Origin of the sequence: Niastella yeongjuensis, assembly GCF_900110245.1 — a bacterium.
GTDB lineage: Bacteria > Bacteroidota > Bacteroidia > Chitinophagales > Chitinophagaceae > Niastella > Niastella yeongjuensis.
Window position 1 is genome coordinate 57,672 of sequence record NZ_FOCZ01000021.1, and the last position, 53,608, is coordinate 111,279.

The window sequence follows — 53,608 nt, forward strand, 5'->3', positions numbered from 1 at the left end:
TTTCGCCGGATAACAATAAGAAGTTGTTCCAGCTTTTGCAATCCAATTTATTTTTCGGAGATCGCCAGCCTCAAAAGTATTGACAATATAATCGCTCAGATATACAGGCTGATTAACAGTAGGGCCAGTCGAGGGAAGAACAAATAGCTTTCCTTCTCCAGTATTAGAATTTGTACCTGTACCAACTGCTTGCAATTGCCAAATAGCCTCCTTACTATCTTTAAGAAAGACATTATTTAAAGACACTAATTGATATGAGCCATTATCAATTATTTTAGAAGCCTCTATCTCCGCATTGGAAAAATCATTGATGTATAAATATGTCCTGGCTAGCAAAGCAGCCGCAACCCACTTGTTGGGTCTCACCCTTGCACTTGTTACAGAAGATGCATCTGAACTCAAATAATCGGTACTTAAGAGTTCCTGGGCCTCCTTTAAATCAGAAATAATTTGGTCATATATCTGCGAAGCGGAAGTACGTGGCATGCTCGAATTTACTTTCCAATCGTCAGTAAGGGAAAGGGGCACATCACCATATAAATTAACAAGATAAAAATAGCAAAACGCTCGTATAAACTTGGCTTCACCTAATAATTGTTGCTTTACTCTTGGCGTTAATGTAGTTGAAGTATTCAACCCATCAATTGCAGAATTCGCAACAAAAATGTAAGGGTAGATTATATTCCAATAACTCGGGAGCCCTATATTACCAGGATTCGCTGAAAGTGAGTTACTATAATACAGAAAATACGTTTGTTTATTCAAATCAAAAAGGGTTAATTCATCTGCAGACAAACTAGGAAATAGTGATAAACTGGTAAAATCTCCAGCGCCCTCAAAACTGCCATCAGTGTTACCCCTACTTAAAGTTGCATAAATCCCAGTCAGAACAGATGCTGCAATAGCATCATCCTTATATACATTTTCAGCGTTGGTACTATTGCCAGGAGCTTCCACCTGAATAAACTTCTTACATGAAGTTTGACAAGTATACAAGAATATGAATCCGACAGCTATAAATAATCGGTTATTACAGTTATAAAATCTTTTCATCATTTAAGAATTTATGATTTTCATACTTACAACATTCATCTCACTTTCAATCTGGTTAAAAATTCACCTGCATACCTATTGTAACCACCCTCAATGGAGGAAGACTTTGGGACCCTATTATTTCGGGATCCAACCCTTTGTATTTTGTAATTGTAAAAAGGTTTTGACCCTGCACATAAATTTTCACATCATGCGTAGCTATCTTTCTCTGCCACGATTGCGGAACCTGCCAAGACAGAGAAGCATTTTTAATTCTGACATAGGAAGCATCAGTGTAAACAACATCACTTTGTAAAGCTCGAACCTCTGCAGTTGAAAGATTACTGTTAGATATATAAGCACGCTGAACAACGGAAATATCACCTGTTTTTTTCCATCGATTTAATATATTTTCCGGCTGATTGCCCCTGCCATCAGATAGTAGTTGCCCTACTCGATCCCCAAATAAATAGTAACTATTGCTTCCAATTTGTTTGACAAACTGAAATAATATATCGAACTGAAACCCTTTATATGATATGCTGTTCTGAAAGCCTCCATAATACTTAGGACTTGTATTTACTATTTCAGTCAAATCATTAGATATAGGCTTTGATGTGACTGAACCATCTTGGGCGAGGAAATTATAGATACCGGTAGTCTGATCTACTCCCAAATATTTATAGGCACGTCTGATGGTCACTGGCTTACCAACAGTATACATTGTTGCGTAGGAAGACGATTCAATATCTGGAAACTTCAACAATTTGTTCCTTGGAACGGTAAGATTAATACTATTAGTCCACGTAAGGCTTGCCGTTTTAATAATTAAAGTATTTAAAGACAGTTCCCATCCTGTATTCTGAATAGCGGCGGGATAATTTCTTGTTATACTAGGGAAACCAGCAGTAATGGGCAACATATAATCCAATAGCTGATTAGAACAACGATTTTGATAATAGTTAGCATTCAGCAAAATTCTATCATTAAAAAATCCCAAGTCCAATCCAAATTGAAGCTTTTTCGTTTCCTCCCATTGAAGATATGAATTAGGGAGACCATTAGGAACAAGCCCAGTAGAGTTTTGATAGGCGACGCCTATACCAGTAACAGAATTGTACAGATTAAGATAGCGATAGTCTCCGATTTGGTCATTTCCCGTAGTTCCATAGCTAATTCGGAATTTTCCAAAACTTACAAATGGAAGTTTATTAGCAATCAAAGATTCTTTTGAAAATATCCATGAACCAGCGATAGAACCAAAATTATGAAATAAGTTTTGTGAACCGAATCGACTACTACCGTCACGTCGAGCAGTAAAATTAACAATGTATTTATCATTCCAGCTGCCTGTAACCCTTCCAAATAGAGCATTATACTTATACAGAGAAAAATAACCAGAAGCTGACTTAGTAGGAGCCGAGTTTATATCTTTTATAAAAACATCACTGCTATACCCTGAACCACTTTGCCCCCTATAATCATTATCATTCTGCAAAAATGTCGAACCAATCAGTGTATTTACTTTTAGTTCATTAATTGAAAACTTATATTCTAAACTAGGTTCAATAATCCAGTTATTAATACTGCTAAAACTAAAATCAGAACTTCTTAAAGTGGCAGCTCGCCTTTCTGGCCTAACTGACTGAAGAGGAGAAATCTTATATTGTTCAGATTGTAGCTTATTATACCCAAAGCTGGCTTTAATATTTAACCCTCGTAAAATTTCATAGCTTGTTATAAGATTGCCTATTAGATTACTTGTTTTATTTGAATACTCATTATACAAAAAAGACAAAGGATTTACCCAAGTAGAGTTTCCATTAGCAAGCAAAGCCCAATTCAAGCTTCCATCATCATTGTAAAGATTAGGAGCTACAGGAGACATCGAAACTGCAACACTTGTCAGATCACTTGAAATCATTTGATTGTTATCTATTAAATAACTTCCCGAAAGTTGTAATTTAAACTTTTGGCTAGGAGATACATTATTGACATTAAAGTGCAATGAACCTTTTTGATCAGCCAAATCTCCAGGAAAAACAGTCGTTTCCTTATGATAACCTGCACTTAATAAAAATTGCGTATTAACGGTACCACCAGAGACGCTCGAGTTCAAATTTGTGTATCTTGATGTTCCACCGATCAATTCCTTTTGCCAATTGGTTGATTTAGTAGTATCCCATGTACCATTGATATCATAGTCAGTACTTCGAGGCGTTATCCCGTCATTTTTGAAAGCCTCGTTTCTCATTTCAAGATATTCTTCTCTGTTCAACACATCAAGGAAGTGGCTAACGTTTCCCGCACCTGTTTGCAAATTGAAATCAACCTTTGTCTTCCCCACTTTACCCTTCTTAGTAGTAATCAGTATTGCACCATTAGCGGCGCGAGAACCATAAATTGCAGTAGCATCAGCATCTTTCAAAACATCAATGGATTCGATCTCCGAAGGGTTTATAAAACTTAATGGGTTCACAGATCCAGTTTGTATTCCTGCTTGATTTGGCGCACTCCCGGCAGTACCTTGAATAGCACTTAATGTAAATAACGATCGTGAAGGGAATGGCACTCCATCTATCACATAAAGCGGATCGCTTCCTATTCCAACTCCTATACTTGTTTGCCCCTGCACTTGAACCTTTATGGCGCTTCCTGTAAATCCACTTGATTGAGTAATAATTAAACCAGGTACACGCCCTTGTAATGCTAATAAAGGATTATTCACTGGCTGCTTTTCTATATCAATTGCTTTTACACTAGAAATATTTCCAGTAGAAAGTCGCCTAGTAGTTGTCCCATACGCAATCACAACAGTCTCATCCAACACCCCTACCTTCTGCCCTAACGCCACTGTAAACATAGTCTTCCCTTTAACAGGTAACAGCTGCGTCTCATGCCCCACAAACGACACCTCCAACATCCCATTTCCATCAACATTAGCCAACGTAAACCGCCCTTGCCCGTCCGTAGTAACTCCATTATTAGTCCCCTTCACTTTCACATTCGCGCCAACCAAAGGATTACCCTGCTCGTCCGTCACCCGCCCACTCACCGTCACCGGATCTCCCTGCAAAGGCATCACCTGGCTACTCTGCTTCTCTTCCTCCGGCTTCTTCATAACAAAAATGGTCCTGCCCTTTATAGCGAAGGTTAAAGATTGGTCCTTCAGCGCCAGGTTCATCACCTGTTCGATGGGAGCATTCCTTACCTCGATGGTAATTTTTGACGCATTCTGAATGATAGAGGTATTGAAAAAGAAGCGGTAAGTGGTTTGCTTCTTGATGGCAGAGAACACCATTTCCAGGTTGACGTCCTTGCCGGAGAATGTTACGGTGTTTTGGGCAATGCCGTTTGCGCTACTTTGCAAACAGGCAGCCAGAATTATGATAGTGGTCAACTTCATAACGCGCACTAGTTTTGCCCCAGAGCTTCCAACCCACACATGGAATAGCCCTAAAGCCGGATTAGCAGTTAATTTCATACCTTTGGTCTGTTGTTGGTTAATAAAGAATGTTTCGCGCATTGCATAGTTAACCTCCATTACAACCGGGTTCTGCGTCAACAGAATCCGGTTATTTTGTAAAGTCAAAGCCTTAACCAGACTTAATAAATGAGGTTAACCTGGAATCAGGTTCATTAATGGTGAACTGTGGGGTTTAATGTTAATGATACAATGTTCGATTAGTGCGTCAAGCAACAGTCTTGCACTCCGGTAGGGAGGGCGTAGGTAAGATTTAGATAATTCATGGCTACCCTTTATTGTACTTTGATAGTGCGTCCGTCTATTTTGAATTTGGTTTGTCCGTATTGGTCTAATAAATCGAGTAATTCGTTCAGCGGAATGTTCCTGTCGATATTTCCTTCAAACGTTTGTTCAGGTATCGCTTTATCGTATTGAACATCTACACTGTACCAGCGGCTCACTTGTTTCATTACTGTCTTTATGCTGGCATTGTGAAAATCAAAGAAACCTTTCATCCAGGCCACGGCCGATTCTGTATCTACATTCTTCCGTATAACTATATCCGCTTTATTATTAATCTGGGCCTCTTCCCCAGGATTGATCACTTTATATGTCCTGGCCGTATTAGCCGGATGAGTTGCTATCGCCGCCTTGTTAACTACTTCTACTGGCGTGATCCTGATCTTTCCTTCCAACAGGGTCGTAACTATTGTTTGTTCGTCTCCATAGGCATTTATATTAAAATGCGTTCCTAACACTTCTACTTCTCCCCCACGGCCGATGCCACCGTCTGCAGGATAAATCATCACTTTAAATGGTCTTACTATATCATGAGTGATCTCGAAATACGCTTCCCCTGTAATTTCCACTCGTCGTTCATTTGCTGCAAATGCCGTTGGGTACTTTATGGAACTCGCCGCATTCAGCCATACCTTGCTTCCATCGGGAAGTAATAATTGGTACTGGCCGCCACGGGGGGTTGTCAACATATTATACGTAATAGTCGCGTCTTTTGTACTAGTTGCCGATTTATATTCCAATTGTCCGTCTTCTTTCTTATTAACTGTTGTTTTGCCTTCCGTGGCGATGGTACCGTTTCCTGCCTTATCCAAGTCTATCACCGTGCCATCTGCTAACGTCAACGTAGCTTTGTTGCCGCCTGCCGGTATCACGGTGGCTACCGGCGTTTGATGTTCTGCTACAATGGCTGGTTTTGTTTTGCCCTGCCATATATACCAGGTGATCGATGCTACTATCAGGACCGAGGCCGCTATGGACATCCAACGCACCCAACCGCTTTTTGGTGATTCCGTTGGAGTGTCCTGCAGTACGGGTAATTCTGCAAACACTCGCTCTTTGATCCGGATGTCACTTTCTGCATGGGCACTTACGGCCTGTTGCAGCCAGTCACTATTCGTTAGCTTGTTGAATTGTATCCGGTTTGTTTCATTGGCCGCAATCCATTGTTCCAGGATCTGCGCTTCATCTGTAGTAATGGTTTCCTGCAGATGTTTAATAATTAATTGTCCTATCTGGCTATTAGAAGGCATCGGGTTAAATGGTGTTGGTTAATGGTAAAACTGTTTGATAGACATTTCTGGCTATCAAACTACATTGAGTGGCCAGCTGGTTAGTCATACTTTGCATCAGTTTGTACATATATTAAAACGATCGAACCGAACATTTATACTAATAGAATTAAAGAAAAATTCATATTGAATTAATATTTTTTTCTAATACTGTTTCTGTGCAACTAAATACGCCAGCAGAAAAAGCAGGGCTGGTCTGTCCAAAACTTTCATTCGTAATAATTTAAGCGCAGTGGTTTTTTGATTGGCTACTGTTTGTACACTGACCTGCATCATATTTGCGATGTCACTTACCGACAGGCCATCGATGTAAAAAAGCTTAAAAACCTGCCTGGTTTTGGTGGGTAGCTTCTCAATTTCGCTATAAATGAACTGCAGCACCTCTGCTTCAAGATCCGATTCAGCAAACAGCGGCAGCATGCCTTCCTGTTCTTCATGTGATCTTAATTCAGCCAGGTTCTGCCGTTCGCGTTCTCTTCGTCTTAAATAATCGAGCGAGGCGTTACGTGCAGTAATAAAAAGAAATGCCTGTATATTATTATAGGTGTTGAATCTGTCGTGTATACGATGCAGTTTCACAAAGGTATCGGAGGTAATTTCTTCTGCGGAAAGACTATCATCTATAAGGTTCTTTACAAAATAAAAAATACGCATTCGGAAACTATCAAATACAGCCTGAAAGGCATGTGGTTTACCCTGGCTAAATTCAAGTAGTATCTCGTCAGACAGTTGCTTCATCGGGAACGCCGTTGTTGATGTGTTTATACAAACTCAGTTTAACACGGACGTTGGTGGGTGTACACAAAACGGCCCCTGTCAACCGTCCTGACGTAAATCGGGACGTTGCCATAACCAGGTAAGTTGCAGTTGTTGCGGGAATCTCGATGGTCGTACAACTTACATTTAGGTCGTCCCCTACGGGCGGAACTACCAGAGCCTTATTTGTTCGGGCTTCACCCAAACGTTCCCCTTCATGCCGTGCAATGGCCGGCAAGCAGGTTCCCGTGTCGGGAGAAGATATATTTATTTAAAGTATCTATTTGGGAATTGTGGACAAGGCGATAAGGTAAAGAAACATCAAATCAGGTGAGTATACACTACCCATACCAGCAACCAAATTAACTGATTGTTGGTTAAAATGCAAAATTTAGCCACCTTTTGCGTGATGTACTAAGCAAAAGTTGACCATTTCGGAGATGTAGAACCTGTAGTCGTTTGTAGCAATTTCTACTATTTAAACAAATAACCCTTAGAAACTACTAAACATTTTTCAAGAAATTGATGGGTTTGGGTTCAGCTATTTTACCTAACATTCCTGTTGTAGTTTTTGCCACCCCATTTTTATACAACTGGTAGGCTGCCTCTACCAGACAAACGATATTGTTATAGGTCATCCAGGCCAACCAGGGCGTAAATCCATTGGGATAATTTTCCTTGTAACCAATTGCTGCTTCAAAGAAATCTGTCAGCTCCCGTTGAATATATTCTATTGAGAACCGTTGAAAAAAGTCAGTAACAGCGGAGAGGTCATCATACTGATTGCTTGTAGACAGCCCATGCAACACTCCTACAAAATGAAATAAGCGTTCATAAAACTCATTCAGCACTTCCCGGCTATGCCTGTCAGCATATGGACTCGCCGGATTGGCAAGCGTCACCTGCAACCAATTTGGTAACAGGTCTTCCTGCAGGTCTGTTAAAAGCACTTCAGAAAACACTTTTTCAATTACCGCTGTTGGTTCTTTAGCAGCTTTTTCTATCAGTCGTTCCGGTTTTGCATACCGGCCGGTTTGTTCACCTCTTCCCCCATTAATTACCCAGGCTGCCTCTACCAACATTTCCAGCTTTTCATAAAAGAAAAGGTGATTATTCCGTTCCTGATGATCGCTCAAAATGCTACCCGGACTGGAAACAACTTCCCTTACCCATTGCCACAGTATTTCCCGCACCTCTTTCAAGTGGTAGAATTCAAAGAAATCATCCAGCGCCAATTCTGGACTGTTTAGCTGATCTTCATTCAACCGCAGCGGTTGGTTGTACCATACAGGGTGCAGATTATGGCTTTTCATAACAGTAGTTTTTGGTGAGATAACGATGCTACAAAGATGCACGTCAACTCTGAAATAACCCTTGTGGGATCTCCCAAGATTAGCAACCATATTTGGGACTGGAAATTCCTCTCCCAAAGCTCCTAAGCAAATTCTCAGGATAACTTTCGCACCGTAGTTTTACTGCTTCGTTGACCCCGATTGGACACCACCCATAATATTTTTCTATAATTCGAAGTAAATCCGTAAATTAGATGTACAACCCTATCGAATAAACGCATTGTGGTTATTCGACCTGCTGGTTGGAATAAAACATTAGGAAAACTGTGAAAATTGTACCCATCAATCTGTAACTATGAATACAATAATAAAACTACGACTAGAATCACTATTCCGACTCTCTACTCCACTTGAATTGATCGCTAAGCTGCCCCGCCACAAAAGACGGTATGCCAGAAAACGAAAATAATACGGCAGCATTATTGTAAGTCGACACCTGAAACATAAACCTACAACAAGCAAATAAACATTAATAACTCTATTTTAAATTGGATGGTAGATGGCAAAGAAGCCCCCACCAAATCATCGTGGTGTGATATTTCCAAGCGATCTCGAAAGATTTCTCCACCTGACTTCACGTGGTGCACGCGCTTATTTGACAAGGGTTAAAAAGAAATTAGGAAAAGCCAAAGAGCACCTGGTTACTGTTCAGGAATTCTGCAAGCTCAAAAATATTCCCATAGAGGACTTCATCCCATACTTGCTATAATTGCTGCCTCGCACCTTACAATTTCTTCGGGTCTGTACTTGATCTGCACCAGGTCTTGTTCGGGATTTCTTTTGCTTTTCCCGAAGAAAACAGGGTATTCTCCTTAGAGAAATCCGAACAAATCCCGAACAAATTCATGCATCTTCCCTGTGAAGCGGCCACAGCTCCATACGATTTATTCTTCACTTTATCTTTCACAACACCCAGGCACATTCAATAATAACATATTGAAGATCAGCTTTCATCCGTCACAAAACGGCACAAAACGGTTCATTTCTCCTATTGCGGAATAAACAAGCATACTACGGAAAACAACAACACATTTCGGCTATAGATTAACCGTTAGTGTTATTTTGAACTTGCTTTGCCATTACATTTGTATCGCACAAGGCAATGAACAAATACCGGTAATGAACATTTGCTAAATGCACAGTCTTTTATTTTTTAATTATTAAAACATTCAAAGATGGCTAGATTAAACAAAGGAATCCTGGATGATTTTTCAGGTAAGGTAGGAAAAGTGATTGGCAGCAGTTGGCGTGGCATAGCTTACATGCGCAGCATTGGCCGCAAAACAGGCAAAGCCAAAACACTCAATCAGGAAATTCAACAGGCGAAGTTCAAAACAGCGTCTTCTTTCGGCCAAAGCATGCACGATCTTTTCGAACTTGGCTTTAAGGATTATGCCCAAAAAATGACGGGCACGAACTATGCCCAGTCAATTATTCTCAAAGAGGCAATCATAGGCGATCATCCTGATTTCAAGATCGATTACAGTAAAGTGCAGGTTAGCAAAGGCAAACTTACAAAGGCAAAAACACCTGCCGTAGCGCCTGGCGCAGCTGGCGCGGTCGTCTTTACCTGGACAAGCAACGCAGGTCAAAAAACCGCGAAAGCAAACGATCAGTCAATCCTGGTTGCTTATTGTCCCGAGTTAAATGAGACCATGTTTGTGATCGGCGCTACACGGGATACAGGTACCGCTTCATTCGATGTAGCGGATTTTTCAGGCAAAGCGGTGCAAACCTGGTTAAGTTTCATCACTGCCAATGGTAAGTTAGTCGCCGACAGTACTTATCTCGGTGAAGTAACCGTAGCATAATTGGCCATGTAAATGACGAACTCGAATGCCGTTATGCAACTTAAAATGCTACCCCGAGGGCCCCGGGGGCGCATTTTAAAAAACAGCGGGATCTTCTAGAACAATTTTCTTTTAAAATTTTATTCATACACGTTTTAAAATTCTTTATGACACATATAAGTAACAATCCGTCATTAGGTATCATTGAATGCAATAAAGAAAATGTCCACGTTGCATTTGCCCAAAACCTGGTTATAACAAGCAGCAACCTGTCAGCCCTCCATTTTGCCCAGCGGGAGATGCTTGAAAGGCTGGCCTTTGTGTTACAAACCTTTATTCCATTTTTCATTGAAAGCCATGGGCATATTAAAAGGATCGCTGATGTAAGCTATGTTATGTCACACAACCTGATGACCGTACTATCCTTTACTGACCTTGAATTTAAGATCGACTATAGCAAGCTATTATTAAGTCAGGGTAATCTGCCAAATGCGATTTCTCCCTTATCAAGGGCTGCGCCTGGTGGCATAGAATTCTGCTGGGCCAGACATAACCTTGTAGGGACACAAAAAAATGACAAAGCCATCCTGGTGGTGTACTGTGAAGCATTGAATCAATGCATATACAATATTGGCGACATAAGACGCGAGGACAAAGGCGTGTTCATGGAAACTCCGCCCTTCTCCGGTTATGAAGTACACTGCTGGTTAAGTTTTTTATCAGAGGATGAAACTGAGATTGCAACAAGCGTTTATACCGGTCCCTGCTTTATTCCGTAACTATTCAGATACAACTATCAATTAAAATTTTCAAACCCTGTTTATGGCACTTCAATTTGGCTTATTCGCATTTACCGGCACTTTAGGCAACGTAGTTGGTTATAGGTACAAAGGAAAATATTACCTGCGCAGCAGGCCCGTTCGTAAAAATCGTACAGTAACTATTAACCAATTAACACAACAGGAAAAATTTGCTATTGCCGGTAAGTTTGTCCGCTGCCTTTCACCACTGCTTGCCTATAGCCTCCCTGAACCTAAAAAGATGACGAAATCAAACTTTGTAATGTCGCATATTCTCCGAAATGCAATCACTGGTGCCTATCCTGACTTCAAAATCGACTATAACCAGGTGTTCATAAGCCGGGGAAGATTATTTAATGCATGGTCTGAAAAAGTAAGTAGTGAATCAGGGAACGTAACTTTTACCTGGGAAGACAATAGTAAACATCAGGGCGGTAACGCTAAGGGCGATGACAAAGCCATCCTGGTGATCTATTGTGAAGCGCTTAATGAGTGTATCTATAGTATACATGCCATTAATCGGAGCTCTGGCAACGCTACCATTCCTGTGCTTCAATTCCTGGGGCATAAAGTAGAAACCTGGATGGGATTTATCTCTGCCGATGGGAAGTTGAGATCGGATAGTACCTATACAGGAACTTTGTATATAACTTAAAAGTCTTTAGTTGATATAATTTTTGCCATAGTTTAGATTTTAAAGATGAACCAAGGGGCTGTGTTCGTGCAGCCCCTTCTATTATTGTTATTTTATTAAAAGGCGGGCATGATCAAGAATCTTTTTTGCTTCCTCAACTTTTCTCGGAAACAAGCTCTTCCCTTTTATCTGCAAAGCAACAAGAGCTAAAAGACTCGCTTTCGAGACTTTAACTAATTCGGGAGATTTATTGTTATTTTGATAATACATGCTATTGCAAAGTACTTTCCAACCGTTGACTCATTTCATTTAAAACATATACACCCCATTGCTCCGCAATCTGTTCCAGGTCTTCTCTTACCCATAACCCTCGTAAAACGACACGCATAAAAATACAACTACCTGATAACTCCCGGAAGCGCATACTGGCACGTTGTTTTGCCCGCGGAAGGGTAATGTGGAGAAGAAAAACGAAACGTTTTCAGGCAGCATCCCTTCTACTATTCGCTACTGATTAAACCATTTTAAAGCGCTTCAGTAAGCGCTAACAACAGGTTAAATGAAGTTATTTATTGCTGACAATCGCATAACCACCTACTGTCAACAGTTAGGTTACCCCTCCCGTTACCTTTTAGGTTACCTTATAGTTGGGTTACCTGTTTAATGATCAATGTTGCTCATTTTAACTTAATGAAATGTCAATAAATAAGGTAAACCATGTATTATGCAAAAGTGACATCCACTTAAGCAACATGGAAATTCACAGGTAACGATCAGCTGAAACCGTTGTATGGGTGTCATCTTCAAAGTTGTTCACTTTACATACTTTGCATCATTATACATTTTTGTCAGTGAGCAAGAGCCAAACTACACCACTCATAATTTGATAGCGACAGTCAAAGCGTTATATATTTGCTGTATCGAAAAACGAGACAAAAGTAAATGGCTGATATTATGCAACGTAAAAAAGAAACAGTGCTGAGAAGGCGCGATGTAGCCACACTGGTTGCCGGTATTCACGGAGTTACCGCAGATCATGTTAGAAAAGTGATTCGTGGTGACAGGGAAAATGATCAAATTCTTGCCACCTGCATGCAGATCATAGAAAACGACAACTTATTATTACAGGCAGCTAAAAGCATTGTACCCTTTAACCCAATCGACCTCCAATCATAAAAGTTAAAACGACTGGTATCTTCTCTCCACCCATTACCACATGTGCTTATCGATCCTTCCATCAGGACCCCATTGCTGAATCTGTAAACCGTTGACAGGTGAAATTTATTGATAACAAATTGTATCTCGGATTTTCCGAGATGGTGAATGCTATTGCCAATGCCACAGGCAAAGAGCAGGAAAAAGTAGAGTTGTATTTGCGAAAAGCAAAAAGCACTGGTACCAAATGCTGGACTTTTCTAAACGATCCCGACGATCGCCGCCGCGTATTGGTTCAATATGAAGCGTTGAAAGAAGAGTATAAGAAAATGGTGAAGGAATTGTTCGGTAATCCATATGATTTCATGGCGAAAGAGCCCATTTTAAAAATGGTGCATTCCGATCAAAAAGCCGAAGCCTTCTTTCTTTCCTATACATATAGTGATAACCGGTTTTTACCAACGGAGCATGTAACTAAATATGTAAAAGCGGCCAGCTGGTTAAATATGCTCAATGAGATCAATCGCAACAAAAAGCTCATCAAAAAACAATTGAATGTGAACCTCGATCAGTTCTGGAATAATGTATGCAGCCTTATTAAATCGGAAGGGATTGATCTGCCTGCCAGCTATCAGCGCTTGCGTAATAAAATGACGGAATATCAGGAGAAAGGATATGCCTGTTTGATCGACTGGCGATTTGGGAATTCACTGGCCAAGAAAATTGACGATGATGTACTAAAGAAGTTGCTCGAGCATCCCAATCAATACGACGATGTAATGATCTGTTATCTGTATAACAACTGGGCGCGTCAAAATGACCGGGAAGCAATTGGCGCCCGCATTGTGAGTTTGCGCAGAAAAGAATGGGAACATGAGATCATTGCCAGTCGGGAAGGCTGGAGTGCTTATAACGAGAAATATGTTCGCCAGGTAAAAGGGTTACCCGGCCGCACCATGCATCCCCTCGCGTTGGTTGAATGTGATGATTATAACTTCAATTACTATTTTACTGATCCTGATATGACCGAAAGTGGCAAAGATCTGCAACGCTATGTCGGCTATATAGTCGCCGATAGCAGCATTGGATTGGTATTGGGCGCCAGTTACCGGCATGCCAAAGCACCTGTATTTGATATGGTGCGGGTTGCCTGGCTCGATGCTATGTATTATATCCGAAGCCTCACCGGCGGCGATCAGTGGTACCTGCCCTTTGAAGTAAAAGCCGATCACTGGAATCAAAAAAATGCTTTCCCCTTTTTCAGCAGTATTGCGCGTTTTGTAAAACCAGCCGTGGGTAATAAACACAGAGGCTATATAGAACAACTGTTTGGAAGCGATCATGCAAAGCGGGCCGAAAAACTGGCTGCGCATAACGAGCTCAACTACAATGGTAACAATTTAACAGCCAGGCACACAGGCGTAAATAAAGAAGTGCTCAAGGCCAATACAAAAAGGCGTCCGTTAATTGGGGACAATGCCAGCGGGCAGATCAACAAGTTTTTGTATTACATGCGCAACATGCCGGCCATTACAAAATCTGATCTGGAAGCGCCCAGCCGGGAAGTACAATGGAAGCAACGATGGAACGAATTGAGTGAAGAACAAAAGTGCCCCATTAGCGATCTGCAGTTCCTGCACCTGTTTGGTTTTACCCATGCACCACAGGGACGGTCGATAACTATCACCAACAGGGGCATTGAACCTGTTATCAACGGAACAAAATACAGTTACGATCTGCCCGATTATGTAAATATGCAGCACCTCATTGGTAGCAAGGTTTCTGTGATCTATGATCCATATGACATGAGCCGGGTACTGATCACTGACCATGAAAAGATCCGCTTTATAGCCAGGGAAGCCAATCTGCAACCAAGGGCCCTGGTATATCAGTATGATGGAAGCAGAAAAGCACTGGACCTAATCCTTAATGAAAAGAAAGCCCAGGTGCAAAAGGCAGCATCCCTTTCAGCAGCACGCACGTTTGAAATAGATTCAAAAGCCATCCTGTTTGCCGGGTTAGCACCCAAAGAACTGCTGGCTGAATCGGAGCAGGCCTATTACCGGGAAGAGAACAACCAAACGGAAATAACGGAAGACGAAGCCACTGAATTCAACCTATACAAGAATATTTTTAACCGGTAAAAATTAAACCATCATGACTGAGACAAAAAAGAAGACTGCAATTAAGACATGGACTGTTGCACCTACCAGCGTATTCAATAAACTAACAGCCTATTTCGGCGATGCCCAACAACACCCCCGGGGCATCCATGCAATAATCATAAATGCCAGTATGGGGAAAAGCATTACGGTAAAAGCGTTTGCCGAACAAAAGCCTTCTGTGTATTATGTGTGCTGCCACCGGCACATGCCAATTCGTACGTTGTTGCGCGACATGCTTACCCGCATGGGTAAAGACAGCAGTGGTACTATTGCTGAAATGCTCGACAACCTGGTTCACAATCTTGAAAAAGACAAAGAACCGTTATTCATTATTGATGAGGTTGACAAGCTCAAAGATGAAGTACTGGAAATGTTTGTTGACCTCGAAAACAAATTACATGGCAAATGCGGACTGGTATTTATTGCTACGCCCTATTTAAAAAAGCGCATTGAAACAGGTGTGAACCGCAATAAGCGTGGTTTTACAGAACTCTATAGCAGAATGAAAAAAATATTCTGGGACCTCACACCAGCAAAACAGGAATTTAAAAAAGACGTGTCGCTCATTTGCAAAGCCAATGGTGTAAGCAATGAGCAAACAATAACTGAACTGTATAACAAGTGCGATTACGACCTGCGGGTATTGACCGATCTCATCGTTGCATTCAAAGCTGCTGCCTGATAGTCAGGCACGCCTTCCGATACATAGTATCATCATTACTCTTTAATAACCTCCATGCAACAATTTGTTGCCTGGAGGTTATTGTTTTGTGACAAAGACCGCTTGTATATATTCCATTCAATTACGATTATTGTAGTACGTATGCGCGGTATCAATACACTTTATACAGATATATTCGACCAGTCAAAAGAGTCCACACCCAAAGCCGGCAAAGGCCGCAGCTCCCATTTACATAAAGCCCGCAATGAAGCGCTGGTAAGCCGCTATTTTTACTACGGCAATTTTTTCGACCGCAAACTCAGCTACGAATTCATAATCAAAAAAGTGGCTACAGAATTTTATTTAAGTCCTGTTACTGTTCCCGAGATCATTGAAGCCAATTACAACATCCTGGTTAATCTAAAAAAAGAACAACCTACCATTAAATTCTTCAAAGACAAATGGCCGCACCTGGTGTGGTAAAACACCCCCGCTTATTCGTAATCAAGATCCACGCTGGGCGATCCATTGGTATAAACAGGTGAAGCACTTGTATCTTCAATTGTAGTTGTAAAATATACCGTTCTCACCCTGATGGCATCCTTCCGGTCTTCTGTAATTACCTGTAAACGCGACAATGGTTGTCCGATGGCATTTGCAGCCTGGTCGGTTGGTTGCCAGCCCTGCAGGGCTTTATAAAGCTTTGCTTCAATTTCATAACCAGCAATAGCCTTATCACTAACTGTGTCCGGAGCCGTAACAGGAGGAAACGCCAGGCGCAGTTGAATGGTAACATCTCCCCATTGTCCCATTTCACTTTCATCACCAAAATAAGAGGGCGTAAAATCAATTAATATGCAGGGCCAGGAAATGGCTGGTGTTGAATCGGTATTGTCGATCTGACGCCAATCCTGTTCAACCAGCAATATTTCAGGGACCGCTTGTTGTATGCGGGTTTTTAATGCGAGTAAAAGCAATGAGTAATACGATTGATACATAGTTGCGTGCTTATTATACCTCAAAAATCGCTTATTCAGGGGGCAGTTTAAAAACGCAAAAAGTATGATACCGCAGTTACCTGCGTATATAACCGAAACCGATGCAATGTCATAGATCCCTCATTTTGAAAGCCTTGTTATTCGTTGCAGATTTGTATTGTCAACGGCACGGAACATTTCTACAAATACCGGCAACAACAGTGAAAACACAAGTAACCGGTCAGCCCCGTAAGGCTGCACCCGGATATTTTGAAAACAAACTATGCAGATAAATGAAATGATCGTAAGTGCGCTTACCGGTGTAGCAACAGCAACAGTAACCTGGTATGCCGCCCGTAACAAAAACAAAGCCGAAACCTATGTAAGCGAATTAGATGCAGTTGAAAGAGCTGTAAAGGTATGGCGGGAGTTGGGTGAAGAAATGCAACTGAAATATGAAGCATTACATGATGAAATAGAATTACTGCGTGTAGAGGTTAAAGTATTGCGCGAAGAGAACAGGCAGTTAAAGCAGGAGAACCAGCGACTATTACAACAAATAAATACATTGACCGGTGAAAAAGGCTAATGCAATATTCATAACCATTTTGGCAGTGTATGTTATCATCATGATGACATTGCTGTTTAGCTGCAGAACCAGTAAGCCGGTTGTAGACCAGGTTAAGGACAGTACCGTTATCAAATACTATTACCGGGATACTATGATCACCCTGCCTGGCGATACGGTTCAACTAATTGCCACGGTACCCTGCCCGGAAGCAAAATGGCAGGCTCAGGCGAAGGGCGGAAGATCGATGCTGATAGCCAGTTTGAACAACGGGGAGCTAAGCATCGACTGCAAACAAGACAGTTTATTAGTACGCATATCCTTATTGGAAAAAGAACTCGAACGAAAAACCAACACCATTGTGCGTGTTCCGGTACCGCAGGAAGTGATCCAGTACCGGACGCCCTGGTGGGCTAAAATAGCGCTGGCCTTAAGTCTGTTATTTATAACCGCCTTTTGCATTAAGAACTGGCGATTGGTGATCGAAGGTGCAAAAGCAATTATACAATTCTTTATATGATACTTTCTGCAAGGGCACTTGATATAGCCACTACCCAGATAGGAGTGCACGAAAAAGGCTCCAGTAATTCAGGGCCGGAGGTTGATAAATACCTGAAGAGCGTAGGGCTTACGCCCGGCTTTCCCTGGTGTATGGCGTTTGTATACTGGTGTTATAGCCAGGCGGCACAGGAATCGGGAGTTGCCAATTTTTTGATAAAGACCGGTGGTGTACTCCATCAATGGAATGAGCAGCAACCAGTGAGAAAGATCATACTCGATAAAGTACTTAAAGACCCTGCCATCATTCAGCCTGGCGCCGTATTCATTATGGATTATGGAAAAGGTACCGGTCATACCGGCCTGGTAGAAAAGATCCATGGTTCCTATGTAGATACTATTGAAGGCAATACCAATGATGAAGGAAGCCGGGAAGGCTATGAGGTTTGCCGCCGTACCAGGAGGCTGACATCTATAAAAGGGTTCATTCAATAAAACAGATCATGGACGATCATGACACTTCAAAAATTTAAAATTTTCAAATTCTCATTATGTCATTACCCAAAGTAAGTATTCTCTACAGCAATGGCAACCTGTTACAGGACGTAGATGCTGTAGATGGGATTGCAGCACTCTGCGGAACCGGCTCTACGGCCGGTTTGCTGGGAGTGCCCACAACGGTGTACAGCCTTGAAGATGCCGAAGGCAAGGGTTTTACCGAAGCTGCCGAACCAGACTTATACCGTCATTTAAAAGAGTTTTACGGTGAGTTGTCTGGCAACCAGGAATTACACATCATGCTGGTGCCAAACACCATGACCATGGACCAAATGCTCGACAATACCAATGAAGCCGGTGCCAAGAAATTGATCGCCGATGCGCAGGGTAAAGTAAGATTGCTGGGCGTATTTCATAAACCCGCAGCCGGCTATAATGGCGGTACTGATTTTATCGATACACAGGTAGGTGCAGCTATCACCAAGGCAAAAGCTTTTGCTGAAGCCCGATTGGCTGAACTGGTTCCCATTCGCATTTTGATTGAAGGACGTGTAGTGAATGCCAGTGCCAGCAACACGCTGCAACCTAAGACAAGCAGCAATGGTTATGCCGGCGTAGTAGTCGGTGGTACCCGCCCCGACGGATCTGCATCAGTAGGTTTGGCTTTGGGTAGAGCGGTAAAGTATGGTGCTCATATCAAATTGGGTAAAGTAGCCAATGGCCCGCTTTCTATTACCACAGCCTATATTGGCGACAAACTGATCAAAGATGTTACAGGTTTGGCTGAATTGCACGATGCTGGTTTTATCAGCTTTATGCAACATCCACAAAAGGCAGGTTTCTATTTTGGGATCGACCGCATGAGCAGCTCAGATGATTATCGCCTGCTGGCATATGGCCGTGTGGTGGATAAAGCCGCTGTAATTGCCGCTGCTGTATATGTAGAAGACCTGGAAAGCGAAGTAGCAGTTGATGCAGATGGTAAGATCGCGGTAGGTATACTGTCACATCTTAAAGCAAAGATCACGCAACAGATCAATGTGGCCATGGCCGATCAAATCAGTGGCGTGGAAGTATATATCAATCCTGCACAAAATGTGATCAGCACCGGTAAATTAAGTGTACAACTTCGTATTCGTCCGTTCGGATATACTTCATTCATTGATGTTGACCTGGGTCTTGTTGCCCCGGCCATCTAAAAAATAATTTATGCCAACATTTAGCACAAAAGAATGCGCCTGGGCGCATGTATCTGTAACCCTGTTAGGCCGCACCATCGTAGGCCTGCGTGGTTTTGAATTTAAGAAAACGGTTGAAAAAGAGCATCTCTATGCAGCCGGTGACCTGCCGATTGACATCCAAAGCGGTCAGCAAAAATTTGAAGGCAACCTGAAGCTGTTGAAGTTTGAGGTAGATATGTTGAACGATGCGGCGGCCAGTGCCAACTATACCGACATTCTGGAGGTACCGCATGACCTGATCGTAATTACGTGCGATTATAAAAAACGGGATACCGATCCTACTCGCACCATTACTGTATCAGGCGTTGCATTCAACGAATTGACCCTGACCATGGAGCAAAACGCAAAAATGACCGAAGTAACGCTACCGTTCCTGGCCATGAACATTGAATACAGTAACTAGAAAATTGCATAATCCCATCACAATGATACAAACAGACAACACCAACAAAGGATCAATTAAGGAAATAAGAGAGCGCGAACGAAAAGAACAGGAAACCAAATTGCGCCAACAATGCCAGGAACTGGCGTATGAGCGCTTTGGTGAAGAACAGGTAATAAAATGGGGCAATCAATACAAAGGATTGTGGTATTTACCGGTAATGGATGAAAGCGATGAAAACATTGAAGTAATTGCTTTGATGAAGCCGATCAACCGCCACATTCTTTCGTACGCTTCAACTAAAATTTCCGACGAAGGCCTGTACGCATTCCTGGAACAATGTATGCGCGAATGTTTTATCGCCGGCGACAACTCCATATTGGATGACGACGATTATTTCATTCCTGCAGCCATGAAGTTCAACGCAATTCTGGAAGGTAAAAAAGCGGCTCTACTAAAAAGGTAAGCGATGCAGCAGCGAAAGCCGAATACGATGTATTTGGCTTTCTTGAAACTATAGTGGAATACTATACAGGGCGTGATGCATCGCAATTGTCTGACGACGCCCTGGCAATGAAACTGGCACATATTAACCGCCTTCGCAAAATGGAAGCTGAAAGCGGTATGGTAAACTTTTAAACGGATTATAGCGTGGCAAATAGTATTGCAGAATTATTGGCAAACTGGAAGACATTGGAGACAATTAATAAAAAAATAAAGACAATAAAGAAAATAAGTCTTGATGTCTTTGATCAACAATCCTTTGGCCCTATAAAGAAACATGCTAAAGAACTGGCTGTACAAAACAATAAATTAGCCCACAGCTATAATGATATCACCAAGTCGATCAAGGAAACTGAAGAAAAAATTAAAAACAGTACCCGGCGAAATGATATTGAAAAGTATACCAAACAGCTGAATAAATTAAACAAACAAGCAGAAAAACATCCAGGTAATGGGGAAGGAAAGGAAAAGGGCGGCGGAGATAACCTCTTAGTGTCCTCCATTAAAGGACTGTTCAAAGCCGATAAGTTGATTAGTGCTGGCAAAGAGATCCTTGTAAAAGGTATGGACCAGGAAAAGCGAATTGCTTCATTGTCCCCGGCCCTGGGTGGTAAAGTTAATGCAGCGCAGGCCTATAGTAATATAAAAGGAGATGCTCAATCAACCCCTTTCGATCTCGAGAGCATGTATAACGCCAACGCAGCCCTGATCCATGCAGGCTCCAGTGCAGAAGCTGCCCGCGAAGATGTGTTATCTCTGGGCAGGGCTGTTTCCTTTTCAGGAGGTGGCAATGAAGAGTTGACAAAGATGGCTGAATTAATGGCGGAGGTTAAAAGCGCTGGCAGTATTGCCGGCAAGGACCTTCAAAAGTTCGCCGATGGCGGGGTTGATGTTTATGCTGCACTGGGAAAAAGTGCTGAAGAAGTCCAAAATATGACGTTGTCTTACGATCAGTTGCATACTGCTTTGCACAATGCCGGTATGGAGGGCGGTGCCTTTGCTGGCGCCATGGAAATGCAAAATGAAACAGCAACGGCAAAGCTGGGCAACTTCACAGATGCCATGGAAGGCGGTCTGGGCACTTTGGGAACGGCCTTTCTACCCGTCCTGAACAAACTCTTCGATTTTGGTATAAAGCTCGTCAATACACTGCTGCCCCAGATCATGAATTTTATCCAACCGGTAATTGATATCCTGAATTCTATACCACTGGACGCCATATTATCCGATGTAATGAACATGGTGGGCGTTATTCTGGCCGCACTGACACCCGTTCTTGCTAATCTGAAACCGCTGTTCGCTGCCCTGTTTGAAATAATACAACCGCTGTTAGAGGTAGCTGGTGAATTTGTAGGCATTCTGATGAAAGCGCTCGCTCCCACATTGGGGGCTATCGCAAAACTCGTAAGTGCCGTGCTTGGCCCTATAATAAGATTTGTAGGTGCCATCCTGATAGGCGTGTATTATATCGCTGGCAAGATCGTGAAGTTCCTGCAACCAATTTTTGACGCCATCAACTGGTTTATTACCAAAATCGCGGATGGCATAAACCGGTTCATGGATTTTATTGGGATGGACAAGATCGGTAACAAGGAGGACGCCGCCCCGATTCCTGGTCAACCAATGGAAATGAACGCTACGGTTGATGCTTACCAACCAGCTTTTGCTGATAAAGACACCAGTTTATGGGCGGCAGGAAATATTGCAAACCCGGCAGTAAAAAGTAAAACGGGTGTAGAAAAATCAGCCAGTAAAACTGCGGGTGAAATAACCAGCGGCGGCCCGCGGGTGGTCAACATCAACGGCGTGAAGTTTACCGAGAAAATAGAATTGCATGTAACAAATGCCAAAGAAGGTCTTTACGACCTCGAATTAAAGTTGCAGGAAATGTTTTTACGAATTCTAAACAAAGGCGCAGTTATACAATGAGCACATTAATATACGACCTCGATCAGTTATACGAGTCAACATTCGGTATAAGGCCTTTCCGGGTAAATGGATCGGGTAACACCAATAAGTTTACGCATGCTTCAGGCTCGGCGTTAACGACCAACTATTTGAACAAGGAAATATGGTTGCCTACAAAGTTTACAGCATTGCCAAATACATTCGAAAAACAGCAGTTCTTCCTTCCTTACTCGGTCATTAAGATATCCGGTAAAAAAACCATTGTAAAAACAGCTATGGCTGAACGCAGTGGTACGGTAAAGGAATTGTACAGCACCGATGACTATTCAATAAGCCTGAAGGGTTTTTTTATCGATGATAAGAATCGGACATGGCCTGAAGCAGATCTGAAGGCATTCAGGGAGTTATTCGAATTGCAATCGGCCTTCGTGCTCAACAATGCATTGACCGACGTGTTTTTGGGCGGGGAAAAGCGGGTAGTGATCGAAAGTTTCGATCTGCCGGAAGTGGAAGGCGGCCGTAAACATATCAGGCCATTTGACATTCAATTAGAAAGTGATAGCATATTCACACTGGAGGTAGCATAATGTTTCAAATGACATCCACTGTAAACGTAGAAGGCATAAAGAATATCATTAAACCAAATGCCATAACATGGAAGAGAAGTGTCACTGATTATAGTGATACGGCTACCATTAAACTGCCGGCTGTGGCCATGCTCAAGACAACAGGCGACAAATATGAACGAGTTGAAACCGGTCTTCAGTTCAAAGAGGGTTTGCAAATAACAATCGCCTGCGGTTACGACGGCAAAAACGAACTGCGGTTTAAAGGGTTCATCAGGCAGATCAAGCCCAATACGCCGCTCGAGATCGAGTGCGAGGGATACAGTTACCAGCTGCGGAAAATTCAAACGTTCAATAAGAGCTATAAAGCAGGCACGCGAATGAAAACAGTGCTGAACGACCTGATAGCCGGCACACAAATAAAATTAAGCAAGGCCATTCCCGATGTAACCATCGAAAGCCCGCTAAATTTTTCTGGCAAGACAGGCATTCAGGTGATCGACTGGTTTAAAGAGCAACTGCTGATGACCACTTACTTCATTTTCGATGAATTGTATGTCGGGTTTAAATATACCCACCTGGGAAAAACCATCAAACTGCAGCTTGGCTGGAACGTGGTAGACGACAATGACCTCAAGTTCAATCCTAAAAGGGAATCGACGGAGGCGACCGTATCCTTAAGCGCAAAACAAAAAGACGGCAAAACACAATATGCCGATCCCAAAAGCAAAGGCAACGGTGGTAAGCAGATAAAAATGAATGTACGGGTCGATAGTGGTACTATGAAAAAACTGCAGGACGACCAGAAACAACAACAGTTGAACCGGGGCTATGAAGGATCGCTTACTGCATTTCTTGTTCCGTTTGCCGAACCAGCCATGGCTGTGCAAATTGAGGATCCTAAATACCCGGCCCGCTCCGGAAAATATTTTGTCGAAGGTGTGGAAGGGGAGTTTGGCTCAGGTGGTGGCAGACAAAAAATTAAAATAGAAGCAAGCTTATAACATGGGAAGAGAAGAACAAATACGGCAATTGCTCGATGAACGGGCAGCCCGGGTTGGTCCTTCGCCAACCATGTTGGCCACTGTAAAAAGTGTAGATGAAGGCGAAGCAACCTGTGTTTTGTCCGACGAGGAAACCGCACTGGACTATTATGATGTTCGTTTACGGCCGGTGTTAGATGGTAAAGAAAGTATTACCATTTTCCCAAAGGTTGGCAGCTGGTGCCTGGCAGTACGCCTTGAGAACACCGACGAATGGATGGTGGTGGCCTGCAGCCAGGCAGATAAATGGCGGTTAATGATCGGTGAAGCGATCATTGAACAGGATGCAGCCGGTTTGCAGATAAAAAAACAAAACGATACGCTGCGCCAGGCACTTGAATTAATTATCCAGGCTGTAATGAAAGTAGTGGTAATACAGGGAACAAACCCTGACTACGCGAAATTACAACAGGCATTAACTAAAATTCAAAACATACTCCGGTAATGGCTTTAAACAAAGATGTACTGGGAGCCGCCTTGTATAACAAAGCAGGCGCTTACAACGACAAGGATATCGATAATATCGATCAGGCGAGGCAGGAGTTCTGGAAAGGCGTAGCAGAAGAGATCATCAATCACTTAAAAAGCAACGCAACCGTAACCGTTCCTGGAACAGGTTTATTATCACCACAAGGGCCTGTAACAGGAGTAAGCACAACAGGAACCATTTTATGATTGATATATTATTAGACCCGGCCAGTAATGATCTGTTGCTCGATGCGGCAGGTAATGTAAAGATCGGCAACAGCGATGAACAACATCAGGCTTTGCTACTGCTTTTTGACAAAGGCAGTTTAAAAGAAAACCCTGATGCCGGTGTTGGTGCCTTCAAATACATTGAAGCAGAACAACCCGAAGAATTACTGCGCGAAGTGCGGATGCAATTCACCATGGACGGCATGGAGATAAACCAAATTGTTTTTGAAAATAACAAACTGTCTATAGACGCTCCATACAATGAATAAGGTAACTGTATCATATGGGCAAACCTGGCTCGACATTGCTTTGCAGGAGCTGGGCGACATGGAACGGGCAATTGAACTGGCCCTGCTGAACGACCGCGCTATCACCGACGACCTGCAGGCAGGTGTAGAATTGATGGTGCCCGACTTTGACTCTGACAAAAGGGACATCGTTCGATTGTTTGGCAACAGCGCCAATAAACCCGCCAGTGGCGACACATTTATTGCCGCTTCACCCGATTCAATTGGAGAAGGTATCGAATTCTGGGCCCTTGAAAACGACTTTGTAGTTTCTTAAATAAAATAAGTATGCTGAAAAATTATTTCAAACCAACACCTAAAAAGTTATTAAAAATCTCCCTTGCCCTGCGGGGCATGGTGGCAACCGTTAGTGGCGCAGCTTATTTTCAAAACGATCTCAAAGCAGCATTCTGGTTCCTGGTGGCAGGCGCAGGCATCGATTTCATTATTCAATGCCTCGATCCAAATACAGGCGCCGATAAACAAAAACAAGAGCCAATACAAACTTTATTACAAAAACAGTATACAAATAATGGCACGCAAAATAACTGAGATACAGGCCGACATTACCAGTACCCTGGTTACTGAAATGGCTGCTATTAACATTACCATTAATCCGGCTACCTGGAGTAAAGCCAATTTGTTAAGGCTGATCACCTATATCGTAGCCGTGTGCCAATGGACCATTGAACAGTTACAGGATGCACACAAGGCAGAAGTAAATGAATTGATCGCCACAAAGAAACCGCATTCATTACGCTGGTATGCGGAGAAAGCAAAAGCCTTTCAGTTTGGCGACAACCTGGTGCCGGAGAATGATTACTATGATAATACCGGTATACCGGAAGATGAAATAGAAAATGCAAAGGTGGTAAAATTTGCCGCGGTGGTTAAACAGAAAAGGGCGAACGGGCGGATCTACCTACGGGTAAAAGTCGCCAGAGCAAATGGCGCCGATCTGGCGCCGCTTGACACGGACCAGCTGGATGCATTGCGTGAATATTTCAACAGGATAGCTGATGCAGGTTTGGATATAGAAGTTGATAGCGGTGTAGCAGATCTGCTTCAATTAAAATTGAGGATCTATTACAATCCGCTTATCCTTGGTGCCAATGGCAGCAGGCTCGATGGTACAGACAACATTCCTGTTCCCAATGCAATCAGGACTTACCTGCAAAACCTTCCGTTCAATGGCCTTTTCGTGTTAGCTCAGTTGGTTGATGCATTACAGGCGATAGAAGGGGTTGAAATACCTCATGTGCTCACCTGTCAAACCAGCTATGCCCAGTTTCCCCCTACCAGTGTAGATGTGGAGTATGTACCCGATAGCGGATACCTGCGCATAGATGAGGATTCCTTAAAAAATATAGAATACATAGCGCATAGCCAGACAAAATAAGTAGAACAATGAACGAAAGCATTTTCGATATAAAGTACAAAAAGCTCACCACCTGGCTGGTGCCCCAGGTATTGCGCAAACCAAAAACAATGGCCTTATTAAACGCACTGATAAGCCCGGTGGTGTTTATCTACAACCTGTTTTTGATCAACCGGCGCAATAACCTGTACAAGCTGAAGATCACGCCCCAGGTATGTTATATTGAAATGGCCCTTAATGATAAATACGACAGTGGTAACCGGCTGATAAAAATAGTACAACCCAAAAGAAAAGAACCTTTGTTCTTATATAAAAAGATAGAAAATAAACCGGTTCATCTGTTTACTAAAGGGGAGGCTGCGCAACCTAAGACAATCCTCTATCTGAAAGGGGAAGCCAGCGCTTTCCAATACGATTTTATTGTACAGGTGCCGGCAACCGTTGCTTTTAATATGAATGAGATGATGGCAGTAATAGACAATTATATTCTGCCCGACAAAGTATATAAAATTTCAATTGTGTAAATATGTATAAACGAATTGATTTTTCAAAGCTGGAAGGATTGGCTACTTACCAGGACACACTCGACTTTCTTCAGGCATCTTACCGGGAAACTATAAGTGCCATAGCTATGGCATTCGGCAGCAAGGTGATCGTGACCGGTGTAGTTGACTTAGGTGTTTCTTATAGCGATGGATGGGTGATCATTGACGGTGAACTGATGCCTTTTGTTCCCGGTTTAAAAGCAGACCGGATAATAGTGGAAGACATCGCTGATACCGAAATCTTTAATGATGGGTCCATTCAATCGGTATATTATACCAAACGGGCAAAATTTGGCAATACCGGCGGTTATCTGTTCACTGATTTCATTAGAGTAGATACGTTGACTTCTATCAGTCAGGGACTCAAAGGTCTGATAACGGCGCATAATAATTTACAGGCAGCCTTTAATACACACACGCATTCCTGGAATCAGATAACTGACAAACCTGGGTCATTCAATCCTTCGCCACATCGTCATAACTGGACCGATATTGATAACAGGCCACCCTATTCTATACTATATGCAGGCATAAGCTGGATTGGAGACCCTGCTACGGATAACGGCCAGGAATGGAGGTGGGTATTTTTCCCATCGGTCGGTACCGACAGATATATTGTAGCAGGTACTATGAACAGTCAGAACGACTGGAATAACTGGGTTGCGGATAACAACGTTACCTGGGCAGTGAAAGACAGAGAACCCGCTGCTTTCAAAGTATTATGTCAGGATAACGGAGGCGGCGTCCAAAAACTTCAATTCGAATACGCTTTAATTTCTTATTAACACATGGCTATACAAAATATCAATACCCTGAAGAGTTGGTTTAAACGGGGCTTTAAACCATTACAGCAACAGTTTTACGACTGGATGGATAGCTATTGGCATAAAGATGAGCAATTACCTATCTCGTCAGTGAGCGGCCTGGAGAATATATTAAATACGCTGCCTTCACAGGGGGCAATAACCGCTTTGCTGGCAGTGTTCCTTCCTGAACTGATCAATGCCTCGGCCGATTTGGTATACACATTAAAAGCAAACAGCAGACTACAATCTGTTATTATCATTCCTTCAGCGGATGTTACTATTAAAATAGGAACATCCGCCGGCGGTGAGGATGTAATGCTGGAAACGCTTATTCAGGCCAATGAAACATTCATACTTGACTGCGCCGTGTATGCGATGACTGATAAGCCGATTTACATAAGTGGAGTTTCAGCCCCTACCCAGTTATTAATTTATAAACGGTAATTATAGCATATGAAACGAATTCTTGTTTTTGCCTTTGCATTTATTTGTATTCGCGCATCGGGGCAACAAGTGCCCAGTCAGGTACAGGCAAAAAGAGGTGTTTTTGATCGTCTGTATTTGAAAGACAATTGGATCACTCGTATCTCAACCAGCCTGAATACTGGTGACACCAGTGATAATTTACTGCCTACAGGAAGCGCTATAGGGCCTTTGATCGCAGGCGCCTTTTTACAAAACCAGTCATCAGTGGCGCAACCTGCCAATTTCTGGATTGCCGGTTCAGCTGTTGTTGGTTCACACAACAGTTATAAAAACACAGGGGCTTCTGGTTGGCCGGCTTTATTTAATGTTACCCATGGCGGCGGGCAATATGGTCTAAGTATCCAGCGGTCATCGGCCGATCAGGGCCCTGCAGATATTGTACTGTATAAAAATAATCAGTTGGCTGCTTTTGGCAGTGATCTGCGTCCGTTAAGCCTGGGCGATCCGGTTGGGCAAATAAGCTTCTCCGGCATTGCAGGTGATAATAGTACAGTTAGAAGCCCCATGAGCATAACGGGCCGTATAGAAAAAGCAGCGCCTTCCTATATGAGCAGCGGGTTTGTCTTCAGTACAACAGATAACAATGGCGTTGCCAGGCAAACCTATTTAAATGCGCAGGGCAATTTGCTGATAGGCGGTAATCCTGATAACATCGCAAATAATTACAGGCTCAATGTAGCCAGTGGCGATGTACGGGTGAACGGCCTTTCTGAGAATGGCGATGTATTGGTGATGGCAGACAGCAATGGGGTGCTCAAAAAAATATACATGGGGTACGGTTTAGCGATCTATGATGGCTATCTGTATGTAAATGGAGCAGAGGAAGATGATCCGGACTATAATCTTCAACAATATACGGCTTCCCTTCGCATTTATAACCAGGAAGTGACTGCATATGCGTTTAAAGGTCAAATGGATATTATATGGACGCGCGATTCAGTGGGGCATTATACAGGTACCGTTCCAGATGGTGATCCATTTATTACGCCATTTACCTGGCTGCACTCAAGCACAGGTCCCTCGTCGGTCAATGTGGGCGCTACGCGGTTATATGCACCCGATGCACATACTTTAAAACTGGTAGTTAAAGACGGCAACTTCAATGATACAGATGATTGGAAGGATATTACAATTGATATCCGGATCTACATATCAGGGTAATTATTCAAAAGCAATTTTGTTATGAAACGATTATTAATAATAGCATTTGGCTTTATATCATTGTATGGAAAAGGCCAGATCTCAACGCTTCAGGTACAGGCAAAAAGAGGCGTGTTTACCGAGCGGTTAAATATAAATGGCCAATGGATCGATCGCATTTCAACCGACCTGAATACCCCAGACAGCGCTAATGACAATGTGCTGGCTACGGGTAAAGCTATTGCCGATTTTTTAAGACCCAGAACAAGCGGGTATATTAAAAATCAGTTTTTAGCGCCACAGCCCGCCAGTGTATGGATACAGGGAAGAGCAGTAACGGGTTCAGTGCCCGAATACCTGCCCCTTCTTTCTGCAGGGATGCCGGCCCAGGTAAACGTTACCTATGGTGACAGAGAACAAGGGGCTTCGGTACAACGGTCATCCAACGATCAGGCACCAGCGAGTGTGGTATTTTTTAAAAACAACAGCTCCGATATCAATACATTAAATGCCTTGCAACCAGGAGATACACTTGGCAGTTTGTCTTTTTCGGCACATACAGGCGATTTATCGGCTGTTAATAATGTAATGGACATTCACGGCCTGGTTGAAAAGATTGCACCTACCTATTTAAGCAGCGGTTTTGTCTTTAATACTACCGATACAGCTGGTAACTATGGACAACGCATGTGGCTAAACGCAAATGGGAATTTGCTGTTGGGGAATGGAACAACGAACCCATACCGGTTGAATGTGGCGGCCGGCGATGTCAGGATCAATAGTTTGGCAGTGCCATCGTATTATGGCAACCTGGTGAGTGCCAATAACGACGGGGTGTTAACGCCATTGCCGAATGGCGGAACCCTGTGGGCAGACGACAGCGGCCGGATCAATGCCGAGGTTGGGCCTCCGGAAAATCCAAGAGTATATACAGCGTTGTTATCGCAAACAGGTCAGAATGATCCGGTGGCGCATGTACTACAAAATACCCACCAGGTTCAAATTAACTGGACACGCAGCGCACCCGGTGTGTATTTTGGAAAACTAGTTGCCGGGAATTTTGGCGGGCCCCGTTTTTTGTATGCAGAGGCGTCTGATGAAGCAGGCAATGTATTCAGTGCACAACTGCTTTTTCATCGTTACGTGTCTGAAGAAGATCCTGACTATTTCATGTTAGTAGTTAAGGACAATAGCCTGGCGAATATGGATGGATTTACAAACCTCTCCATTCAAATAATCAACAACCTTGACTTTTAAACCAACCACAAAACGAATTTAATATGAAACGGTTAGTTTTAATATTATTTACTTTTATTTCAATCTATGCATCGGGTCAGCAGCTCACAACTGAAATTCGGGCAAGGCAGGGTGTTTTTACCGAACGTCTTTATTTGAAAGACAGATGGATTGATAGAATTTCAACCAACTTAAATGGACCGGATAGTGCAAGCGATAATCTACTCGCTACTGCAAAGGCAATTGCTGACTTTGCAAAGTTAAAGGCGGGTAACCCCATTCAAAACCAATTTAACGCTCCACAACCAGCGAGTTTTTGGTTGCACGGAACAGGTACTATTGGTGCCTTGTCAGGTTACAGAAAAACGTTAGCAGGAGGATTTGGAGCACAAATGAATATTACCCAAAATGAAGGGCAGCACGGGCTTTCCATTCAGCAGGCGAACTATAATGCCGGGTATGCCGGGTTTGATCTATTTAAAAATGCAGGCGGCAGCTTCAATACATTGCAGGGCCTGCAGCCAGGAGACTCTATTGGAAGTTTTATCTTTTCAGGCGTAGCCGGCGATAACAGCACCATTGCAAATGCAATGAGTTTGCATGGGTTGGTAGAAACGACAGCACCTGCTTATTTAAGCAGTGGTTTTGTATTCAACACTACAGATAGCAATGGAATATTGGGCCAGCGTATGTGGTTAAATGGCCAGGGCAATTTAATGTTAGGTAATGAAACCACCAATCCCTACAGTTTAAATGTTGCTGATGGAGATGTAAGAATAAACAGTTTGGCCGGTGGGGGAGATGGTCTTGTGCTGAGTGATGAAAATGGCGCATTATATAAGCTTTTGTTAGGAGAGAACTTGTATGTTGATGTATTGGGCATGTTAAATGTTTCATACGAGTCAATTAACCCAAGCTACCGGCGATACATGGCAATATTGTCACAGCATGGAACTGGTAGGCCAGACGGATTTGCTATGCGTAACGGCTTTGACGGTATGGAATGGGCGCGTGTGGCTACGGGTGTTTACACCGCAACGCTTGCCGGCGCCTTTGCAAGCGGTTACACATTTTTGAAAAGCGAGGCATCAGATGAAACCGGACATGCGGCATATGTTAAGCTGTATAGAAGCGGCCCTGATACTGTTACGATGGTAGTTAAAGATGAATCACGAAATAATACTGACGACTGGTCACGTATTTCTGTAGAGATAAGAGAATATTATCCCAATTAACAACAGCAGTTTATACACAGGTGGTTTTTGGTTTGAACCCTTCTTTAAACGGAAGGGTTTTTGTTTTTCCATCCCCTGAAACCCGCTATAAATGGGCGTTTTATACGGTTCGTTTTTCATTTTTATACGGGTGGAATTGCGCTTCTTACTATCCATAGTTACGGTTGTGATAGTTTTTACCTTATCAAGACATTGACAAGCACATCACATGTTAAAAATACGTACAATATCACTCGAAAGATTCTAATGATACTAGTATTTATTATTATCAACAATTATGAATAACCGTAGTCAAAAAGCATATTTCTCTGATACCAAAATTCCCCGCATTTCTGTTAAGCAATTTTATACAACAAAATTGGCGAGCGCCGTCTCTTCCACCCATAAAAAAAGCCCCGACGATACCGTCGGGGCCCTGTTATCTTAATTATCAGCTTTTCTTATTTCGCATCCACACCCACATCCTTAGGATCAAGGATCCTCGCTGTCGCAGGAGTGGTACTTACTTCATCAGCGCCTGCATCGAGTGGTGCCGTTCTCGGCTGTCCGTCCATGTCAGTGGCGATGGCAGCATAGGGATTTACCGCTTTCTTGCCCTTAGGCGCAAGCACGGCATCGATGGCCGGACTGCCAGGCAGCAAATGGATCGTTGGATAAGTACTACGGCCTAACTTAGGATCGATGGTAGAGAATGTACCATCCGGCATATCACCTTTACTTTCAGCATTGAAAACAATATTTCCTTCCCAAACCGGATTTACATATGGTCCGGTGATTGTTGCAGCAGGACCACCGCCACGGATGATGTTGCGGGCAACAGTAATCGCAGTAGCACCTAATCCTTTCTCACGGGCACTCATGGAAATGCTGCCGCTCTTGCAACTAATGATAGTATTGAACGCAATCAGCACACGGTCGGGCCGATCGTGACAAGTGAGGGCCGCGCCTTCAGCTACTTCACCATCACCATTGCCGATCTCTATTCCTTTAGCACAGACCTCGAAGTAATTACTATAGATGATGTGGTCATCACCAAAGATGCGCAGTCCGGGTGTGTTGTGAAAATAGTTGCCATACACCTGGCAGAAGTTACCATGCCGTAAGGTGAATTGCGCCTTACAATTGCGAATGGTATTATAACGCAGCGTAACGCCTGATGCTTTTATCGAGATCAGTTCATTCTCACCTTCGCATTCTTCAAACAGGTTGTACTCTACAATGCTGTTGCTTTTCGACATGCTGAATCCGCTCAGTCCAAACTGAAAGGCCTCAGCGCCATTCTTTCCACCCTGACTGGTGAAATTGTAAAAATAATTGTGGTGGATCCACAAACGCTCGGCTATCTGACTGCCTTCACCACGGATGGCCAGAAAACGGCCCATCGAACTCTTATTATGGAAAGTATTGTAATCTACCTGGTGATCGCTGCCGGCAATGGTTAGATACTCCCCTTCTCCTTCAGTCTCGAAAATGTTATGCGTCCAGCGGCAAAAGCTGGTACCAGTACCCGTACGGGCCGTGCTGGCGGCGTGCGTAAATTTGAATCCACTGATCTCAATGTATTTGGCCGGACTCATAATAGCGAATCCACCCGCGCCGGTGATCTCTGCCTGTCCGGCAGTTTGGGCCATAATTACAATGGGTTGCTCCTTCGTTCCTTCCCGGTTAATGGTAACAGGATTTCCGGTGGCATACAATCCATTTTGCACCAGCAGCGTATCGCCGGGTTTGGCTTCACTGATGGCTTTTTGTAAATGGCCAATGGTTTTTATCACAATGGTTCCGGCGGTAGTTGTTTGAACGCCGGCTGTCATTATCAAGAGGCAGGCTGAAAGTGAACGTACAATATTTTTCATGCAGGATATTTTACCCGTACTATAACAGTTTTGGCAAATATAATATTGTATCGCCAAGGGTCAGATAGGGGTTTTTACTAAGTATTGAGCTATTTTGGCGGGGGTAAAACCTGACCTGTAAGGTGTACCGTTGAGTGTTGAACATTTCGAAAGTTAAAGTGCACCTGACAGGTCAAATCAGGTATAAGGCTTTTGTATTAAATATTTTAATATATTTAATAATGTCATCAAACATCCAACCCTTAGCGCCAGGCTGCATTTATCATGTATTCAATCGGGCTATAGGAAATGAACAACTGTTTCTAAAGGAGGATGATCATTTTAAGTGGATAGAGCTTTTCAAAAAACATGTACTTCCATTATGTGAGTTATATGCCTATTGTTTATTGTCCAACCATTACCATTTACTACTTAGACTAAATTTCGACACCAGAGGAGAAGACTTTTCAAAGGCAATGTCTGATTCAGCAAACAGCTTTTCTAAATGGCATAATAAAGAATATAAAAGAAAAGGCTCCTTATTCATGCGGCCATTTAAAAGAAAATTAGTTGAAGATGATCATCAACTCGCCTGGACAACATGGTATATTCACCGAAATCCATTGCATCACGGGTATACGCCTGATTGGTCATCATGGAAATTTTCCTCCTTCCAAATGTTTTTAAATGATAAACCCACTGCTTTAAATAGAAACTTCATGCTGGATTTTTTTGGCAATAAAGAGGAACTTATAAAGCAACACAATTTAAACGCTAATGATACCATGGTTAATTTAATTGCATTTGAATAATAAACCGCAGGACCTGTCAGGATCGCTTTAACACTCTAATTATTCAGGCTCAAATGGCGAACCTTACAGGTCTACGCTTACTTACCAGACCTGTCAGGATCGCTTTAACACTCTAATTATTCAGGCTCAAATGGCGAACCTTACAGGTCTGGCTCAGCAGGACGGTACAGGACAAGCCCTTCCCACACAGGGTGTAATTTCCTGCATCTGTTTAACGATTAAAATGTGCCATTGTGAAACGTGTTCATTCCTTCGCTTTTATTTCATTGTTGTTCGGGTTGCTGAATGCCGGGTATGCCCAAAAGAAATCCCCTGCGTATGTATTGCCGCCGATGCCGGTTAAAGAAGATAAACAACTTGGTTTTATTGCAAACCCCGCCGATTTTCCCGAAGTAAAAATGGATTTTCCCATGGCCTCCGGTCCGTTTGAACCTACCTGGAGCTCGATAGATAAAAATTACCCGGGTGAACCGGCCTGGTGGCGCGATGCCAAATTCGGCATCTTCATCCACTGGGGCCCGCAAGCCGCCGGTAAAAGCGGCGACTGGTATGCCCGCCGCCTGTATGAACCCAACCAGGATGCGTATAAAAATCACCTGAAAGCGTATGGCCATCCCAGTGAAACGGGTTATAAAGACGTCTTACACCAATGGAACCCTTCGCAATGGGACCCTGCCAAACTGGTACAGGCCTATTATGATGCCGGATTTCGATATGCATTGGTAGTGGGCGTGCACCACGACAATTACGACTTATGGAACTCCAAATATCAACCCTGGAATTCTGTGAACATAGGTCCCAAGGTAGATTTCCTCGCCAAATGGAAAGCAGAACTGGCCAAACACAACATGCGTTTTGGCGTAGCTTTTCACCATGAATACACCTGGTGGTGGTATCAAACCGCTTTTGGCAGCGACAATAGTGGCCCCAAAGCCGGTGTTCCCTATGATGGCAATCTTACCCTCGCCGATGGCAAAGGCAAATGGTGGCAGGGCCTCGATCCAAAACGATTGTACACCATTCCGCTCCATTATAACACGGTTGACTCAAATGGAAAACCATATCCCATTTGGGAGATAGCCCATGGTTACCAGGGCATCTTTGGCAACAACCTGAACTATGCCCATTGGTACGCCACACAATGGGCCATGCGCATCGAAGATGTAGTAGACCATTACGATCCTGATTTTATTTATACCGATGGCAATAGCACGCAACCTTTCAGCGGCGCTAAAAGCGGTTCAGGTTATAAATGCGATGCCGGCGCCCGCGTAGTGGCCGACTTCTACAACAAAGCCATGGCCCGTAAGGATAAACCTTTCGATAAGGTCAGCATTATAAAATTTCTGCCCACCAATCGCGGTGCGGGCAGAACCTTCGAAGGTTCTTATCCCAAAGACATAAAATCCGATCAGTTATGGATGGCCGATATGGCCGTTGGCGACTGGTTCTATCAACCTGGTTTTTATTACGACGCCAATATGGTGATCCACGCCCTGTTGGAATATGTGAGCCGCGATGGCAACCTCACCTTGTGTGTATCACTCACACCCGAAGGCGCTATCGACAGCGGCAGCGCCGCCATGTTGAAAGACATCGGCGCCTGGATGAAAATAAATGGCGAAGGCATCTATGGCAGCCATGCCTGGAAAAAATTAGGTGAAGGGGAAACCATCATCGATAGCAAAACGAAAGAAGCAAAGCTGAAAACACTTCCCGGTGGTAAGCTGGGCAAGAAGCACGCAGACTTTACTTTCTCCACCAAAGATTTTCGTTTTACGGTTGGCAAAAACAGCGCCTTATATGCTTATTGCCTCACCGTGCCCAAACCAGGAGAAACATTACTTATCCAATCGATCGGCACGGATACAAAAGTTAAATCTGTTAGCCTTTTAGGAAGCGATACGCCGCTGAAGTGGGAGCAGAAAACGGAGGGACTTTCGATTGTATATCCCGCAAATGTGGATGAAAAGTTTGCTGTTGCTTTTAAAATAGAATGACCTGTAAGGTACACCACGGTGGTTAGCCTGATTAGTTGGTCTACGTGTACCTGACAGGTCATTCGCTGTTCTTACGACCTGTCAGGTGCACATAAACTCACTGATTGTGCAGGCTCAAATGGTGCACCTTACAGGTCTACTTTATTACCGGAAACGCACTAATCCTCAACCTCGCCCCGCCCATAGGAACCAATGTAAGTTGCTTTGCCGTTCCATTAACAGCAACCGGGCTCTGCGGTAAAACGGAACACAACCCATATTGATCTACCGTCCAGGTGGAGATGAGTTTGCCGGTGGCAATCAGTTCAATCGGCGCCGTGGCATTGGTAAATGGATTGTCGTCCTTTGGCCAGGGTTTCTTTTTTATCGTAAATGATTTGTTGAGTTGTTCCGGATCTACCACAAGACCGTAATTCCAGGGGGAGGCTGCAAAGATCTCGTATGAAGGCCAGGCCGATACATCGGCATGCTCCTGCCAGCGTGAATCCCAGATGGCTGTCTCCTTGCTATCCTGCTTTTTGTATTCTTCTTTTATCAATAAAGAAAAGGTAAGCGGTCCATAGTTGATGCTAATGCTGTTCTTGTTTCGCTCCCATTCATGCAGCTGTAATTGCATAGGCAATGTCAGCTGGATCTTGTCGCCATTCTTCCAGGTGTTAGTCACAGGCGCATAAGCACCGGCTGTCGTTTTAATCGCCAGGCGTTTGCCATTGACGCTTATAGACGCATTTGTACACCAGGCCGGGATACGCAGGTACAAGGTAAATGTAACTGCGTGTGCTGTTTGAACCGTAAAAATGATCCCTTCTTCAAATGGGTAATGGGTTTCTGTTGACAGCGTCACTTCAGTCCCGTCTCCTACCTTGGCCGTTACATCACCAGCTACATATAGTTGTGCGGCCAGTCCGTTGTCTGGTGTGGCCATCCAGCTGCTGGCTGCATAATAAGCCCAGCCTGCGGAATGATTGTGCTGACAACAACGGCTGCTGAATGGATTCATCATCAGAAAAGGGCCTTCATTGGCAATACCCGGCGCATGGTTCTTGCTGTCGCTCACGATCATATTCGGCGCCGTCAAATACCGCAGACTGCGATAGTCGGGCATGAATGCAGCAGGGAACGTATTGAACGCAACGTCTTCACAGTTGTCGGCCCAGAAGGCATCGCCAGTGAATTGCAGCAACATTTGATCACTCGTCATTTGTTCTACCATGCCACAGGTTTCCACTGCCTGCCGCGGATCGTCGTAGCCTTTGCGGGCGTTCTCATCGGCGCCAAACAGTCCGCCAGGCACCTGGCCATAAAGCGAGCGTACCAGTTTGAAATCATTATAGGTAGCTTCCAAATCGGCGGTGTTATTGCTTTGCATATAATACGTAGCCGGCTCGCGGTAACTCTGCGCCACATTTACATTGTGCCAGTTAGGTAAATTGTCCTTTTGACGCCAGTTGGCGGTATTGCGGTCAATTTTTGTGGCGAAGTCGAGCAACCAGGCTTCACCGGTGCGGTTGTACAACCAGTATACACTGTACATATTATCACCCCCGCGGCTGTTCTCCCAGTAATCTTCCAGGAACATACTATCGGGCAAACCATTTTCCCATTTGAAATAATTGCTCATGAATGTCAATACCCGGGGATCATTCGCGTATTCATAATAAGATTGCAAACACCAGAGCATGGGCATGTTGGTCCACAGATCGCGTTTACCATTGCGCAATACCACCGGACCAAAATCTCCATCGGGCCGCTGGTTGCTGAGCACGGCATTGATCCAGTAGTTGCTTTCATTGATCATTTGCTGATCGTGCAACAGGTAACCGATGTGTGCATAGCCTTTTAACCAGTAAGGCACTTCTTCCCACCCCCATTTGCCTTTCCCATCTTTGGTAAGCCAGGCATTGTCTGTTTTGGCCAGCCAGGCGCTGATCTGTCCCAGGTGACCAGTCAGCCCTTCCCGTTGCAACTGCAGAAAATGCAGCAACCACCCTTTGGGTTTGAACGACTGAACAGGCAGTTTAATAAAAGGAGAAGGTTTCAATGGTTGCTTGTTACTTATATAGTAACTGTTGGTTTGATTAATGGCAAAAGAAGGTCTCTCTTGTTGCGCTTGTATTGCAAACCAGCTACTGACTAATAAGAGCAATATTTTATATGGTTTCATTGATTTTATTTAAATGGGTAGACCTGTAAGGTGCATCATTTGAGGCTGATTAATTAGAGTGTTTAATTGCACCTGACAGGTCTCCGCTTTAAGTAAGACCTGTCAGGATCGCGTCAACACGCTAATTATTCAGACTCAGATGGCGAACCTTACAGATCTTCCGGTAACACTTATTTCTTCATAGCCACCGAAGCGGTTTCATACAACTTACTGTGTACCTTATTTAAAGTAGCAACCGGCATTTTAATCACTTTACGGTCGTAGGTCATTAAGCCGTTTGTTTCTACTTCCACATCGGTAGTTTGGGTGTACACTGCGGCTGACAATCCGGCTTTGATGAGGTTGGGAATGCGGTTCACAAATTCTTCATAGCGTTGCAACAGCTCATCATTGTTCTTAAAACTCACATAGCCCCAGTTGTTCTTTTGCTGCCAGGTATGCCCTTCTATCGGCAAACCCAAACCGCCAAACTCACCCAATACCAATACCTGTTTGGATCCAAACAAAGAGGGATCGGGCATCAATGGCTCGGGATAGTTATGCAGATCTATGATATGTCCTACCGGTTCAAAATTACCACCGCTGGCACTGTTCACCAGGCGGGAGGGGTCCTGTTGCCGGGTTGCCTGCACAATGTCTTTTGTTTTGAATTGTCCCCACCCTTCATTGAATGGCACCCATACCACAATGCTGGGGAAATTGTACAGCTTGTCCATAATGGCGCGCCATTCGTTGCGATAGCTGCTTTCCGATTCAGCACTGCGGTTTTTATCGGTAGCCTTTCCATAAATACCGGGGCGCGATTCCCAGCGATTGCCCAGGTCGCCACTGGGCATATCCTGCCATACCAGCATCCCCAGTTTATCGCAGTAGTTGTACCAGCGGGCGGGTTCTACCTTTACATGTTTGCGGATCATATTAAAGCCCATGGCTTTTGTTTGTTCAATGTCGTACTTCAGCGCTTCGTCGGTTGGCGCGGTGTACAATCCATCGGGCCACCAGCCCTGATCGAGCGGACCATACTGAAATACAAACTCATTGTTCAGCAACATGCGTTGAATGCCGTTGTTGTCTGTACCTACCGAGATCTTACGCATGGCGAAATAGCTGCTGATATCATCAGTCTTTTTATTCTTTTGTAACAGCGATACTTTCAGGTCATATAAAAAAGGATGACTGGGCGACCATAATTCTGGATTGGAGATGGAAAGCGCGACTTCTGCACCGGGCGTGGTGGTTTGCTCTGTGATCTTTTCGGTGCCATGGTATGCAGCGATCAGTACCTGGTCGCCGGGTTGGGCATTCTCCACTTGTGCGCTGACGCGAATAACGCTTTTGTCGATATCCGGCGTTTGTTTAATACTGCTGATATAAGATTGCGGAACGCCTTCCAGCCATACGGTTTGCCAAATGCCGGTTACCGGCGTATACCAGATGCCGTTGGGATTTTTTACCTGTTTACCCCGGGGTTGCGGTCCTTCATCGCTGGGGTCCCATACCCGCACGGCGAGTTGTTGATTACCTGATTTATTCAGGGCTGAAGTAATATCTATAGAAAAAGGATCATAACCACCCTGGTGAGTGCCCACTTTCTTTCCGTTTATATATACATCGCACAACCAGTCTACCGCGCCAAAATGCAGCAGCACGCGTTTGTTTTTAAATGCGGCAGGTACGGCAACACTTCGCTGGTACCACAGCGCGCTCTCCTTCCCTACTGTTTTGGTTACGCCGCTGAGGGCGCTTTCAATGGCAAAGGGCACCAGGATCTTGCCGGCATAAGCAGTGGGGATGTTTTGTTCTGCTGCGGGCAACACGGCATATTGCCACTGTCCGTTCAGGTTGAGCCAGGTGCTACGCACCAGTTGAGGTCGGGGATAGTCGGGTAACGGTTGCTGCGGATCTACCTTTTCGGCCCAGCTGGTCATAATGTGACCTGCATCTGGTTTTGATTGGGCACACGAGGTTATCGTTATCATACTGGCAGCGAGGAATGCAATCGATCTCTTCATATACTATTTGTTTTGATCATTTCGTCTTTAGTGTATCCTATCAGACACAAGTGCCGAAGTAAGAAGTATGAAGCAGGAAGTAAGAAATTCGCGAGCTTCATACCTCTTATTTCTTACTTCCTATTCTTCATTTCCAGGCAGCATCACTTATTACAAATCAATCTTCACCATCGGTGAAAAAATCCTATCCTCCACGCCTGCTATCTTCAAACCTATTCTTGCAAATACATAATTCTGGGTGAGGGAAGGCACGGCTACACTTAAATTTACGTTATTCGGATCGGTTATGTCGCTACCGGTCATCGTTTTTACCGCCACATTATTAGCGGGAGAAACAAATGCTGTTTTATTTATATACAGACTCACCTCTTCAACATCCCGGGCCGATGCGTCGGTAATGATCTTTTCTATTTTAAAAGTACCGGCTACTTTTCCGCCCGATGCGGTCAGCTGCGGATTGCGGATCATATAAAAAGGCGTTACTTCAATATCGAGTACCTGGCTTCCCTGCATGGTGATGAAGGTGGTATCGGGGGCGCCTGCAGCCGTTTGTTTCCATTTAAAGGGCCCCTGTCCGTTCGGGATAATGAATTTATACTCGCCATTGAACAGCAGCATGGAGTAGGTACCATCGGGAGAAAAGACTGCATCAATGGGACCGGTCTTTCCAAATCCACCCTGGTATACTTCAAACTTCACCTGGTCGTATTCCAGGCCAAGCGCTTCGCCCTTGTATACTACATGGCCACTTAGCTTAGAACCAGGCGGATCGTAATTATCTTTTTTACAAGAAGCTGCTGCTATAGTCAGGAGCAACAGCATATAATTGATGTTTGATTTCATAATTGTTGTTTTTGAGATTCAAGACCTGCCAGGGCCGCTTAACCAACGGACCTTACAGGTCTTGCCATCTCCATTATTGATTTGGTTGTCTTACAATCTTCGGATTATTTGCCCTCACATTATCATCAATAAAAGAATAGTAATTCCCTAACCTGAAACGGTTGGCCCCGGTAACCAGCGTGGGCATGGCGATCTTATACAGCCATTTGCCATTGTTGGCACTGGCCGGATCGTACAACCGGTATGGCAATAAACCATATGGCTGGGTATTGCGCTTTGTAGCAGTACCGATATTGCTAAGCAGATCAACTTCCGTCATTTTATTTCCATCCCAAACCACATGCGCCAGGCGCCAGCGTTTCAAATCATACAGCACATGTCCTTCAAAGGCCAGCTCTATCCGGCGTTCGTGCACAATGCGATCGAAGGTGATGTCTGAAACAATTAAAGGAATGGTGAATCCGGCGCGGGCACGCACCTGGTTCAGATAACCGGCGGCTACATCGGGCTGTCCCAACTCAAAAGCTGCTTCGGCTGCATTCAGCAATACTTCGGCATAACGATAGCGAATGAATGGAATTTCGCTGTTGGTACCCCGTGAGCCGGCACCCGGAGTGGGATCTACATACTTGCGCAGGTAAAAACCGGTTTGGGCCGTGAATTCCTTGCCGCTTACCGGCCCATCGAAACCTACTACCTGTACGGGTGATGATTGTCCTGGTAATGTTTTCTGGGCGCCGCGGTCGTCACCAGTAACAATGGTGCCGTTGGCCAATTGATAGCCGGCCCAGATATCGACCATGCGGCCTTTAAAAGCCGAGCCGGGCAAAATAACTGTGCCCCCTAACCGTGCATCCCGGCCGGCGAATATATCGAGCTGATTAGTGTAATAAAGTGTATTGCCCAAAGCATCCGTGTTGGCGATAGGGGCAAAGGTATTATCGAGCTTTTCAAATGATTCCACCAGGTTCAGCGATGGGTTGATTCGGCCTCCCTCCTCTTCTTCTGCACCAAAACGGGGCTGCGTACTTACGGTAAAGCCATTCACCCGGCCGCTTTTCAGTTTGAAATCTTCAACCCAAATGCTTTCGGAATTATTGCTTTTATCGAGAAAGATACTGGCAAAGTTTTCCGACAGATCGGGTTTCTTATTATACAGGGCATACGCACCGGCGCTGCCGCTGATGATCTCCTTTGCTGCATTCAACGCTTTGGTATAATAACCGGTAGCCATGGAAGCCGGAATACTTACTTCCAGTCCCGATAGGCTTACCTGCGGCGTGTTAACGCCATATCTGGCAATGGAACCGGCATAAAGCGCCGCCCGGCTTTCCATAGCCAGTACAGCCGCTTTTGTCGCCCGGCTTTTTTCATTTACATTTACCGACAGGTCTTTTTTGATGGCTTCTGCTTCGCTGATCACAAAATCATAAACCTCCGATTCCTTTGCTCTTGGGTGTTGCAGGTAGGTAGGGTCGCCACTGAAATCGTATAGTAATGACTCAGTGATCAGCGGTACACCACCCATCCGTTTTACCATTTCAAAATAATAATTGGCGCGCAGGAAACGGGCTTCAGCGAGAAAGCGGGCCTTGTCCGATTCGGATAATGCTTTCGCAACAGTAGCCCGTTCAATAAATAAATTCAGATCCCGGATGTATACATAATCCCAGATACTCCATTCTTTGAACTCCCATTGATTGCGTTGCACAATATTGGCGCGGCCATTTTCGGAGGGAAAGCTTTCACTAAAATCCGCAAAGGTCACCCAACCGGTATCCAAACCGGAGAAGTCAACCTGGCGGTTATACAGGTCGGCGAGTATGGATAACGCCTGTGCCGGATCGCTGAACGCCTGCTCATTGGTGAGGATCGACGTTGGTTGTACATTCAGGAATTCGCTGTCTTTTTTACAACCGACTGCCAACAGCTGCGCGGTGGTACATATGAGGAGGAAGATCTTTTTCATAGTCATTTTTTAAAAGGAAAGATTAAGGCCTACGTTTATAAATTTGCTTTGCGGAAACTGCAACCCATTATCGTCATTCACCTCAGGATCCACTGCGTATTGTTTTACATTGTCGAACGAAAACAGGTTGTAGGCATTAATATAGAACCGGGCTCTTTCCATCTTCACCTGTTTGATGAGTTTGGTGGGCAATGAATACCCTAACTCCAGCGTACGGGCGCGTAGGTATTTTATGTTGTGCGCCCAGAAAGTGGAAGCTTTGTTGTAATTGCTATGGTCGCCATCATTGAAACGCAAGGCCGGGTATTTACCGGGGATCCAGTCACTCTTTGGATTGAATGGGTCCTGCCGGTGCCAGCGATCGAGGAAGATGGTATTCAGGTTTCCATCATTCTGAAATGGATTCCTGGTTTCCCAATTCTGAAACCACGTATAACCAGAGGCGCCAGAGAAGTCGGCCCGGAAATCGAAGCCGCCGTATTGCAGCGTAAGACTGATGCCGAAATTGATATTGGGCGGGTTGTTGTCGGCACCATAACCAATGGGCCGTTCATCAAGACTATCGATCTTGTTATCGCCATTCACATCTCTATAAATAAGATCACCGGGTAACAATGTTTTGTTGCCCTGCCCGTCGATGTTCACGGGATAATTGTTGATCTGGTCCTGCGAGGTGAACTGGCCAATGGCATCGTAGCCCCAGTTGATCCGTGTATAACGGTGTTCACCGGAGCGGCGGTATTGGTTCAGTGAATTAAAGAACACCGGATTATAGGAAGAAAGGAACTTTGACCGGGAATAAGACAGGTTACCGCTTATACTGAAACGCAATTTCTTGTAAGAACCATTATAGGTCAATGCTCCTTCCTGGCCATACTGCGCATCGCTGTTGATGTTCTCATCGGGCAAGGTATAACCGATCTCTGATGGAACCAGCACATCCGATTTACGGCCACGCAACCCGGAACGTTTACGATAGAAGTAATCGAAAGTACCGGAAAGCTTTCCATTCCATAAAGAGAAGTCGAACCCTACATCGGTCATCTTACTTTTTAACCAGGTAATATTAGTAATGGGTACGCCGCGGTCTCTTGAGCCTACCACCGGCACACCACTTAAGATGGCTATCCCCTGGTTGTAGTTATATCCCTGTACATAAGAGAATGCAGGCAGGCCCAGTTGCTTGCCATCATCACCCAGTATACCGTACGAACCGCGAAACTTGAAATCGGTTAACGGATTCTTGCCGCCTAATAACTTTTGCATAAAGGGTTCTTCGGTAATTCGCCAGCCACCAAACACCGAGGGAAAATACCCTACGCGGTTTTCGGGTGCAAACAAATACGAGGCATCGCGACGGGCCGACATCTCCAGGAAATATTTATTATCATAATTATAAGTAAGCCGGCCAATATACCCGATGCGCGCTTCTTTGTCATCACTGTCTTCATATGTATCAGCCGTGTTGAAATAAATAAGCGTGAGCGCATTGGTGCTGGGCACTGAATGGATCCTGTTACGCAGGCGTTGGTTTTTGATGCGTTCGTTCACAAAGAGCGCGCCGATGGTATGCAACCCAAAGGTGCGGTTGTAGTTGAGTTTAAACTGCTGAGTAATATTGATCTGTTTTATCTGTTCGCGTTCGCGCCAGGGATTGGTACTACCGCCGGTTGGTTTGTAGGTATCATCAAGTGGATTGTAAGTATAGGTTACGTAGGTATACTCGTGGTTATTATAATAGTAATCGGCTAAATAGTAGGAATATACGCCACTTACCGTTAACCCTTTTACATACGGCACTTCATAGTCTGCATTGAAATTGGTTTGCAGCACCCGCCAGTCGCTGTGGTATTTACCACTCCATTTATAATTCAGGTACGCCCAGTTGGTTTCATTGTGTTTGATGTCGTTCAGGTAATTCGGGTTGTCATTGGCATAAGGCCGTTCCAGCGGCGTATTGCGCATCAGGGCAAAACGGGCCAGCCAGTAATCATCTTCATAAGGCACGCCGGGGTTGTCGCGCGTTTCTATACGGCCATTGACATTCACCCCTACTTTCAGGCGGTTGGCAATTTTGGCGCTAACATTAGATTGTATATTGGTACGGTTGAATTTAAATTCACGGCCCAATACTGAATTCTGGTACAGGTGGGTGGCTGATAAATAATAGTTGATCTTATCTGACCCACCGGTAACATTCACATTTACGGAGTGCTGGGGTGCATTCTTTTTTATAATAAAATCTTTCCAGTTGAAACTCTGGTAACCGGGTTCTGTTCCGGCCTTGTATTTCTCCAGTTCTTCCGGCGTAATGGTGGTGCTGCCAAAGCGGTTGATCTCACCCTCGGCCCGGTACCGCATGTAATCGTATGAATTGGTAAGCCCTTCGGGGAAACGCATCCAGTTCTGCACCCCGGTATAGGCCTCTACATTAACGGTGTTACGGGTGCCCAGCTTACCCCGTTTGGTGGTAACGACAATAACGCCGTTTGCGGCCCGCACGCCATATACGGCTGCAGAAGCATCTTTCAGCACGGTGATACTTTCAATATCGTTTGGCGCCAGGTTGTTGAACTGGCCCACGTCCTGTTGTATACCATCGATCACGTACAACACATCACCCATATTACGTACCTGAATGTTGGCGCTGGCACCCGGGCGGCCATCCTGCATGCGGAAGGAAACGCCGGGTAATTTACCAGCTAAACTGGTACTTACCGTTGATCCGCCATGCACCATGCCAATGTCTTTATCGGTAACAGCGGCAATAGCGCCAATTACGGATGCCTTCCTGGTAGTACCATACCCTACTACGATCACTTCGCCGAGGTCTTTCTGCAGCTTTTGTAATAATATGGAGTGATAGGCCTGGTTGTTGATAGGTGTTTCCTGGTCTATATAACCCACCGATGAAATAATAAGCACCGCCGATTCGCTGGATACTTTGATGCTGAAAGCGCCATCGATGTTGGTAGTTACAGCGTTCTTTGTGCCCTTTTCCAGTACAGTGGCATTGGCTACAGCAACACCGGCACTGTCTTTGATCAGTCCGGATACAGCAAACACCGGTTTGCTTTGCGCCCAGCTGTTTATAGAAATGAAAACAAGGAATAGCAGAGAAAGAAGTAGCCTGGTTTCTGGAGGAGGCAATACATGCCTGTTTAACTTTTTCATAAAAGCAATCAGTTGTTGGTTAATAATGGCAGCTAAAGGATTTGCATCCTTTGTTTTGTTTCCAACATGAAATAAAAATTTTAGCACCAGAGCGATTATTCCCTGCGTTTCAGAATTGATTCATTTTGTTACATACGTTTTTTTTATGATCCATTCTTGCTTAAATTACCAGAATGAACTGCTTATTACGATTGTTGCTGTTGTTCGTCTTATGGCTCACTGTTAGTACCGTCAGTGGTCAGCCTTACTATTTCAAACATTACCAGGTAGAGAATGGCTTGTCGAACAATACGGTGTATTGTAGTATACAGGACAATAAAGGATTTTTATGGTTTGGCACCAAGGAGGGGTTGAACCGGTTCGATGGTTACCGCTTTAAATTGTTCCGGTCAGACAATGAAGGAAAACAATTGAAGAAAGATTTTATCTTTTGTTTGTTTGCTGATGCAAAAGACAACCTGTGGGTAGGCACGCAAAACGGGTTATACCGGTTCGATTATGCAAAAGAACGCCTGGTGCGTTTTATAGATACCCTGCCCGAGGTAAACAATATTCAAATGGACCGGCAGGGACAATTATGGTTCCAATCCTACTCCATGGTTTGCCGGTACAATTTTACTACCCGCCGCTTAACGACATTTCCGCCAGAAAAAACCATTTACGCCACCGCACTTTGTATGAGCGAAACGGGCGACATGTGGTTCGGTTCCATGGATGGTCACCTTACCCGGTTCGATACGGTGACGCAAACATTTAAAGGCACCGATGTATTTGCACACTCACCCCAAATGCCTACCTGTTTTGTTAAAAAGATCTATCCGGCCGGGAAGGATGCGATCTTTATTGGTACCACCTGCCAGGGCATAAAGCTATATAACATTTCTACCAACTCCTATACCGATCTGCTGATCTACAGTGCCGATAAAACCACCATTTATGTACGCGACATCCTGAAATATTCCGATGATGAATATTGGTTTGCCACCGAGTCGGGCATTTTCATTTATCACCTCAGTACCGGCCAGTTCACCAACCTGAAGAAACAGTTTTCCGATGCTTATTCATTGTCAGATAATGCAGTCTATACCTTGTGCAAAGACCAGGAAGGCGGCGTTTGGGCGGGCACTTATTTTGGTGGCGTGAATTATTATCCCAAACCTTATACACCCTTCACCAAATATTTTCCCGATTGCACCAATAAAACCATCAGCGGCAGCGCCGTTCGGGAAATATGCGACGACCCCGATGGTAATTTATGGATCGGTACAGAAGATGCAGGCCTGAACAAATTAAACCCGCGCACTGGTGCCTTTACCCATTATAAACCTACCGGCACCGCCACAGGCATTGCCTATCACAATATTCATGGCTTGCTGGCGCTGGGTAATGAAGTATGGGTGGGCACACTCGATCATGGACTTGATATTATAAACCGGCAAACCGGTCAGGTGATAAATCACTACGGCAGCAATGTGCACAACAATACCTTCCGCAATAATTTTATTGTGACCATGCTGCAAACCAGGGGTGGTGACGTTTATCTTGGCAGTGGTGGCGGGTTATATCTTTATCGGCAGGCCACTAAAAATTTTGAATGGTTACAGGAATCGCCTTATGGTGAATTTATCAGTTGTTTACTGGAAGACCATACAGGCATTATCTGGGCGGGCACACATAACCAGGGTGTGTTGTATTATGATCCGCTTACCCGGCATTGGGGCCGCTTGAAGAATAACCCGAATGATACCAATAGTTTATCCATCAACGATATCAATGCCGTAACGGAAGACAGTTATCATAATCTATGGATCGCCACAGAGGGCGGTGGGCTTTGTAAACTGGATGCGGAGCGTAAACGCTTTACCCGCTATACACTGCAAAACGGCCTGCCCAGTAATTTTGTGTTCAAGACCGTGGAAGACAATCACCGGCAGTTGTGGATCACTACCTCCAAAGGACTGGTAAAACTGGATACTACACAGGTCATGACCATTTATACGACTGCCAATGGATTGTTGTACGATCAGTTCAATTACAACAGCGGTTTTAAAGATGCCAATGGCACTTTGTATTTCGGTTCTATCAAAGGCATGATCTCCTTTAATCCGGAAACATTTGTGGCCAGTCAACTGGCGCCGCCGGTGTATATAACCGGGTTCCAGGTTCATAATAAAGAATTGTTGATAGACAAAGACCATTCACCGCTGCAGCAATCCATTTTATATACCAATATCCTTACGCTGCCATATGATGAATCTTCGTTCAGCATTGACTTTGCCGCGTTGAGTTATACCAGTCCGGAGATCACCGAATACAAGTATATGATGGAGGGCCTTGATAAAAACTGGACGTATCTATATACCAACCGTAAAGTATATTTTACCAACCTGGCGCCGGGCCGGTATGTGTTTCGCCTGGCAGCTGCCATCGATGGGCACTGGAGCCGGGAGAAACGACTGCAGCTCATCATTACCCCGCCCTTCTGGAACACCTGGTGGGCCTGGCTGGTATACTCCGCTATCACGGCAGCAATAGCCTGGTCGTTTATTCAAAGCTATCATAAGCGCTCGCAGGAAAGAAAAGAGAAGGAGATCTATGAGGCCAAGTTCGAGTTCTTTACCAATGTTGCGCATGAGATCCGCACGCCGCTTACTTTAATAAAAGGCCCGCTAGAGAACCTGATGGAAAAAGTGGATGAGCTGCCCGCCATCAAAGATGACGTGACGATGATGGAAAGAAATACCAACCGGCTGATGACGCTGATCACGCAGATCCTCGACTTTCGCCAAACGGAATCCAGGGGATTTAGTCTGGATTTTAACAAAGTGAATGTCACCACCCTGTTGCAGGATGTGCACGCCGGTTTTCAACCATTGGCCAGAAAGCGAAATCTGCAATTCGTGCTGTTGTTACCAGATACACCAGTCATTGCACTGGTAGATGAAGATGCACTGAATAAAATTTTCAGCAACCTGTTCAGCAATGCCGTGAAATATGCAGCGCATGAGATCACCGTACAATTGTTTCCCGTGCAAAAAGAAGACACTGGTTTTATAATTGAGTTTTCCAATGATGGGGTGTTGATACCCGCCACCATGCGGGAGCGGATCTTTGAACCATTCTATCGAATCAAAGAAAACTTAAAACAAAAAGGGACCGGCATTGGGTTAACGCTTGCACGTTCGCTTACTCAATTGCACCAGGGCAAACTACATGTAAAAGACAACACGGGCACGCTGAACACCTTTGTGCTTTTCCTACCATTACAACCACTTGTAAAAAAGAAATGATGAATCAATTACCACTTATCTTATTGGTAGACGACGAAGAAGAGATCCTCGATTTTCTGGAAAGGATCCTGCAACCCCGGTACGCCGTACTAAAAACATCGAACGGACAGGAAGCATTGCAGGCCTTGAGCGCGCATGTTGTGCAGCTGATCATCAGCGATGTAATGATGCCGGATATGGATGGTTTTGAATTGTGCTCACTTATAAAGTCGAATGTGGAGTACTCGCACATCCCTGTCATTCTGCTCACAGCCAAGAATACCATTCAGGCAAAGGTGCAGGGACTGGAATTAGGCGCAGATGCCTATATCGAAAAACCTTTTTCGAAGGAACACCTGCTGGCGCAGATGGCCAGTTTGCTGGCCAATAGAAATATGGTACGCGAGTATTTTGCCAACTCACCACTGGTGCACATCAACAGTATGGCGCATACCAAAGCCGATGAACAGTTTTTGGCCACGCTGCATGCCATTATCATCGAGCATATGGAAGAAGTAGAGCTCGATGTGGAGCAACTGGCACGGTACATGAATATGAGCCGCGTAACCCTCTATCGCAAGATCACAGCTATTTCTGATCATACCCCGCTCGAGCTGATCCATATCACCCGTTTAAAGAAAGCGGCCGAGTTATTGGTTTCCGGTGATTATAAAATGTATGAGATTGCCGCCATGACGGGATTTAGTTCGCAGAGTAATTTCACCAGGAACTTTCATAAGCAGTTTGGAGTGGCGCCTACCGACTATGCTTTACGGAAAAACAAGGACTCTTAGGTTTTAGGCGGGAGGTAAGAGGTAGGAGGTAGGACGTAGGATGTAGGACGTAGGATGTAAGAAGTACGAAATTCGGTGTTTTTCTTACTTCTTACCTCTTATTTCTTACTTCTTACTTCTTACCTCTTACCTCTCCCCCTACATCTAACACTTATAACGATTTCAGCAACTCAGGCTTCTCTTTATACGTCTTCCACAAAAACTCCCCAAACAATGTATTCGCCCAGGCGAACCATTTACGGCTGAACTTTTTGGGATCGTCTTTATGGAACGACTCATGCATGAAACCCGTATCGGCATGTGTCTTTCGTAACATGTCAATACAGGCTTTGATCTCGGCATCGTTGGTGCTGGTCAATCCGCGCATGATGATGCCCATGGGCCAGATCATATCCTGGCCTACGTGCGGTCCGCCAATACCCTCTCCCGCTGTGCCTTTAAAGAAGAATGGGTTGTCGGCGGACAATACCAGCTTGCGGGTATTTTGATAAATGGGGTCCGATGTTTTTACGGCGCCGAGATATGGCATTCCCAACAGACTGGGCACATTGGCATCGTCCATCAGATTATAACTGCCAAAGCCATTCACTTCATATGCATAAACCTTTCCATATCCTTTATGTTCCACCACGGCATATTGTTGCAATGCTTTTTCCACTTCAGTGGCCAGTGCATTTAACTGATCGGCAGTGGTGGTATCTTTTACGATAGCAGTAAACATTTCAGCAGCCTGCCGTAAACTAACTACAGCAAAGAAGTTAGACGGGATCAGGAATGAAAACAGGGTGGCATCATCACTGGGTCTGAATGCCGAGCAGATCAAACCCACTGGTTTTACCGGGTAGCCATAACCGCGCATCGGTTGCGTATCGGAGGCGTGGGGTGTTGTTCGCTGGAATTTATAGGAACCATTGCCAGTCTTGCGTTGCTGATCACGGAAGGTAGCGTAAATGGTTTTGATGGCCTGTTGCCATTGTGCATCGAAAGGAGTAGTATCGCCGCTTAGTTTCCAGTAACGGTAAGCCAGGCGGATGGGATAACACAAGGAATCGATCTCCCATTTGCGTTCATGCACGCCGGCTTTCATGTCCGTATGGTCTTTCTCCCATTCGCTTTTCTTCTCCGGATCATTATAAAATGCATTGGCAAAAGGATCCTTGAGAATGCAGGCAGCTTGTTTATTGATAACGCCGGCAATCAGCTGCTGCAGGGGTTTATCCTGCGACAAAAACGCCAGATACGGCCATACCTGGGCGCTGCTGTCGCGCAACCACATGGCATCGATGTCGCCGGTGATCACGTATGTTTCGGGTTTGCCGTTTTGTGTAGTATGAAATACAGTTGTATCGAGTGTATTGGGAAAGCAGTTCCCGAACAGCCAGGCCAGCTCGGGTTGTTTTACGTTTGCCTGGAATTCTTTGATTGCTTTTTCTACTGCTTCGCTGGTAAAATTCCGTTTATCAGCCGGGGTGCGAACTACCGGATATTGAAGGGGTGCTGCCAGGCCACGCATGTTTCCGAATAATAAACCCGCACCTGCCAGGGTGGATTGTTGAATAAAGCTCCTCCGTCTCATATAAGCAATTGTTTGGAGGTAAAGCTATGTATTTAGCAAGTAACAAGTTCATTAGTTATTCAGTTTGTCAGCGTCCCAACTTACAAACTGAATAACTAATGAATTAAATAACTTATAAACCAGCTAAGGCCTCGAGTAACATACAGGCACTAAGTTGTATAGAGCCATCTGTTTTGGGGCCATTGGGCTGTGATCGCCAGTCTGAATTGAATGTATAGTCTGGCCGGTATGTAGCTTTGGTCAATAAACTTTCACCATTTGTTTTCAGGAATTGAACATACTGGTTGCGGGTTGCACGATTAAGTTCGCGCAGGCGTGCCAATTGATTTAAATAACTAATGAAGATGCCTTTGAACAATCCGCCATCGCCAGCGCCTTCATCTTTCAGAATGCCATTGGGTGAAAACTTTTGCTGATCATTTACGATGTAGCTGGCAGTTTTCACAGCATCCTGTAAGTATTTGTTGTCTTTGGTGATGGTATAGAGTTCGAGCGCCGCGCCCAGCCAGGTACCCTGGTTGTAGGTATAAAGGCCGGTTTCGTTATAATTACCAAAGGCATCCCATACAACTCCCCTGCTTGTATCCACGAGATACACTTCCTGCCATTCGTAAATTTTCTTTGCCCAGAACAGGTAATCATCATTCTTAGTGAGTTTGAACAGCTTTGAGGCAATGATGATAGCGGGACCATTGCTGCAGGCATTTTTTGAATCGGGCGTACCGGTTTGCCACATGATGCCGCCGCCGTGGATTTTTGTCCAGCCGGCATTGATGTTATCCCAAAGAAGCTGGGCTACTTCTTTGTATTTGTTGTCATCGGTAACATCGTAAGCGTGTAAACAGGCAAGGGCCAGCCACTCCATGTCGTCATAGAAACTGTTGGTCCATTTACTGCCGTTCATTTTATAAATGCCCGACAGTAAATTGCCCATACGGGTAGCATAAGCGGGATCCTTTGTGCGGGCATACCCGTCTGCGAGCACATCGAGGGCGTGGGCGTTCCACCAATAATCGAAGGTGTCGTTTCCGTTGTTGTTGTGTCGGTAATAATTTTGGGTACCTGACCAGAACTGGGTGGTGAGTGCCTGTTGTGCACTGTCGGCGGCTTTTGACCAGTTGATCTTTGTTGTTTGTGAATAGGCGGTGGTTCCGAAAAGGATAGAAAGGGTTAAAGCAGTACTCAGGAATTGGTTCATAATAGGGCGTTTTAAATTCTAATATTAATTGATCAAACGCTTTCCATATGGACCATTGGATTTTTGGTGATTTTTCCTGAATTTAATGCATCAACTTCAAATTTACTAGTCCTTACCGTGTGCCATGCACATATATTATATTGTATAATGAATATTCTGTTAGTTTTTAACGTGGAGGTGTTGAGGAGGGATGTTAGGTTTTTTTTCAGGGAGGTATAAAAAGCAAAAAGCCTCTCGACACCAGTCAAGAGGCTTTTTACAATAAATATGGCAACTACCTACTCTCCCACATTGTTGTGTAGTACCATCGGCCATGAGGGGCTTAACTTCTCTGTTCGGAATGGGAAGAGGTGAACACCCTCGGTATAATCACCATAAGATCTTTAGTTAAGATGTTATGTCTAAACCGTAATAAGATTACATATTGGGAAGTTGTAAATGCGATCGTAATAGAACTAACAATAAATATTATTCGTATTCAAAATTGTTAAAAAAATTAAAGCGTACGGGTAATTAGTACTACTCGACTTTGATGTTACCATCTGTACATCTGTAGCCTATCAACGTC

The 53,608-nt window shown here is 44.3% G+C and carries 46 protein-coding genes and 1 rRNA gene (1 of these 47 running past the window's edge); 32 read left to right on the top strand and 15 right to left on the bottom strand.

The genetic code is table 11. The features are described 5' to 3' along the window. The 5 genes from BMX95_RS31985 to BMX95_RS35170 form a co-directional block, all read right to left on the bottom strand. Nucleotides 1-1,056, bottom strand: the 5' portion of a protein-coding gene (locus BMX95_RS31985) for a RagB/SusD family nutrient uptake outer membrane protein (RefSeq protein WP_081202191.1). Its footprint begins 417 nt before the window's first position; only the first 1,056 of its 1,473 coding nucleotides appear in the window; it begins with the start codon at nt 1,054-1,056; its stop codon lies beyond the left edge, outside the window. 52 nt (nt 1,057-1,108) lie between these two features. Further along, nucleotides 1,109-4,576 (bottom strand): SusC/RagA family TonB-linked outer membrane protein, encoded by a 3,468-nt coding sequence (locus BMX95_RS31990; RefSeq protein WP_081202193.1) that lies wholly within the window; start codon nt 4,574-4,576, stop codon nt 1,109-1,111. 215 nt (nt 4,577-4,791) lie between these two features. Then, nucleotides 4,792-6,048, bottom strand: a complete 1,257-nt coding sequence (locus tag BMX95_RS31995) for a FecR family protein (RefSeq protein WP_081202195.1) — start codon at nt 6,046-6,048, stop codon at nt 4,792-4,794. Nucleotides 6,049-6,231: 183 nt separating this feature from the next. After that, nucleotides 6,232-6,825 (bottom strand): RNA polymerase sigma factor, encoded by a 594-nt coding sequence (locus tag BMX95_RS32000; protein ID WP_081202197.1) that lies wholly within the window; start codon nt 6,823-6,825, stop codon nt 6,232-6,234. A gap of 521 nt (nt 6,826-7,346) precedes the next feature. Continuing rightward, nucleotides 7,347-8,156, bottom strand: coding sequence for a hypothetical protein (locus BMX95_RS35170; RefSeq protein WP_177193738.1), 810 nt, complete (start codon nt 8,154-8,156; stop codon nt 7,347-7,349). Nucleotides 8,157-9,370: 1,214 nt separating this feature from the next. Between BMX95_RS35170 and BMX95_RS32020 the strand changes: the two genes are divergently transcribed. The 7 genes from BMX95_RS32020 (at nt 9,371) to BMX95_RS32050 (ending at nt 15,883) form a co-directional block, all read left to right on the top strand. After that, nucleotides 9,371-10,006 (top strand): DUF6266 family protein, encoded by a 636-nt coding sequence (locus tag BMX95_RS32020; RefSeq protein ID WP_081202201.1) that lies wholly within the window; start codon nt 9,371-9,373, stop codon nt 10,004-10,006. Between the two features lie 146 nt (nt 10,007-10,152). Further along, nucleotides 10,153-10,764 carry a DUF6266 family protein gene (locus BMX95_RS32025; protein ID WP_081202203.1) on the top strand — a complete coding sequence of 204 codons (612 nt, stop codon included), beginning with the start codon at nt 10,153-10,155 and terminating at the stop codon, nt 10,762-10,764. A gap of 43 nt (nt 10,765-10,807) precedes the next feature. Next, entirely contained in the window at nt 10,808-11,440 is a 633-nt protein-coding gene (locus BMX95_RS32030) for a DUF6266 family protein (RefSeq protein ID WP_081202205.1), read from the top strand. Between the two features lie 933 nt (nt 11,441-12,373). Further along, nucleotides 12,374-12,595, top strand: coding sequence for a hypothetical protein (locus tag BMX95_RS32035; protein ID WP_133053975.1), 222 nt, complete (start codon nt 12,374-12,376; stop codon nt 12,593-12,595). Nucleotides 12,596-12,693: 98 nt separating this feature from the next. Further along, nucleotides 12,694-14,718, top strand: coding sequence for a hypothetical protein (locus BMX95_RS32040; protein WP_081202210.1), 2,025 nt, complete (start codon nt 12,694-12,696; stop codon nt 14,716-14,718). Nucleotides 14,719-14,731: 13 nt separating this feature from the next. Next, the gene (locus BMX95_RS32045) at nt 14,732-15,421 is read left to right on the top strand and encodes an AAA family ATPase (protein WP_081202212.1); all 690 of its coding nucleotides are present in this window, start codon (nt 14,732-14,734) and stop codon (nt 15,419-15,421) included. Nucleotides 15,422-15,475: 54 nt separating this feature from the next. Further along, a complete protein-coding gene (locus BMX95_RS32050) occupies nt 15,476-15,883 on the top strand; it encodes a hypothetical protein (RefSeq protein WP_081202214.1) in 408 nt (135 codons plus the stop codon). Nucleotides 15,884-15,894: 11 nt separating this feature from the next. Here the strand turns inward: BMX95_RS32050 and BMX95_RS32055 are convergent, their stop codons facing one another. After that, nucleotides 15,895-16,398, bottom strand: coding sequence for a hypothetical protein (locus tag BMX95_RS32055; protein WP_081202216.1), 504 nt, complete (start codon nt 16,396-16,398; stop codon nt 15,895-15,897). A 262-nt stretch (nt 16,399-16,660) separates the two neighbouring features. On the opposite strand from BMX95_RS32055, the gene BMX95_RS32060 reads away from it, so the two are divergent. The 21 genes from BMX95_RS32060 to BMX95_RS32160 all read left to right on the top strand — a co-directional run bounded on the left by BMX95_RS32060 (nt 16,661) and on the right by BMX95_RS32160 (nt 31,394). Then, a complete protein-coding gene (locus BMX95_RS32060) occupies nt 16,661-16,966 on the top strand; it encodes a hypothetical protein (protein WP_081202218.1) in 306 nt (101 codons plus the stop codon). Next, nucleotides 16,953-17,465 carry a hypothetical protein gene (locus BMX95_RS32065; RefSeq protein WP_081202220.1) on the top strand — a complete coding sequence of 171 codons (513 nt, stop codon included), beginning with the start codon at nt 16,953-16,955 and terminating at the stop codon, nt 17,463-17,465. The genes BMX95_RS32060 and BMX95_RS32065 overlap by 14 nt, the downstream gene beginning before the upstream one ends. After that, complete coding sequence (locus BMX95_RS32070) at nt 17,462-17,938, top strand: CHAP domain-containing protein (RefSeq protein WP_081202222.1); 477 nt, start codon at nt 17,462-17,464, stop codon at nt 17,936-17,938. The genes BMX95_RS32065 and BMX95_RS32070 overlap by 4 nt, the downstream gene beginning before the upstream one ends. Nucleotides 17,939-17,994: 56 nt before the next feature. Beyond that, nucleotides 17,995-19,140, top strand: a complete 1,146-nt coding sequence (locus BMX95_RS32075; protein ID WP_081202223.1) for a DUF2586 family protein — start codon at nt 17,995-17,997, stop codon at nt 19,138-19,140. 10 nt (nt 19,141-19,150) lie between these two features. After that, the gene (locus BMX95_RS32080) at nt 19,151-19,585 is read left to right on the top strand and encodes a hypothetical protein (RefSeq protein WP_081202225.1); all 435 of its coding nucleotides are present in this window, start codon (nt 19,151-19,153) and stop codon (nt 19,583-19,585) included. 22 nt (nt 19,586-19,607) lie between these two features. Then, the gene (locus BMX95_RS32085; protein ID WP_081202227.1) at nt 19,608-20,030 is read left to right on the top strand and encodes a hypothetical protein; all 423 of its coding nucleotides are present in this window, start codon (nt 19,608-19,610) and stop codon (nt 20,028-20,030) included. A 185-nt stretch (nt 20,031-20,215) separates the two neighbouring features. Next, entirely contained in the window at nt 20,216-21,997 is a 1,782-nt protein-coding gene (locus BMX95_RS32090) for a tape measure protein (protein WP_081202229.1), read from the top strand. After that, entirely contained in the window at nt 21,994-22,563 is a 570-nt protein-coding gene (locus tag BMX95_RS32095; RefSeq protein ID WP_081202231.1) for a DUF6046 domain-containing protein, read from the top strand. Before BMX95_RS32090 ends, BMX95_RS32095 begins: the two co-directional genes overlap by 4 nt. A gap of 8 nt (nt 22,564-22,571) precedes the next feature. Continuing rightward, the gene (locus BMX95_RS32100) at nt 22,572-23,546 is read left to right on the top strand and encodes a hypothetical protein (protein ID WP_133053976.1); all 975 of its coding nucleotides are present in this window, start codon (nt 22,572-22,574) and stop codon (nt 23,544-23,546) included. 1 nt (nt 23,547) lies between these two features. Then, nucleotides 23,548-24,030 carry a hypothetical protein gene (locus BMX95_RS32105; protein ID WP_081202235.1) on the top strand — a complete coding sequence of 161 codons (483 nt, stop codon included), beginning with the start codon at nt 23,548-23,550 and terminating at the stop codon, nt 24,028-24,030. Beyond that, nucleotides 24,030-24,260 carry a hypothetical protein gene (locus BMX95_RS32110; protein ID WP_081202238.1) on the top strand — a complete coding sequence of 77 codons (231 nt, stop codon included), beginning with the start codon at nt 24,030-24,032 and terminating at the stop codon, nt 24,258-24,260. The genes BMX95_RS32105 and BMX95_RS32110 overlap by 1 nt, the downstream gene beginning before the upstream one ends. Beyond that, nucleotides 24,257-24,550, top strand: a complete 294-nt coding sequence (locus BMX95_RS32115; RefSeq protein ID WP_081202241.1) for a hypothetical protein — start codon at nt 24,257-24,259, stop codon at nt 24,548-24,550. The genes BMX95_RS32110 and BMX95_RS32115 overlap by 4 nt, the downstream gene beginning before the upstream one ends. After that, the gene (locus tag BMX95_RS32120; protein WP_081202242.1) at nt 24,543-24,845 is read left to right on the top strand and encodes a hypothetical protein; all 303 of its coding nucleotides are present in this window, start codon (nt 24,543-24,545) and stop codon (nt 24,843-24,845) included. The genes BMX95_RS32115 and BMX95_RS32120 overlap by 8 nt, the downstream gene beginning before the upstream one ends. A gap of 11 nt (nt 24,846-24,856) precedes the next feature. Then, a complete protein-coding gene (locus BMX95_RS32125) occupies nt 24,857-25,120 on the top strand; it encodes a hypothetical protein (protein ID WP_081202244.1) in 264 nt (87 codons plus the stop codon). Then, entirely contained in the window at nt 25,101-25,967 is an 867-nt protein-coding gene (locus BMX95_RS32130) for a hypothetical protein (protein ID WP_081202246.1), read from the top strand. Before BMX95_RS32125 ends, BMX95_RS32130 begins: the two co-directional genes overlap by 20 nt. Nucleotides 25,968-25,975: 8 nt before the next feature. Then, a complete protein-coding gene (locus BMX95_RS32135) occupies nt 25,976-26,470 on the top strand; it encodes a hypothetical protein (protein WP_081202248.1) in 495 nt (164 codons plus the stop codon). Between the two features lie 2 nt (nt 26,471-26,472). Then, entirely contained in the window at nt 26,473-27,276 is an 804-nt protein-coding gene (locus BMX95_RS32140; RefSeq protein WP_081202250.1) for a hypothetical protein, read from the top strand. 3 nt (nt 27,277-27,279) lie between these two features. Beyond that, nucleotides 27,280-27,741, top strand: coding sequence for a hypothetical protein (locus BMX95_RS32145; RefSeq protein WP_081202252.1), 462 nt, complete (start codon nt 27,280-27,282; stop codon nt 27,739-27,741). A 9-nt stretch (nt 27,742-27,750) separates the two neighbouring features. After that, the gene (locus BMX95_RS32150; protein WP_081202255.1) at nt 27,751-28,944 is read left to right on the top strand and encodes a hypothetical protein; all 1,194 of its coding nucleotides are present in this window, start codon (nt 27,751-27,753) and stop codon (nt 28,942-28,944) included. A gap of 21 nt (nt 28,945-28,965) precedes the next feature. After that, on the top strand, nt 28,966-30,180 hold the full coding sequence (locus BMX95_RS32155; protein ID WP_081202258.1) for a hypothetical protein: 1,215 nt from the start codon (nt 28,966-28,968) through the stop codon (nt 30,178-30,180). A gap of 23 nt (nt 30,181-30,203) precedes the next feature. Continuing rightward, nucleotides 30,204-31,394, top strand: coding sequence for a hypothetical protein (locus BMX95_RS32160; RefSeq protein WP_081202260.1), 1,191 nt, complete (start codon nt 30,204-30,206; stop codon nt 31,392-31,394). Nucleotides 31,395-31,834: 440 nt separating this feature from the next. On the opposite strand, the gene BMX95_RS32165 is transcribed toward BMX95_RS32160, so the two are convergent. Then, the gene (locus tag BMX95_RS32165; RefSeq protein WP_081202262.1) at nt 31,835-33,250 is read right to left on the bottom strand and encodes a polysaccharide lyase 6 family protein; all 1,416 of its coding nucleotides are present in this window, start codon (nt 33,248-33,250) and stop codon (nt 31,835-31,837) included. A gap of 221 nt (nt 33,251-33,471) precedes the next feature. Here BMX95_RS32165 and BMX95_RS34745 point away from each other — a divergent pair, with 221 nt between their 5' ends. Then, nucleotides 33,472-34,041, top strand: a complete 570-nt coding sequence (locus tag BMX95_RS34745) for a transposase (protein ID WP_107686036.1) — start codon at nt 33,472-33,474, stop codon at nt 34,039-34,041. Nucleotides 34,042-34,274: 233 nt separating this feature from the next. Then, entirely contained in the window at nt 34,275-36,041 is a 1,767-nt protein-coding gene (locus BMX95_RS32175; protein WP_090519714.1) for an alpha-L-fucosidase, read from the top strand. A gap of 136 nt (nt 36,042-36,177) precedes the next feature. Here the strand turns inward: BMX95_RS32175 and BMX95_RS32180 are convergent, their stop codons facing one another. From BMX95_RS32180 to BMX95_RS32200, 5 genes are all read right to left on the bottom strand, one after another. After that, entirely contained in the window at nt 36,178-38,205 is a 2,028-nt protein-coding gene (locus BMX95_RS32180; protein WP_081202267.1) for a beta-L-arabinofuranosidase domain-containing protein, read from the bottom strand. Between the two features lie 170 nt (nt 38,206-38,375). Beyond that, a complete protein-coding gene (locus BMX95_RS32185; RefSeq protein WP_081202268.1) occupies nt 38,376-40,217 on the bottom strand; it encodes a glycoside hydrolase family 2 protein in 1,842 nt (613 codons plus the stop codon). 150 nt (nt 40,218-40,367) lie between these two features. Further along, the gene (locus BMX95_RS32190; RefSeq protein WP_081202269.1) at nt 40,368-41,060 is read right to left on the bottom strand and encodes a DUF3823 domain-containing protein; all 693 of its coding nucleotides are present in this window, start codon (nt 41,058-41,060) and stop codon (nt 40,368-40,370) included. A gap of 73 nt (nt 41,061-41,133) precedes the next feature. After that, nucleotides 41,134-43,029: a RagB/SusD family nutrient uptake outer membrane protein gene (locus tag BMX95_RS32195; RefSeq protein WP_090519716.1), complete on the bottom strand. Its 1,896-nt coding sequence runs from the start codon at nt 43,027-43,029 to the stop codon at nt 41,134-41,136. Between the two features lie 9 nt (nt 43,030-43,038). Beyond that, a complete protein-coding gene (locus BMX95_RS32200; RefSeq protein WP_090519718.1) occupies nt 43,039-46,203 on the bottom strand; it encodes a SusC/RagA family TonB-linked outer membrane protein in 3,165 nt (1,054 codons plus the stop codon). A 173-nt stretch (nt 46,204-46,376) separates the two neighbouring features. Between BMX95_RS32200 and BMX95_RS32205 the strand changes: the two genes are divergently transcribed. After that, entirely contained in the window at nt 46,377-49,493 is a 3,117-nt protein-coding gene (locus tag BMX95_RS32205; protein ID WP_081202270.1) for a ligand-binding sensor domain-containing protein, read from the top strand. Next, nucleotides 49,493-50,266, top strand: coding sequence for a response regulator transcription factor (locus BMX95_RS32210; RefSeq protein ID WP_342342295.1), 774 nt, complete (start codon nt 49,493-49,495; stop codon nt 50,264-50,266). Before BMX95_RS32205 ends, BMX95_RS32210 begins: the two co-directional genes overlap by 1 nt. A gap of 151 nt (nt 50,267-50,417) precedes the next feature. Here BMX95_RS32210 and BMX95_RS32215 read toward each other — a convergent pair whose 3' ends face one another. From BMX95_RS32215 to rrf, 3 genes are all read right to left on the bottom strand, one after another. Then, a complete protein-coding gene (locus BMX95_RS32215; RefSeq protein ID WP_081202272.1) occupies nt 50,418-51,842 on the bottom strand; it encodes a glycoside hydrolase family 125 protein in 1,425 nt (474 codons plus the stop codon). Nucleotides 51,843-51,954: 112 nt separating this feature from the next. Beyond that, entirely contained in the window at nt 51,955-53,040 is a 1,086-nt protein-coding gene (locus tag BMX95_RS32220) for a glycoside hydrolase family 76 protein (RefSeq protein ID WP_081202273.1), read from the bottom strand. A gap of 265 nt (nt 53,041-53,305) precedes the next feature. Then, a 5S ribosomal RNA gene (gene rrf / locus BMX95_RS32225) occupies nt 53,306-53,417 on the bottom strand. Nucleotides 53,418-53,608 lie beyond the last annotated feature (191 nt).

Coding starts and splice junctions, on each gene's coding strand:
- BMX95_RS32185 (WP_081202268.1), bottom strand. CDS start 40,217: ATGAAGAGATCGATTGCATTCCTCGCTGCCAGTATGATAACGATAACC.
- BMX95_RS32160 (WP_081202260.1), top strand. CDS start 30,204: ATGAAACGGTTAGTTTTAATATTATTTACTTTTATTTCAATCTATGCA.
- BMX95_RS32145 (WP_081202252.1), top strand. CDS start 27,280: ATGGCTATACAAAATATCAATACCCTGAAGAGTTGGTTTAAACGGGGC.
- BMX95_RS32140 (WP_081202250.1), top strand. CDS start 26,473: ATGTATAAACGAATTGATTTTTCAAAGCTGGAAGGATTGGCTACTTAC.
- BMX95_RS32190 (WP_081202269.1), bottom strand. CDS start 41,060: ATGAAATCAAACATCAATTATATGCTGTTGCTCCTGACTATAGCAGCA.
- BMX95_RS32135 (WP_081202248.1), top strand. CDS start 25,976: ATGAACGAAAGCATTTTCGATATAAAGTACAAAAAGCTCACCACCTGG.
- BMX95_RS32045 (WP_081202212.1), top strand. CDS start 14,732: ATGACTGAGACAAAAAAGAAGACTGCAATTAAGACATGGACTGTTGCA.
- BMX95_RS34745 (WP_107686036.1), top strand. CDS start 33,472: ATGTCATCAAACATCCAACCCTTAGCGCCAGGCTGCATTTATCATGTA.
- BMX95_RS32030 (WP_081202205.1), top strand. CDS start 10,808: ATGGCACTTCAATTTGGCTTATTCGCATTTACCGGCACTTTAGGCAAC.
- BMX95_RS32115 (WP_081202241.1), top strand. CDS start 24,257: ATGATTGATATATTATTAGACCCGGCCAGTAATGATCTGTTGCTCGAT.
- BMX95_RS32200 (WP_090519718.1), bottom strand. CDS start 46,203: ATGAAAAAGTTAAACAGGCATGTATTGCCTCCTCCAGAAACCAGGCTA.
- BMX95_RS32180 (WP_081202267.1), bottom strand. CDS start 38,205: ATGAAACCATATAAAATATTGCTCTTATTAGTCAGTAGCTGGTTTGCA.
- BMX95_RS32110 (WP_081202238.1), top strand. CDS start 24,030: ATGGCTTTAAACAAAGATGTACTGGGAGCCGCCTTGTATAACAAAGCA.
- BMX95_RS32060 (WP_081202218.1), top strand. CDS start 16,661: ATGCAGATAAATGAAATGATCGTAAGTGCGCTTACCGGTGTAGCAACA.
- BMX95_RS32085 (WP_081202227.1), top strand. CDS start 19,608: ATGATACAAACAGACAACACCAACAAAGGATCAATTAAGGAAATAAGA.
- BMX95_RS32205 (WP_081202270.1), top strand. CDS start 46,377: ATGAACTGCTTATTACGATTGTTGCTGTTGTTCGTCTTATGGCTCACT.
- BMX95_RS32165 (WP_081202262.1), bottom strand. CDS start 33,250: ATGAAAAATATTGTACGTTCACTTTCAGCCTGCCTCTTGATAATGACA.
- BMX95_RS32130 (WP_081202246.1), top strand. CDS start 25,101: ATGGCACGCAAAATAACTGAGATACAGGCCGACATTACCAGTACCCTG.
- BMX95_RS32150 (WP_081202255.1), top strand. CDS start 27,751: ATGAAACGAATTCTTGTTTTTGCCTTTGCATTTATTTGTATTCGCGCA.
- BMX95_RS32220 (WP_081202273.1), bottom strand. CDS start 53,040: ATGAACCAATTCCTGAGTACTGCTTTAACCCTTTCTATCCTTTTCGGA.
- BMX95_RS32025 (WP_081202203.1), top strand. CDS start 10,153: ATGACACATATAAGTAACAATCCGTCATTAGGTATCATTGAATGCAAT.
- BMX95_RS32155 (WP_081202258.1), top strand. CDS start 28,966: ATGAAACGATTATTAATAATAGCATTTGGCTTTATATCATTGTATGGA.
- BMX95_RS32080 (WP_081202225.1), top strand. CDS start 19,151: ATGCCAACATTTAGCACAAAAGAATGCGCCTGGGCGCATGTATCTGTA.
- BMX95_RS31995 (WP_081202195.1), bottom strand. CDS start 6,048: ATGCCTTCTAATAGCCAGATAGGACAATTAATTATTAAACATCTGCAG.
- BMX95_RS31990 (WP_081202193.1), bottom strand. CDS start 4,576: ATGGAGGTTAACTATGCAATGCGCGAAACATTCTTTATTAACCAACAA.
- BMX95_RS32055 (WP_081202216.1), bottom strand. CDS start 16,398: ATGTATCAATCGTATTACTCATTGCTTTTACTCGCATTAAAAACCCGC.
- BMX95_RS32075 (WP_081202223.1), top strand. CDS start 17,995: ATGTCATTACCCAAAGTAAGTATTCTCTACAGCAATGGCAACCTGTTA.
- BMX95_RS32105 (WP_081202235.1), top strand. CDS start 23,548: ATGGGAAGAGAAGAACAAATACGGCAATTGCTCGATGAACGGGCAGCC.
- BMX95_RS32050 (WP_081202214.1), top strand. CDS start 15,476: ATGCAACAATTTGTTGCCTGGAGGTTATTGTTTTGTGACAAAGACCGC.
- BMX95_RS32000 (WP_081202197.1), bottom strand. CDS start 6,825: ATGAAGCAACTGTCTGACGAGATACTACTTGAATTTAGCCAGGGTAAA.
- BMX95_RS32100 (WP_133053976.1), top strand. CDS start 22,572: ATGACATCCACTGTAAACGTAGAAGGCATAAAGAATATCATTAAACCA.
- BMX95_RS32020 (WP_081202201.1), top strand. CDS start 9,371: ATGGCTAGATTAAACAAAGGAATCCTGGATGATTTTTCAGGTAAGGTA.
- BMX95_RS32070 (WP_081202222.1), top strand. CDS start 17,462: ATGATACTTTCTGCAAGGGCACTTGATATAGCCACTACCCAGATAGGA.
- BMX95_RS32210 (WP_342342295.1), top strand. CDS start 49,493: ATGAATCAATTACCACTTATCTTATTGGTAGACGACGAAGAAGAGATC.
- BMX95_RS35170 (WP_177193738.1), bottom strand. CDS start 8,156: ATGAAAAGCCATAATCTGCACCCTGTATGGTACAACCAACCGCTGCGG.
- BMX95_RS32035 (WP_133053975.1), top strand. CDS start 12,374: ATGCAACGTAAAAAAGAAACAGTGCTGAGAAGGCGCGATGTAGCCACA.
- BMX95_RS32215 (WP_081202272.1), bottom strand. CDS start 51,842: ATGAGACGGAGGAGCTTTATTCAACAATCCACCCTGGCAGGTGCGGGT.
- BMX95_RS32195 (WP_090519716.1), bottom strand. CDS start 43,029: ATGAAAAAGATCTTCCTCCTCATATGTACCACCGCGCAGCTGTTGGCA.
- BMX95_RS32120 (WP_081202242.1), top strand. CDS start 24,543: ATGAATAAGGTAACTGTATCATATGGGCAAACCTGGCTCGACATTGCT.
- BMX95_RS32125 (WP_081202244.1), top strand. CDS start 24,857: ATGCTGAAAAATTATTTCAAACCAACACCTAAAAAGTTATTAAAAATC.
- BMX95_RS32095 (WP_081202231.1), top strand. CDS start 21,994: ATGAGCACATTAATATACGACCTCGATCAGTTATACGAGTCAACATTC.